Below are 57,671 nucleotides of genomic sequence, written 5' to 3'. Positions count from 1 at the left end.
CATTGTCATTTTTAGCGCACTTTAAGTGAACGGCATCAAAATACTGTTCGAGGATCAGCGGCTTCAATTGTTGTAGATCTTCTTCTGCTAAAAAGTCATGGGTTGCTCTTACCGATGCTTCCCAAATATCGAGCAGACTAAGATGATCTGCTTTTTCTACCATCTCAATATTCATCATATAACTCTATTGAAGATTTAATGTCGCCTAAGCGGTGAATTAAAGTGGGTTAACATGTGAAGCGGAAACGTACCAACCTTTACGAATCCGCCTTTAAAAAGGATATGATTACGGACGAGATCCGTAGTAACTTTGTCGACAATTATGATAGAAAAGTTATGTTTTTCAAAATTTATCTGACATCGACACCTAATTGCTTATCGTCACCCATTATATTTTTTTGGTTATATTATGGCGTGTTGTTAATGTTTTCTAATGATAAATATACTTAAACTAATATTAGATAATAGAGCTTGTATTTACTGTGCTTACTTAAATATTCGTTTTGCTAAGCTTTGTCTAAACACGATTGGATCCTTGCGTAGAGTTTCGTAAAAGGCAAGGAAGGTTAGATATTTAGCAGACGACATTAACCAGTTCGCTAATAACGGAAAAATAACAAAGCAGAGAAAAATCCAGGTTTGTTTGTGTTCAAGTACTAATAAAAACAGTAAGTAACAAATGAGTTGAAAATAGACGTTTATTTTATTGATTTTAACTGCTCGAGGTCTACCTCGTATAATTAATACGTTTGGTATAACAATACTCAGGGTCATGATCACTATACTTGATGCGAAAAGGATACCAAACTCTTCGTGTGTTAATTTACCGAATAGCGTTTCAATCGTAAGGAAAAGTAAAGGGCCGATCGCTCCCGCGCCAAACATAAGGAACATGATGACTGCAATACCAACGACAAACACGCCGATAGATAAGTCATGTTTCTCAAAAAAATTATCTGACATAGACTCTGAATTCCTTATAGCTGACGATTGTTATATTGTAGATTTTTCCACCTGCACGCCTTACTGCTAAGGCTAAGGCTAAGGCTAAGGCTAAGGCTAAAGCTAAAGCTAAAGCTAAAGCTAAAGCTGGCAGCTACTGTATCTTTACATTCTCGTAATATTCATCGAATGGGATATTAGTGGCATAAAGGAATCATAGGGAATATTCATAGTCTATAAAAACCACTTCGGCACCAATTGTATTTGGGTCAGCATCCAGGGCTTTGAATATTCGAGTGGTATTGAGTTCGTTCTGTAATCGCAGTGTGAGAAGTTTTTCTTTATTTGCTTGAAATGGATAGCTTAGTAGGGCATTAGACATAATCATTTCCATTGATAATTTTAAAAATATCCTTATATGCGGCAACACAGTACTAAAATATTGAGCCAATTAATAGGTTATTGTAGAAGTTGCTGAATAAAATTATAAGAAAACGGGAGCCGAAGCTCCCGTTGTTTATCTTGCCTTTGGCAAATGATGATTGGTGATTGTTACTCGGCCAGTAATCCGCGGCTACGCAGTAGCGGCTCTATGCCGGCTTCTTTACCGCGGAAGTTTTTATACATCAGCATAGGATCATCGCTGCCACCTTTCGACAGGATATTATTACGGAAGGAATCCGCAGTGGCCTTGTCGAAAATGCCGTTTTCTTTAAAGGCTTCGAAAGCATCCGCGCCTAAAATATCCGACCACAGGTAGCTGTAGTAGCCTGCTGAATAACCGCCCGCGAAAATATGCGAGAAGTAAGTGCTGCGATAGCGTGGGCTAATTTCTTCAATCAGTCCCATTGCCGCTAACGAGTCTGCTTCAAACTTGGCCGCATCCTTTGGCGTGGTGTCGGTTAATGTGTGCCAATCTAAATCGAGCTTAGTGGCCGCCATGTATTCAACGGTGGCAAAGCCTTGGTTGAACTTGCTGGCCGCTTGGATTTTCTTTACTAGCTCTTGCGGGATCACTTCGCCGGTTTTGTAGTGCTTGGCAAATTGGGCTAACACTTCTGGCTGAGTCATCCAGTTTTCATTCACTTGCGATGGGAACTCAACGTAATCGCGAGGTACGGCGGTGCCACCCTGTGAGCGATATTCCACGTTTGATAACATGCCGTGTAGGGCGTGGCCAAATTCGTGGAATAGGGTGCTGGCTTCATCGAAGGTCAGCAGCGCTGGCTCATTGCCCGCTGGGCGAGGGTAGTTCAATACATTAACAATAATAGGTTTAGAATCAACGCCATTCATATGGTATTGCTTGCGGAAAGAGTTCATCCAAGCGCCGCCACGTTTGCTGTCGCGGGTGAAATAGTCACCCATAAAGATGGCCATCAGCTTGCCGTCTTTATCGTAAACTTCCCAAGTACGGACTTCGGCATTGTATTTGGGTAAGTCGGTACGCTCTTTAAATGTCAAACCGTACAAACGGTTAGCCGTGTAGAACACACCTTTTAGTGTACTGTCGAGGGAGAAATACGGGCGGGTTTGTTGCTCGTTAAAGCTGTACTTAGCGACACGAATTTTGTCGGCGTAGTAATCCCAGTCCCACGCTTGCAGCTTAAATTTGCCACCTTGCGCGTCGATCATGGCTTGCATATCAGCCACTTCGGTTTTGGCTTGGGCCAATGCCGCTGGCCATACTTTGTTGAGCAAGCCGTAAACGTTTTCTGGCGTTTTAGCCGTGCGTTCTTCTAACACGAAATCGGCATGGGTTTTATAGCCCATCAACTGAGCACGTTCAGCACGCAGGGCGGCAATCTTCGCGAGGATAATCTTGTTATCGTTGGCGTTATTGTTGTTACCGCGCTCGATATAGCCTTTATAGAGTTTTTCACGTAACTGGCGGTTATCAGCATAGGTTAAAAATGGCGTGATAGAAGGGCGAGAAGTGGTGAATACCCACTTGCCTTCATGGCCACGTTTTTTGGCGGTTTCAAAGGCGGTCGCAATCACATCTTCTGGTAAACCAGCGAGATCGGCTTTGCTATCAACCACTAATTCGAAGGCATTGGTTTCGGCTAATAGATTGTCACCAAAGGCTAAATTGAGTTTGCCGATCTCTTCGTTTAATGCGCGCAGTTTGGTTTTATCTTGTTCGCTTAAGTTAGCGCCGCCACGGGTGAAAGATTTATAGGTATCTTCCAACAATTTGGCTTGGGCAGTGCTGAGTTTTAGGCTGTCTTTCGCGTCGTGAACGGCTTTGACTTTTTGAAACAGTTTGTCATTGAGCAGGATATCGTCTTCGGCGGACGATAACATAGGCGACACTTCTTTAGAGAGTGCTTGCAATGCTGGCGTAGTATCGGCGCCTGTCAGGTTAAAGAAGACGTTAGAAACGCGTGTCACTAGATCGCCAGAAAATTCCATGGCTTCAATGGTATTGGCGAAGGTGGGTTTGGCTTTATTATCAACAATCGCTTGAATTTGTTCGTGTTGCTGAGCTACGCCCGCCTTAAAGGCTGGGAGGAAGTGCTCTGGCTTGATCTTATCGAAGGCCGGAATTTCCATAAACGTATCATAGGGTTTAAAGAATGGATTGGTCGCATTCTGACTGATAATCTGCGCTGACACGGCATTGGGCGCCGCGTTGGCTTGAACACTGGCTTCGGGTTGTTGTGTGCTACATGCGCCCAAAGTTAAGGCTAAAGCGATGGCACTTAGCGTGAGCTTAGCCGTGCGGGCTTGCGGTTTAAGGGTTAGTCCCTTCATTATTTGTTCCCCGTTAGGTCGATTATTGTTATGAGTGATTGTTTGATGATGGCCATGGATTTCAGCAAAAATTGAAGTCTACGCGCGGCTAAAACCATTAATTTATCTTAATGTGACTGTTTAACATGTATCGGACTAGGGGTTCCATCGATTTTGTGTTTAGTTTGTAACAAATGTTTTGTTTCAGGCTTTTAAGCAAAATAATATGGCAAACTGGCTGAGGCTGTTATCGCGTCTCGGTGCGCTTTCTTGGCAACATCATTGGTCAAGGCTGTAGTCGAAGATAATAGCCGCAAACACATCGCAGATGATTGGTATAAGCCACACCTTGCACTAAACCAGCTTAATCCATGTTTAACCGTCTCTTGCAGTACGGTCCTAAAACACGAATAACAATAATAGGATCTTCTATGTCTCAATCTGGTATTCAACATGCTCGTGTACGTCGAGCGCTATCCTTGGCATTACTGACTGCGTCCAGCTGGGTTATGCCGCAGTGTATTGCAGCGCCAGCAACAACAGCGGCTCACACAAACGTTCCTCAGTTAAGCCCAAATGCGCTAAAGGCCGCCGATTATGCGGTCGCAAAATACGATGCGGCTATGGTGCAGAGTTTGACTCAGTTGGTGAGTTTTAATACCCAAGCGGTTGAAGGGCAAACGCCAGATACCAATCCCGCCTTTGTGGGCTTCAAGTCGAGTTTAAAGCAACTCAGTCAGGATCTCGGGTTAGATTATGCCGATCATGGCTATGTGGTGTTGATTGGCCTAGATGCCAATTCGGCTGTAAACAATGAATCTAAAAAGTTAGGCATAGTCACCCACGGCGATGTGCAACCAGCTAATCCTGCCTTGTGGGCGCAGAGCCCTTATCTGCTTGATACTCAATCGGAACCGGACAAACTGATTGGCCGCGGCACAGAGGACGACAAGGGTGCCATCGTTACCGCCATGTATGCGATGAAGGCGATTAAAGATAAACACATTAAGCGAGATAGACGCATTGAACTCTTGGTTTATCTTGCTGAAGAGTCCGACTGGGAACCACTGAAAACCTTTTTAGCCAGCTACACGCCAGCGGACATGAACATTACTATTGATGCCGAATACCCAGTGGTCACCGCCGAGAAAGGCTGGAGCAAGATTACCTTTACTGTACCCAATATTACGATCTCCAATATAGAAGCTAAAGCAGAGGCTTCAACTCAAGCGCCCACGTTAACGGCTTTCTCTGGCGGCTATTTTGCCAGCCAAGTACCGCAGCAGGCCGAGGCGGAAATTGAGGCGGTTTCACCTGCATTACTGACAAAGTTACAGACCAGAGCCGCCGCGCAGCAGGGGATGAAATACCGTTTTGAAAACCATTGTGTCGATAAGCAGTGTAACTTGCATATTTTTGCCGACGGTAAAGCCGCCCATTCATCCACCCCTGAGAATGGGGTGAATGCCGTGACCCATTTGGCGGCATTATTAAGTCCCGAGTTGAATGATAAACCTTGGACGCAAACCAGCGCCTCCTTAACCGTTGCCGCCATGAACGAGCTGGTGGGTTTAGGCATTTACGCCGAGCAGTTTGGTGACTTAGCTTATAAAGATGATTTTATGGGACCGCTGACCTTAGCTCCGACTGTGGTGGTGCAAACGCAGAAGGGCACTGAGGTGACCATTAACTTGCGCCGTCCTGTCGGCAAAACACCAGAGTTACTCGCTAAACAAGCCCGTGAAGCCTTAGCCTTGTGGCAGGATAAACATCAAGTGCAGCTTGCTGATATCGAAAGTTATTGGGGCGAGCCTATGGTGATGAAAGATGCGCCGCAGCAACAAACTCTACTTGATGTTTTTGCCCACTTCACTGGCATAGTCGACCCTAAACCCGTTGCAATCGGCGGCTCAACCAACAGTAAATTATTCCCCAATGCTTTAAGTTTTGGCCCAGCCATGCCGGGCGTGGAATACACAGGCCATACTGAAAAAGAGTTCATCACCCATAAGCAATTTATGCTGAACCTAAAAATGTACACCGCAGCATTTATCGAGCTATCGGCGGTGAAATAGTGCTCTCTACCATTACAAACTTCGTTTGAATTCTTTAATCACAATCAAAGTCGTGGGGCTTCACCCCCCTGATGTTTAATTAAGAGTCGACCAAGGAGGACTGCTCGTCCTATCCTCCTTGGATGCTCCAAGACGCCCCCAGCGGAGTTGAAAGCCCCTTGTGCTCATTGACAAATTTGCTATCGCTTCCGAAGGATGCGTCCCTGCACCTGCGAAAGCTAGTCGGTCATCCATGACCGAACTCACGCAATTTGTCTATTCGCCCTGCGGCAACTCCGAGGGGAGGTGTATTCCTTGGAGTTTTAAGTCGTTAGATAGCGATTCATCAGCAAAAAATAAGTGCTAAAAATGAGAAAGCTAAAACGATATCAAGTGATTACCCATCAAACTGTATAAAAAACCGCTACCGCAAAAAAGCAAATTCCTATAGCATCATTCATACCCATTTACACGGATGTGGCAGCGGCCAAGTCCAACAAGCGATTTATACCCTGCAAACAGCGCAGCGCATAAATACTAAGACGTTATGCGCTTTATCTGCTGAAGCTACGTTATATGATAAATTGGAGTTGATATGGTAGAAAAACATTGGTTAGACTTTGTCACCGCATTTGGAAGTATTGCGACCCCGATAATTGTATTGATAATTTCAACTCTCGGCTGGAAAGCTAAAAATAACATTGAAAGAAAGATAGATCTCGAAAACAAACTTAGAGATGATCGAATTGAAATATATAATAAAATACTAGAGCCATTTATTATTTTACTTATGTCTGACGCTGCGTGGAAATCTGATAAAAATAACAAAGGGAAAGATAAAAACGCCCTTGCTACTAGCGCTATGCTAACGCTTGAATACCGACGCCATGGCTTTAAACTTGCCTTAATGGCAAATGATTCTGTTGTTAAAGCTTATAACGACCTAATGCAATATCTCTATAACATGGAAGAAGAACACAAATCAGGAAATACTGATTTTCTCAAAGACATGATGCAACTATTGGGTAACTTTCTTATAGAAATTCGTAAGAGTATGGGAAATGAAGCCACTGAATTAGATGTTTGGGATATGTGTGAATGGTGGATGTCAGATACACGGAAAGTTAAAAATGGCACGTACAGCGCATAACAAGTCGTTGCACGCGGACTCTATACAGTTGTCGCGTTTTTTGCGGCAAAAACAGCACCAACTTACTCGCCGGTGAACGAGGCGTTACCCATAGAAATCTTAATCCGAAACTGACGAGTTAAAATTAAGTCTTTAACTCGGAAATGTCCAAAAGCGTGCTGGGTATCTCCTTTATACAGACAGGTTACACTAGTGCCAAAAAGGTGTGCCATGGTGATTAGCGAGACGACCGTCCGCCCCATGGACGGGGCGGTCGAGCATCCACGGACGGACTGGCTGCGTGTCGGAGAGTGAATGCCATGGCAAGCCTATATGATTGGATACCAGCCAACGCTACGATCCCAACGACTGAAATAACAGGTCACCCAGTACAGTTTGCCTAAACTATTAGGTCTAAAAGTCAGCTATGTTCAGTACGATTACTTGTTGCCACACAATAAAAAGCCCTGCTTATACAGTGATGTATAGCTGGGCTTTTTTAATCGAGAGTTTGCATTCACTGAGCGGAAGGACACGCTTTACTCAGGGTTTATGACCTAGTTCGAATAGGTCATAAATCCTTTATTTCATTCACCTATTTCTCTTACTTATCCCTCACTCATCTCTTTACACTCATCTCTTTACATTCATCTCTTTCACTAACATTGGCATCATGGAGATGCTAGTAGCCGATGGCTTCGCTACCTGAGTGGCGTGGATCAGACGCGCCAAAAATCCCTTGTTCGGTCACCATGATTGATTGTGTACTTCCCATAGCGGACTGTACTTTCACTTTGTGGCCTTTGGCTTCGAGCAGGGAAATGGTATCGCGGTTTAAGCTGGATTCAACTCGCAGTTCATCGGGCAGCCATTGATGGTGCACCCGCGCTGCATTACTGGCTTCGGCGATGTTTAATCCATGGTCGATCACATTCATGATGATCTGCAGTGTGGTGGTGATAATGCGTGAACCGCCTGGGCTGCCAGTGACGAGGAAGGGCTTGCCATCTTTCATCACAATAGTGGGGCTCATGGAGCTCAATGGGCGCTTATTGCCTTCGACCGCATTGGCATCACCGCCAACTAAACCGTAACCGTTTGGCACGCCGGGTTTGGCCGAGAAATCATCCATCTCGTTATTGAGCAAAATGCCAGTTCCTTTGGCCACTAAACCTGAGCCGTAGCTGAAGTTTAAGGTGTAAGTGTTTGAAACCGCATTGCCCCATTTATCCACTACCGAGAAGTGAGTGGTTTGGTCGCTCTCATAGGGCGCGAGTTTACCTGGCTTGATTTCGGCGCTTGGCGTTGTCTTATTCATCGCGATTTGGCTGGCGATTTTTTGGGCGTAGTCCTTACTGGTTAAGGCTTTGACGGGCACCTTATAAAAGTCGGGGTCGCCTAAGTATTCGCTGCGATCGCTATAGGCATGCTTCATGGTTTCTGCCATCAGATGAATCGTCTGCGCCGTATTGTGGCCGAGTTTATCAATCGGGAATTGTTGCAACACATTAAGCATTTCTATGATGTGCACGCCGCCCGATGATGGCGGTGGCATAGACACTACCTCGTAGCCACGGTATTCGCCGCGCACGGGTTCGCGTTCCACAACCTTATAATTTTTAAGGTCGTCTAAGGTCATAATACCGCCAGCGTCCTTCACCGCATTGATGAGCTTAGTGGCGGTTTCACCTTCGTAGAATCCTTTGGTGCCTTTTTCAGCGATCAGACTTAATGAATGGGCAAGCTCAGGTTGTTTAAGAATATCATCAACTTGATAATCGCTGCCGTCGGCTTTGTAGAAGATAGCGGCTGTGGTTGGCCATTGGGTCATGCGGCGTTTTAGGCCTGCAAGAGATTCGGCAAGATCTGGCGTGACGCTAATGCCTTCCTGCGCCATTTTAATTGCGGGCGCGGCGACTTGGGCGAGTGTCATAGTGCCATATTTTTCAAGTGCTAAGCTCATGCCCATCACGGTACCTGGGACACCCACAGCAAGGCCGTGTTCGCGGCTCAGCTTTTCCACTGCGTCGCCATTCTCATCGAGGAAAATGTCTTTTTTGGCTTTAGATGGCGCCATCTCACGGTAATCTATTGCTATAGTTTTGTTTTCTTTAGCAATATGCACCAGCATAAAACCGCCGCCACCGATATTGCCGGCACGCGGTAAAGTGACTGCCAAACTGAAGGCCACGGCCACGGCCGCATCAACGGCATTGCCGCCTTGTTTTAGGATCTCAACGCCAGTGCGACTGGCGAGTGTTTCTTGGCTGGCAACCATGCCATGCTTGGCCCACACAGGTTGTGCTGTAGCCATCTGGCTGAAAATTGACGATTCTTCGGCAAGCAGACTGGGTGATGATAGTAGGGGAAGTGCCATGGCAATGGCGAGAATAAGAGGTCTAAAAGGTCTTGTTGGACGCATACTCAATCCTGAATTTATTTTCATTATGGCTATGCAATGTGCCGAGAATTAGGCTTAATTGCAACCTTGTATATTAGTTAAGATCCGTAAAGGACGAGAATTTACCCAATGAGACAGCTTATCTTGGCCTTTGCGAGCTCAATGTCGGACATATCGGCCAGTGCGTGGAATGCCGTTATGGGGGAGGCGAATCCCTTCTGTCGCCATGAGTTTCTGTTGGCGCTTGAGCAGAGCCATTCGGCCTGCGCTGCAACGGGTTGGACGCCGCGGCATTTATGCGTGTTTGATGTGGGTGACACATTAAGTGATGTCGCAAGAGTGGATAAAAGCTTGTCGCCTTTGGCTGCAGGGGCGCTGATAAGCCGGCAAGCGGCTAAGCACTTCAATCCATTATCGCTGGTGGCGGTGATGCCCTTGTATCAAAAGTCTCACTCCTACGGCGAGTATGTGTTCGATTGGGCGTGGGCCGAAGCCTATGATCGCCATGGACTCGATTATTATCCTAAATGGGTGAATGCGATTCCTTTTACCCCAGTGCAAGGGCGAAGGATGGGCATTCATCCTGCATTCGATAGCGTTGAGCAACTGCGCGTGGCGCAATTACTGCTGCTGACATTGAATCGCCGGCTAACATCAGAGCTGTTTGCGTCAGAGCCCTGTGCGTTAGATAAAGGTGATTCGTTTTTTGATGAGTCAGAGCTTAATCAACCCGTTGTCGATCAGTCCGTTGTTGATGAGCCCGTAGCTGATAAATCTGATCTTGATGGGTCAATGCAAAGCGTTAAAGAGCAAGGCGACAGCCCAATTTCTTCATGGCATAGCTTATTTGTTACCCCAAGCCAAACACCGTTATTTGAAGGCTCGCCCAATCCGCTGTTAAAACGCTTAGGGACTCAGTTCCATTGGCATAATCGCGGTTATCGTGACTTTGATGATTTTCTGGCGGGTTTTAGTTCGCGCAAACGTAAGAATATCTTGAAGGAGCGGGCGCAGTTACAGCCTTTTAATCTTAAGTTTCACTTTGTCGAAGGTGAACATATTACTGCTTCGCAATGGCAGACGTTTATTCAGTGTTATCAATTAACTTACCTTAAACGCTCCGGTCATCGCGGCTATTTAACGCCAACTTTTTTTCAGCAGTTGGGGGCACAACTCGCTGCGCAAGTCCTACTGTTAGTGGTTGAGGATACCAAGGGCGACATGATAGCAGGCGCCTTGTATCTTAAAGGCGAGAATGCCTTAGGGCAGAAATGCTTATATGGCCGTTATTGGGGCACCACGGTTGAGCTCGACGGCTTGCATTTTGAGGCCTGTTATTACCAAGGGATTCAATACTGTATTGAACATGGGTTCCAGATGTTTGATGCGGGCGCACAGGGCGAGCATAAGGTGCTGCGCGGCTTTGAACCTGTTGAAATGTATTCCTACCATAATATCGCCCACTTAGGATTTAGGGCGGCGATTGCCGATTTTGTTGAGCAAGAAGCACAGCAAATGCAGCAATATATGGCGCAGATGCGAGCTGTTTTGCCCTACAAAAAAGAGCCCGAATAAAGACCGAGTTAACGTGACATTATTGGGCTCTCATTTATGTCGTGCTTGTTCAACCTATGTAGTACAACCTAAGCAGTTCTATCTAAGCTGTTAATTCAAGCGGTTAGCTATGAATGTTAGCTCATGGCTAACCACACGCCCACGCCTATCATCAGGCTGCCTGCAATGCGGTTTAACCAGCGAATATTATCGCCGCGGCTTAGGAAAATACGCAGGCTTTTACCGCCGCTGGCGTAGGCGAGCATAGAGGTAAACTCGGTCACCATGATAATGCTCAGCAGTGCGAGCAGCTGCGGCGCAACTTCGCGCTCGGCATTGATAAAAGGTGGCAGCAGCGACACCATAAATGCCCAACCTTTAGGATTGGCAATGGCGGTAATAAAGCCTTGGGATATCAAGGTTAAATTGCTGGCTCTGGGGTTAGTGTCGTCATCGCTTAACATCGCCATCTTACCGCGGGCGCGCCACATTTGTACGCCGATAAAGCCTAAATAAATCCCGCCAACCCATTTAAAGATTTGAAAGACTTCGGGATAGTTGAGCATGATACTGGCAACGCCCATCACGGCGGCTGTCGCCACTAACGCCACCCCTACCAGTTCACCCAGCATCATCCACAGGGTGCGGCGCACACCTATGCTCATGCCCAGTGTCATGGCGAGCGTCATGCACATGCCCGGGGTGATAGAAACAAAGAAGAAGGTCGGGATAAACACTGCGAGTAAGGCAAAATCTGGCATGGTTTGGTCTGTCTTGGGTGAAGATGGGAAGGGCGATAGTGTAATGAAAACCGCGGGTTTAGCCAATCTGCGTCCCGTTTTTTTCGATGCGTAACTGTAACTTAGTATGTAAACAACTCGGCTTTTTTGGGATGTTTACTCTGTTATCACCACAAGATCTCGCTATTTATCTATCGAGTTTACCCAGCTGATCCCCATCTTTGCGGTACAGACTGCGCCGTATTAGCGATAGATGAGAGATTAACATTGTTATATTTTCTGTTTGTCACTTTTGTTACTTTTATTAATTTAGTCACTTGAGCTTGAATGCTGAGGTTTGGTAGGGTGACAGCATGAGATTAACTGCAGGGGATGCATTATGGTTGAGAGTGAAGGGATTGAAATAAAACAGACTGAGAAACAAAAAATGTTGGCGGGTCAGCCCTATAAGGCATGGGATGATGAGCTATTAGCTGAGCGGATGAGGGCGAAATCCGTTTGCCATCAGTTTAATCTGGCCGAACCGACTCAGCTTGATGCGCGTATGGATCACCTTCGTGGCCTGCTCGATATTCAACACTGCGCCCATATTGAGCCCAACTTCTTTTGTGACTATGGTTATAACATCCATATTGGTAAGCAATTTTACGCTAATCATAATCTAACCATATTAGATGTTTGCTCTGTCTCGATTGGCGATAACGTGATGTTTGGTCCCCATGTGATGATTTCTACCGCAACGCATCCTATCGATCCCATTGCGCGGCAAACGACGGAATACGGCGCGCCAATTCAAATTGGTAATAATGTCTGGCTTGGCGGTAACGTCTCTGTGTTGCCCGGTGTGACCATTGGCGATAATTGTGTCATCGGTGCTGGCAGCGTAGTGAATAAGAGCATTCCGGCGAACTGTGTGGCGGCTGGCAACCCTTGTAAGGTTATCAAACCCATCAATGCGGCATAACGCAGGAAAGTCGATGCCGTGTGATTGGCGTCAATGCTGATGCTGATTTAGATGACGATTTAGATAGTCGTAGAAACAAAAAACGGTACACAGTGCGTACCGTTTTTTATGGGGGATAAAAACTTACAGTACGCCGCGGCGCATTTGATCCCGTTCAATCGATTCAAACAGGGCAGTAAAGTTGCCTTCACCAAAACCTAAGTTATTTTTGCGTTGGATGATTTCGATAAAAATCGGTCCGAACAGGTTTTTAGTGAAAATTTGCAGTAAATAACCGGATTCATCGCCATCCACCAAAATTTGGTGATGTTTGATGCGCTCACGATTCTCAGTCACCTGCGGCAACTTCTCAAATATGGTGTCGTAGTATTCAGGGATAATGTCTAGGCATTGGATTGAACTGCCTTCCATCGCATCCAGAGATTTAACGATATCGCGACTTCTAAAGGCTAAATGCTGCACACCTGGGCCATTATATTCCTTCAGGTATTCATCGATTTGGTTTTTATCGCTGCCTTTACCTTCGTTAATCGGGATACAGAAGCTGCCATCGGGCGAACGCAGGGCGTAGGACACTAGCGCGGTTTGTACGCCGCTGATGTCAAAGTAGCGCACTTCAGTAAAACCAAAAATGTTTTTATAGAAGTTAGCCCAATGTTCCATTGTGCCTTTGTAAACGTTGTTGGTTAAGTGATCGACTTCGATAAAGCCTTTTTCTTGGGTGATCACTTGCTCGTCTAAGTCTTCAAAATCAGCGGCATAGATATTGTTATCTGCCCCGAAGGTGTCGATGAAATAAATCAAGCTGTCGCCAATGCCGTAAATCGCAGGATAAGGCAGATCTTTATTGGCATCATCGGCGGGTTTTGCACCACGTTCAACGGCAACGCGATAGGCAAAGCCAGCATCTTCTACCCGCCAGCCCATAGAACAAATGGCTGGGCCGTGGGATTTAGCAAACTTAGCAGAGAAACCTTCGCGCTCAGTGTTGAGCAGAAAATTAATGTCATTCTGTTTGTAGTACAGAATGTCTTTATTCTTGGCTTTTTTCAGCAGTGAAAAACCAAAGTCAATAAAGACTTTGTGCATAAAATCAGTATCAGGGCTGGCGAATTCAGTGAATTCGATACCTAATAAGCCCAGTGGATTTAGTTCGCTTGCCATGATGTTTTCCTCATTATTTTAGTTCAACCGCCGACACTCTTTATCCCTTTAATTACGTTGGGATACGCAACCGTTTCGGTGCGCTGGTGGCTTAGGGCTAGTCTTCTAGCCAAGAGCGGTTGTAGTCTTTGCTCATGCAATTTTGTACATGTTCGGTTAATTTAAGTGGGGCGAAGGTGTCCACCATCACTGCGTATTCATAGGTTTCTTTCTTGCCAATCGAGGCTTCAGTGCGGCCCGGTTGTGGGCCGTGGGCCACACCTTTTTGATGTAAGGTCATGTAACCCGCTTCAATGCCCGTGCGGCTCATAAAGTCGCCATCGACGTAATACAAAACTTCGTCGCTATCGATGTTGTTGTGGTAATAAGGCGCAGGAATCGATTTCGGGTGGAAATCGTAAGGGCGCGGCACGAAGTTACAAATCACAAAGTTATGGGCAGTAAAGACCAAGTGATCAGAAGGCGGCAGATGGATTTTGCCCACCTTTGGCGCGTATTCAGTAATGTTGAATGCCCAAGGGTAAACACAGCCATCCCAACCCACTAAATCAAAGGGATGCCATTCAAGTGTGGTGAGTTGGTACTTATCGCCAAACTTACACACTAAGGGGAAGGCGCCGCGCTCAACCACTGCATCTTGCAATGTGGGCACGCGCAAATCGCGCTCGCAGTAAGGTGCCGATTCTAATAGCTGACCATACTCGTTACGGAAATGCTTAGGCACTTCCACCATAGAGAATGACTCGATAACGAAAAGTCGCACATTGCTGTAATCGTTGAATTTAAGTTGATAAGTCGTGCCGCGTGGGATCACGAGATAGTCCCACTTTTGGACCTTAATCGCGCCGTACTCGCTGTAGAGTGTGCCTTCACCTTCGTGGACAAAAACCACCTCATCGGCATAGGCGTTACGGTAAAACTCGTCGGTATCGGCGGTGACTTTGGCGGTATACAGTGCTAAGTCATTGTTATAAAAAATCTTGTTACGGGCGCTGAAAAAATTACCTTCACGGTCGGCATCGCGGGAATCGAGTTTATAGTTTTGGACCAGCGAGTCTTCCCAATTGGCACCGTGGCCTAGGCTGTAAGGTGCTACTTCCAACGCTTTGGTTGGCATGTTGTGGTGATATTTATTGGAATAAATATTGGAAAAACCATGGGTTGAGAACAACTCTTCACGGTAAAGCTCGCCGTTTTCCTTTTCAAATGCGATATGGCGCTTATGGGGGATCTGGCCTTGTTTCACATAAAATGGCATGGTTATTCCTTCAATATTGCGTTGCAGGATTACCTACATCGCTGGTCGTTATGCTGCAAGTTGCATTAGTGTGATCTTGTTATCAATTTAGTTGCTTGAATGAACAAAAAAAAGAATAATAAATCCGTTATCTCAATCTAAAAATTAGATGGTATTCTAATCTTTACGAATCGTAGTATTTCCGTGACATGTTCATAAGAGCCAAGGAGTGACCATGCGCATCGATATTGATGCTTTTAATGTGCTGCAAGTGCTGGTGGAAGAGGGCAGTTTTGCCAAGGCGGCGGAGCGGTTACACAAGGCGCAATCGGCGGTGAGTTATCAAGTTAAAAAGTTAGAAGAGCACTTAGGCGTGCAGCTTTTTAGCCGTGAGCAATATCGTGCAGAGCTGACGCAAGAGGGCCGGGTGATTTTGGCCGAGGGGCGAAGATTGTTGCAACACCTTGCAAACATTGAACATCTTGCCAGCCGTTTTAGTGAAGGCTGGGAGCCCAAGCTAGAGCTAGTGATAGATGGAGCCTTGCCGATGGAGCCAATTATGACGGCTTTAAAGCGTATGGCTGAACATCAAATCCCCACAAAAATTCAGCTCAATATGGAATTTTTAGGCGGCGTACAACACAGATTCGAGCGTGATAATGCTGACTTGATGTTAGTGAAAGATTATCGCACTGGCCCCTATTATCATCCGCAACCTTTGCCAGCCATCACCAGTGTGCTGGTGGCAAGTGCTTCGCATCCTTTGTCTTTTATTCGCGAAATTAGTTTGTCTGAACTGCAGCAACACGTGGAATTGACTATCGAAGACTCTTCGCCCAATAAAAGTTACCGCGATGAAATGCAATTTGGCGGCGATAAAGTGTTTTATCTTTCAGGCTTTATCATGAAAAAGAACGCTTTGTTAAAAGGCTTAGGTTTTGGTTGGTTGCCGGACTTTTTAGTGCAAGAAGAGTTGGCGAAAGGGGAGTTAGTTGAAATCGACTTTGTCGGTGGCAGCCGTTTTACTTTTATTCCACAGCTCGTCTCGACCTTAGAGCGGCCGTTAGGCCGTGCGGGACAACTTTTTACCGAGTTGATATTAGAGGAGTTTGCTAAGGCTGAGCAGTTTAATGGCGTGGGTTTAGGTTGATAAGTCGCCGTTTGTCATCTTTTGATACAAGTTACCGCATAAAATAATCGCATTTTGACATTTTATGTCATAGATTAAGCGCTAGATTAACAGTGAAATTGAGCCGCGATAGGTAAAGAGTCGCCCATCGGGGTCAATCTAAAGGCTAGTAACAAGGAACTGACAGTTAAGGGGAACAGTATGTCTAGACGTTGTCATGAAGTGGATTATGAAATCATCGGCCACAGTATGCAGTTGGTTGAAGTGGAGCTCGATCCTAACGAAACCGTGGTCGCCGAAGCGGGCGCGATGAATTACCTAGAGCAAGACATTAGCTTTGAGGCCAAAATGGGCGATGGCTCAGAGCCTGAGTCAGGCTTTTTTGGCAAGTTGATGGGCGCAGGTAAACGGGCGCTGACGGGGGAGAGCATTTTTATGACTCACTTTACCAATCAAGGCAACCAAAAGCGTAAAGTCGCCTTTGCTGCACCTTATCCGGGCACTATCCTTGCGATCGACTTGGCTGAATATGGTGGCGAGCTTATCTGTCAGAAGGACAGTTTTTTAGCGGCGGCCTTAGGTACACGGGTGACGATGAAATTTAATCGCCGTTTAGGTACGGGCTTTTTCGGCGGCGAAGGGTTTATTCTGCAAAGCCTACAAGGCGATGGCATGACTTTTATCCATGCGGGCGGCACCTTAGTTAAGAAAGAATTGAGAGGTGAAACCTTAAGGGTTGATACAGGTTGTCTGGTTGGATTTACACCTGGGATAGATTACGACATTGAGCGCGCTGGCTCGTTAAAGTCTATGGTATTTGGCGGCGAAGGCTTGTTTTTAGCGACCTTAAAAGGTCACGGCACGGTTTGGCTGCAAAGTTTACCGTTCTCACGTATGGCGGATCGCATTATCGCCCATGCCCCATCTGCGGGTGGCAGTGATCGCGGTGAAGGTTCAGTGCTTGGTGGTCTTGGCCGCATGCTTGATGGGCGTTAAGCCCTAAGTTGAATCGATGTAAATCAATCACAGCACCATTTTGAAATTACGCTGTCTCTTCTTAAGGCATTCCAGATAATCCTCTGGGATGCCTTTTTAGTTGCAAGGTGTCCATTTCCTTCATCGTTTTAAGCGTTCTTAGCTGTCGTTAAGGCTGTGTTTGGCCGTTGTTAAGACTCTGCTGAATGCGTCTTTCAACTAGTTTAGATATTAGATACATCATCAAATAGCCTGTGCCCAAGGCTAAAATCACTGCGACGACATTCTCTGTATATAGGCGGTAAGCGTAGAAAGTACCGACCAGCACTGCGATACCAGCAAGGCGAATGAGTAGGCTTTGGGTAAAGTAGCCGTGGGCTTTGATATAGGCTAACTGATAGCCGTTGAGCATCATAAATATAAAAAACATAGAGAAATGCATCAATACTGGCGCCGCATTAATGTATTGCTCGGGGAATAACCAAGCCACCAATGGCTTGCTCGCGAATATCATCGCGACGAAAAACACCCCGCTGATCCACAGGGAGACTTTAGTCAGCCATGACTTGATTTGTTGCACTTCATCAAAGCGCTTTTCTCGTACACACACTGCCACTTCGGGCAGCACAAAGCGGTAGATGGGGAAGACAAACAGCAAGGTGAGGTAAGTGATCATCGGCCGCACTACCACTTGAAAATCACCCAGTTCATCTATGCTGAAATAGGCAATAGTCAGCAGTACTGTGATGTAAATCATCAAGATACTGGCACCGGCTTCCATGGACGCTGTCAGGCTTTTTTTCATGAAACTACGTAAGCCCGTATCAAAATGCACCGCACTTAAGGGCGGCGTGGCGATATCTTTGCGCCGTTTTAAGTACATATATAAGGCAACGATGAGCGATGACAGTGTCATGCTATAAAAGAGTGAGGCTATGGCCGTTTGTTTTAGCCCATAGAAACACAAGAAAAAGCTGGTCACTTGCGCTATCGGTTCCAGCCAAGTCACTCGATTGGAGATGGCATATAGCCGGTACATAGCGATTTGATTGGTAAAATACACCTTGAGCCCCATGCTCAAAACAATGCCAACCAATTGAAAATATTCTACATTGAGGTGAAGCTTGTGTTTGATATAGGGCAAGACTAAGCCCCATGTCAGCAGCACCATAGCGATCAAGCTGTAGCGGAATATATTAGTGATATCCACATCTTGTTTGGTCTGGGAGTAGGTCACTACCATAGAGGAGCGAAATCCTGTCATCAGGATCAGCGACAGTGAGATAATATCGATAACCGTGTGATAGAGCGCTAGATCCGCTTTGGCGACCCATTGTGCTAACCAAAGCTTAAAGAGAAAACCCACAGAAATACTGGCGAGTGATGCCCAGAATCCCGCAATAATCGCCTGCTTAACCCGTTGAAGTGATGTGGTGTGTTCCATTGTCAAAATCCAGCTTTAGTCTGCGGTCATTATAGGGATGCTATGGGTGTCGTTAAGGTTTTGCATTAGTCTATGCTTTGGCTGCTTTGGCTGCTTTGGCTGCTTTGGCTGCTTTGGCTGCTTTGGTTACTTTAGCTGTGTGAGTACCTTTTGATAACGCTTATCTGATTCGGTTCGATGCTATAACTTTATGCAAAGCACTTGATACCAATGCTTTGATGCCAGAAGCTTAGTCTTCTGTCCAGACTAAAACCTTGAGTACCGCCGAAGACATTTCATCTTAGTTTATGCGCATATTAGCACTGGCTGAGTCTAGCATTCAGCTAATGAGTGACCAAGCATCGTATAGTAAAGATATGATAAATATCAGCATGTTGCTTAATTGTAGCTGTAGTCATTCACTCGCGAGAAATTGTGGGATAAATAGAAGTACAGACAAGGGATAGGGTTGTGCAAGCACCATGATTTGGGATGATGGCACGCCCTAATAAGAATTGTGCGTGCTAATAAAACTGCCGTGATTAGCCATCTCACGAATGTCTTGCGTTATTCGGTAATGATATTGACGATATCGAGGATTTTACGGCTGTTGTTATCGAGTTTGATCAATGCGCCTTCAACTTGGATGCTAATAATGCCATCTCTGTCTAAGGGCACAATGATACGACCGCGGTCATAAATATCATGCTCAAGCACATCACCACGATGGAGTTTTTTCTGCCAACCGGGTGGTAAACGTTCACCGTGGTCGACTTTTTTCTGTAATCCAGGTGGTAAGCCTTTCTCTTTTTTGTGGTGCTCGTGTTCATGGCCATCTTTAGCAAAAACTGAGATAGGTGCCATTAAGCTGAGCACGAGTCCTGCGATAACCACTGACGTTGATTTATTCATCTGTGCTCCAAAGGGCATTGAGAGAGCATTGAGCTAGTGCAGCGGCAATGCTTGATGCGGCCAACAATAGGCGATACTAAATGAACCTTAGCTGAACGTTACTGAGTCGAGATGTTTAAACTCAACGGGTTAACATTAGCACAGCTTGCCATTGTTCGGCGGTCACAGGTTGGATACTCAGCCTTGAACCCTTAGTCACTAAATACATGTCGGCTAATTGAGGCAGGTTTTTAATCAGGCTTAAGGGAATAATATCGTTAAATTTTTCAACAAAGCGGATATCTACTCGTAGCCATCTCGGTTTAGTAGGATCTGACTTAGGGTCGAAATACTTAGATTCGGGATCGAAGGCTGTGCTGTCGGGATACGCATTTGTCACGACTTCAGCGATACCGACAATACCGGGTACTTTGCAGCTTGAATGGTAAAAAAATACCTGATCGCCAATCTGCATCTCATCGCGCATGAAGTTACGCGCCTGATAGTTACGTATCCCATGCCAAGCTTCGGTTTGGTTCGGGCAAGCCTTAAGATCATCTATGCTGAATTCGTCGGGTTCCGATTTCATAAGCCAGTAGTTCATCTTGTTTCCTTTATTCATAGTTGCCGTTAAGCGCTTCAATATCCCTGAGTTTATCTTAATTTTATCGAACACCCCAGTTCGTCACTCATGTGAAACATTGTGAGTTTGATTAAGTTTCGGTTCAGATAAGGTGGCTTAGCCTGTGGGCAGCAATCTTATTTGGTATGCCTTATGCAGATTCTCGTTTCTAAGGCAAAGCGTCAAATTCGATCTCGGTTTGTGATTGGTGCCATACAAGTTGTGGCAGCAGTGGCAATCAAAACCTGTGAGGTGTGTTATGGGAACTTCAACAATGACGTCCGACTGTGGTTTATACACTAAATATCTTAAGGATTTTACAGCCGGTGATGTGATCCTAAGCCATGAGCGGATGCTGGAATTTATTAATGACCTGACAACCCAAGGTTGGTTATTGGCAAATTTCACTTGGGACTATTGGTATAACAACAGTTACTTAGTCGATAAACCCGCCTACATTCGTGAAGCGAGCATAGCACAATGCAAGTTGCTGCTGACCGCCATGACGCGACTTGAGGTCTTTAGCCCTGGCGTGTTAGAGAATATGCGTCGCCAAGGGATTTTACTGGCCATTGTTGAGCGCTTGCAAAGCTTAAATGTGCCTAAGTCGAGTACTCATCTTGAATTTATCAGCCGCTAACCCCGCACTTTAATGGATTGTTATTTAATCGATTATCTTACTCTTTAGTCTAATAAAGTGCTTTTTTGCTTGTGACATTATCCGTGGATTGGTTAGTTTGGACCTCGCTAACCATAATAATAAATGCACGGAGGCCTTAATGTCAGTTCCAACAAGCCAAGTTATCAGCCCGCTCAACGTCAGCGAGTTCCATGGTGTGCGATCACCGAAACTCGTTGAGAAAACCATAGGTCAGTATCTTGATGAGATTGCGGCAACCTATCCCGACCAATTAGCGGTTGTCGTACATCATCAACATATCCGCTGGAACTATCGCCAATATCTCGCTCAAATCGAGGCGCTCGCCACAGGATTATTAAAACTCGGTATTAAGTCCGGCGATAGGGTGGGCATTTGGTCACCCAACAATATTGAATGGTGTTTAACCCAATATGCGACCGCTAAAATTGGCGCCATTATGGTGTGTATTAATCCTGCCTATCGGCCTGAAGAGTTGCAATATGCGCTTAGTAATGTGGGGTGCCGCGCGGTAATTTGTGCCGACAAGTTTAAATCCAGCAATTACCTCGAAATGCTATACGAATTGGCGCCTGAGCTAACTTCTTGCCCTGCGGGTCAATTACAGGCGAAGGCCGTTCCTGAGCTCGAGTTTGTGATCCGTATGGGCGCTGAAAAATCCGTCGGCATGTTGAATTTTGATGACTTGCTCGTCGATGTGACCGCCGATGACAAGGCGGCACTCGAGAGTATCGGCAAAGCATTAAGCCCGTATGATGCGATTAATATCCAGTTTACCTCTGGCACCACGGGTAGCCCAAAAGGTGCGACCTTATCCCACCATAACATTTTGAATAATGGTTATTTAGTCGCAGAGGCGATGAAGTTTACCTGTCACGATAAACTCTGTATTCCTGTGCCCTTATATCATTGCTTTGGCATGGTGCTCGGCAGTTTAGTTTGCTTAGCCAAAGGCGCCGCGGCTGTGTTCCCCGGCGAATCCTTCGATCCCTTGACGACATTGCAAGTGATTGAGCAAGAGCGTTGCACCGCTTTACATGGCGTACCGACCATGTTTATTGCCGAGCTTGAGCATCCTGAATTTACGCGTTTTGATTTGAGTTCTTTACGAACCGGCGTGATGGCGGGGGCAACTTGCCCAGAAGAAGTGATGCGCCGAGTACAAAATCTCATGTATATGAAGGAAGTACTAATTGGTTATGGTCAGACTGAGTGCAGTCCGCTCAATCATATTACTGAAATTGATTCGCCAGTTGAGAAACGGGTGCTCACTGTTGGCCGTGCTTTGCCCCATACCGAAGTGAAAATAGTCGACGAATTTGGTGAAGTGTTGCCAATTAATCAACCCGGTGAAGTCTGTAGTCGGGGATATTGCATAATGCAGTGCTATTGGAACGATCCCGAAAAAACAGCGGCGACCATAGACAGTGCGGGTTGGCTACATTCTGGCGATATTGGCCAAATGGATGAGCAAGGTTATGTGCAAATTGTGGGTCGGATTAAAGATATGATCATTCGCGGTGGCGAGAATATCTATCCCCGTGAGATTGAAGAGAAACTTTACACCCATAAAGATGTGCAGGATGCGGCTGTTTTTGGCGTTCAAAGCGATAAATACGGGGAGGAAGTGTGTGCTTGGATTAAAGTCCGCTCTGGCGCGACGATTACCGAGGAAGATATTCGCCATTTCCTCACCGAGAAGTTTGCCTATTTCAAGGTGCCACGTTACATCAAGTTTGTGGATCAGTACCCAATGACAGTAACGGGGAAAATTCAGAAATTCAAAATGCGTGAGCTGATGTATCAAGAGTTATATGAAGATATTAATGCTTAAGTGATGTGATTTGGCGAGTCTGCTTTTTTTGACTTTCAAGCCGCACAATGCGGCTTGAATTTTATTCAGTCTATAGGTGTCGTTTAACCGACAAGTTAACGGAAGAGTCGACGGGTCATGCCATCAAGCCAAGCCGCACTTTGAGTTAACTTTCGCTGACTACGACGCAGCGCCAGCTTTGCCCAGGCATATTGTGTGCTGAGCAGCGCCAATCCTAAGATAATCAAGAGTAAACCTGGGCCAGGTAAGAGTAAAAAGACCAGCCCGAGCAAGGTTAAAGCTGCGCCAATCACAGTGATCCCTGCTTTAGTTATCGCGCCTTTTGCATGGGAGGACGGCGCGCGATTGAAAAAGGTAACTTTGCGCATAGGAGTTGGCCTTATGGTGAGTTAATCGAATCAAGCTGTACTGTCAGCTGACTATCAGTTGTGTGCTAACTGTATGTCAGTTTTCAGTCTAATCCTTTGCTCATTTATTGGCAGCTTATGTCGTCAGCCTAATTGTAACAAAACTTCACTTCCCCGCAGTGGCTTCATGGCTATACTGAAACCAGAGAAAAAATCTTGGAAGATAAAAACTAAAGCTCAATTTGTCGATGATTTAGTAGTCAATCCATTCTGTAGGCTAAGGAGTCCCAAATGGTTCGATGGCGTTTAAAGCTCCTTGCGTGTTGCCTTTCCTCCATGGGATTAAGCACGGCTAAGGCGGATACCTTAATGCTGACATCCTTACTTTGGCCGCCTTATTCTGGGCAGCAATTAGCCGAGCAGGGCGCGAGTATTGCTGTGGCGCGGGCGGCGCTCAAAGTGATGGGGCACCAATTAGAAGTGGATTTTTACCCATGGAGCCGCGCTGTAAAGCTCGCCAGTATGCCTAATTCTGACTATCTGGGTTATTTCCCTGAGTATTACTTTGAGACTGAAAAGTTTGTTTTTTCTAAATCGATTGGCGACGGTCCTTTGGGACTGGTGGAGCAAAAAGCCCATCCTGTGAGTTGGAATTATGTCGAAGATCTGAATCGCTATACCTTAGGTGTGGTGAAAGATTATGTGAATACTCAGGCGTTAGATCGCATGATTGCCACAGGCGTTCAGCCGACTGAAGCGGTGACTTCAGATGAGCACAATATTAAGAAAGTGGCCGCAGGCCGTATTGATGCGGCGGTAATCGATGTCAACGTGCTGCACTATTTACTTAAGCAAAAGCCCTTGCAGCCATTGGCGGACAAACTGCAAATCAACCGCCAAATTTTAGCGAATAAGCAGCTTTATATTGCGTTTCGTAATACCGATGAAGGTCGACGCTGGCGGGATATTTTCGACCAAGGCTTGGCGCAAATTGACGTCGAAACCATCATTGGAGAGCTACTGTATCGTGAAGACTAATGCATGATTTAGGTTAGTGTGCTCTCAATTTTCCCCCTTATTTTTTCCTCTATTTTCAGCCAATTCCTCTTAAAATTATATCAGATATTCCGCTTGTCATCATTCTGTCTTTGTTCACTATTAGCATCACCTTAACGGCATGAGTTGCTTTCTCATTTTATTGATTAAGGTGACATGAATAAACTTCCCTTTGAGTTAGATACGCTGCAACAACTCATTGATACTCATCATCTTAAGTTGCAGTATCAAATTCTTGCCGACATTCCATTTCGTCACGAACATTTTCCTCTCTACAGTGTTGAACTGGGCGGGGGAGATAAGCCCTGTCCAACAGTACTCTTTGTGGGCGGCGTGCATGGGGTTGAACGTATTGGCTCTCAAGTCATCTTGGCATTGCTGAACAGTTTGTTGCAGCGGCTGGTGTGGGATAAACATCTACAACAGATGTTAACGGGCGTGCGGCTAGCTTTTGTGCCTGTGGTGAATCCCGTTGGTTTATTTATGGGAACGCGGGGCAATGGCAATCAAGTGGATTTGATGCGTAACGCCCCGATAGAATCTAGCGAAAAAGTCTCTTTTATGGTCGGAGGACAGCGGATATCGTCGCGGCTGCCTTGGTATCGCGGCGTGGGGGGAATGGAGCTTGAAACCGTCGGTTTAGTTGCCTATGTACAGCAATTGCTGAGCCGCAGCACCAGTTTGATTTCCCTCGATGCTCACTCTGGCTTTGGCTTGAGTGATCATATTTGGTTCCCCTACGCCCATACACGTACCGCCTTCGAAAATGCCAATTATATTCTTCATCTAAAACAATTATTTGAACAAAGTTATCCCCATCATGGCCATTATCGGCTCGCGCCGCAGAGCCAGTTTTATCGCACCCATGGGGATATTTGGGATTACCTCTATCGCCAGCATCAAGTGGCCGATCCCCATGCTCAGGTGCCGTTTCTGCCTTTGACATTAGAGATGGGATCCTGGGCTTGGATTAAGAAAAATCCCAGACAAATATTTAATTTTGCAGGTTTTTTCAATCCGCAGAAAACACATCGTCATCACAGAATTTTACGCAGGCACACAGTGCTGATGCAATTTATGATGGAAGCGGCCTACGCCCAATCGTTAGAGCAGTTAACCCCTGAACGTTTGACTGAACTCACTGAGTGCGCGCGGCAGTATTGGTATCGGGAGTCACAGTCATGACAACTTGGGTGTTATTGCGGGGATTAATGCGTGATCAGCGCCACTGGAATGGCTTCGATCAGCGACTGCGACAAAAGGGGCTGCGAGTACTGACACCGGATTTGCCAGGTAATGGGACGCTATCCCATGAACTAAGCCCACTTAAGATTGCCGATTATGCCCATGCAGTGTGGCAGCAATTGGATGAGCAGGTGCAAAATGGAGAAGCCATTTACCTTCTCGGTTTGTCTATGGGCGGTATGTTAGCGCTAGAAATGGCGCGCCAGCGACCTTGGCAGATAAGGCATGTATTTGTACTAAACAGCAGTGCGGCTAATTTATCGACGTGGTATCAAAGATTTAATCCACTGAATGCATTGAAGGCGTTTTTCTTGCGGGCTCGGGGTAAAGCTTTACATCCCATCGAGTCGACGATAGTGCGTTTAACCAGTTTTCGTCATCGGCGAGACTGCGGTTTAATTGCCGAATGGAGTGAATTTCGCCGCCAATCGTCGCCAACTATCCGTAACGCCTGGCGGCAACTGTGGGCGGCTTTTCAATATCAATGTCCATTGACCGTGGAAGTGCCGATAAGTGTACTCTGTGGCGACCGTGATGCGTTGGTGAGCATGGCATCGAGCAAAGCCTTGGCACAGCACTTTCACACGGATTTGATAGTATTAGCGTATTGCGGCCATGATGCGGCCATTGATGCCCCTGCAAAACTGGCACATTATCTGTTGGCAATTGTGGCGCCGACTAAGCCGCAAACTGAGGTTCAAGAGGATGATGAACCTGCCCATGCTCAATATGCCCATACTCAATACAGTTGCAACGATTTACTGGAGGAAGAAATGGCCTTTAACGAGGCGATATTTTCAGTATGGGATGAAAAAGCGCTATCCACTCTCCACAGTAAATCATCGGCAATGAACAGCGCTAAGACGGTTAACTCATAATCGATTAGGCTTTAGCCACAACGGTTTGGCCTATCGGTGTTAGGCTGAGTAACGCCAGTTTAAGATGCTGTATTCCAAAGGGAATACCGATAATAGTCACAAAACAGGCTAAGGCATGGACCAGGTGGCCTATGGCTAACCAGATCCCAAACAGCAAGAACCAAATAATATTTCCCACCATGCCTAGGGCACCTGTGCCTAAATCGTCACGTCCGGTTAAGTGACGACGGCTGATTTGTTCTTGACCAAAGGGCCAGAAGGTCATTTCACCGATAACAAAGCAGGCGCGGCCAAAGGGTATACCAATAATGCTGATAAAACACAGGATACCTGCGAGCCACCAAGCGAGTCCCATCACAAATCCACCGAGCACAAACCAAGCGATGTTGAATATTAAGCGTAATACTGCCATTGAAAACTCCTTATGTTACTTTTTTAGCCTTTATCGTCAGCTCTAATGAATGCTGTTAGCTTTGATAAACTGAATATATACCAATGACTAAGCGAGAAACGTGCCAATTATTTGGCTATTAATAATCAATGACTTAGATCTATCCGTTTAAGCTTTATTTGTGATTTTCACTAATTCTTCGCTAAATTGCTAATTTCTTAAGAGCAGAAGAGCAAAGGTGGCGTTACACTAGCAATTCCATCCAATGGCTTAAAAGCCAGAGTATTTAATCGTTGAGTAGCCTGATGTTTGCAAATTCCCCCGTCGATATTTTTGCCTTTGCTGGTCGAGAAATATTTCTAAAACGTGATGATTTATTGCATCCAGCGTTTAGTGGCAATAAAGCGCGTAAATTCGGCTACTTTTTAGATCATGAGTTTATAGGCATCAACAAGGTGATAGGCCACGGCTCACCCTTAGCGAACTCTTTGTATTCCCTATCAACATTGGCCAAGATGAAAGGCTGGCAGTGTGACTTTTATGTTGACCATATTGCCAGTCAGATTGTTAAGCATCCCACGGGGAATTACGCTGCGGCATTGGCAAATGGCGCCAATATTATCGACTTAAGTGAGTTAATGGCGCAAAAGCAGACGTTTATTCAGTCGCAATGTGAACCTCAGGTTTTGTTAGATATTAATGCTAGATCTGAACCAGCTTTGCAAACGGGTGGTGCGCGACTGAGTTGCCAAGATTATATCGAGACTCAGGTACTCGCGAATGAACCTACGGCGCTCTTTATCCCAGAGGGCGGGCGCTGTTACTACGCTGAATACGGGGTAAATAGATTGGCGCAAGAGATAATGCAATTTGCGCAGGCGAATGATTTAGTCGATTTAACGGTATTTTTACCGTCGGGGACGGGGACGACGGCGTTATTTTTAAATCAGTACTTTATTCGTCAGCAAACGGCGATTCGTGTCGTGACTTGCGCTGTGGTGGGCGGCGATGATTATTTACGTTTGCAATTCTCTATGCTTAATCCAAATACTCTCGAGCATCCACAGATAGTGAATGTCGGCAAAAAATATCACTTTGGTAAACTCTACCCTGAATTCTATGCCATGTGGCAGCGCGTTTGTGCCTCAGGTATTCAATTTGAACTACTCTACGATCCCTTAGGTTTTATTGTGCTTGAGGATTACTTACAGCGTAGTGAATTAGGTCATGTGATGTATTTGCATCAAGGCGGATTATTGGGGAATGAGACCATGTTGCCGCGTTATCAGCGTAAGTTTGCTGGAGTATGAGACTTTTCAAAGAATAGAAATATAACCAGCGCAATAGATTAAGACCGCTTCTTTAAGACAGCAGATGGTTTCTTAAGATAGTAGATGGTTTCGCTTAAGGATTTTATAGGTACGTTGGCCTATCTTCTCGAGGTTTTTTAAATCTTTTAGGCTAGGTATTACATCGCTAAACTGCCAATAGCTGATTTCAGCATCTAACATTTCCAGCATTTTTTTCGAACAACCTAAACATTGTCCTTGGCACAGTTGTGCTTTCGCTAAATTGAGCGGAATTGTCGCTTTGATCTGGCTTATAAAGCTTTGCATGGCGATTTGGGTATTGGGTTTTGGCATAGGTGAGGTGCTGTACAGTATTCATGGGGACGAATATTAGCGGATGCTGCAGTGGAAATAGGTGATCTAAGTTGGATTTGACTCATTTGGTTCGGCAGGTATCTGTGTGAGAGAGATACAGCCTGAACCAAATGTGTTCGTCATGATGACGTAAAAAAGGATAGCGTGTTCGTGACATTCGGCTATCAGTTTACTTAAGTGTTCGGTACTGCGAAGAGAATGGAAACCGATTAAATACACTTGAGCAAACGGGGTATTACTGTACTTATTTCTAACTTATTGTCTAATTTATTTTTTGACTTATTTGTTTGCGGACAATAACCATTTCATAAAGCTGATGGCTTCTGTACGTTTTGAAAAAGTCTGTCTGTTTTTACCTTGACGATCGGTAAAAGCAATTGAGGTTTTATTTACTGAGATTGAATCTACAGGGAAGTTCACTGTAATTTCATGTCCATTAATTTTGTATGACATATGCCACACTCCTTTTTGTTAATTCACCCATAGGTGAGATAGTTGTAACTATAAAATATCCTTAGCAATTTGCGAAAGATTCGTTCTATTGAGTATCGAGGTTACCCCATCTTTGATTCATTAATCAAGAGATGCTTAATCGATAAATAATACATGCTGTCGATTATGCCAATGGACTAACTTGATTCTGCCAGTTGACCATAGCTTAATGACAATACTATGACAGTGTGGAGAACAGTAAGTTCACAGACATAACCACATGATTTTAGTGGTATCGAATGCTTGAGCTTATGGGGTTTTGCTTGTAGTAGGCTTTCTTTATGAGGACCGAACTCTGATTGCTAATAGTCAGGCTGGTTTAAAAAGGTAAACAACAAGGTGTTTCTCAAAACGACGTGCAGTATATCAATAAAAATAGCTTATGCAAGTTTAATTTTTATTCAATGTGATTATTTGTTGATTGATGTTGAGTTAACGTGAATTGTTTCTGGCTATTCATTTGATTTAAAGAGTGAAGCTTAGCATGGAACATGTCCTTATCTTGTATTTAGCTGCAATGCTAGGTGTCCATATTGCGGCTTTTTAGGCGAATAGGATGTGGCTACTGTTAGCCAATTGAATTAAAAATTCTAGCAAACTGAATAAAAAACTCATGCAAATAGAATAAAAAATCCCACAGAAATAGGTTATTTCAATGGGATTAATGGCCGTCATTTAGTAACTGAAAATTTAGTAACTGAAGATTCAGTAATTGAAAATTTAGCAGCGGACTCATTTTAAAACGGAGTAAATAAGTCATGTTAAAGCACTGGCTACAGGCTTAATAAATCAGTTCACCTATGGGGTTAAGCAACTTGCTTAGGCCTTTGGTAAAATGCAGCGGCGCATCTAACACTGTGTAGCATAAGCAACCGTCAACGGTTTTAGGTGAGTGGTGATGTTGGCTATCGAGCACAATAAAATCACCTGGCACATAGTCACCGTTAATATCCGAAAACGCTCCCGCTAACAATAGGGTTAACTCATAGCCCTTATGGGTATGTTGGGGGATTTCACCTTGCGCATCTATGTGTAACAAGCTCGCGCGGGTGTTCATTTCATCGACATCAAAACGCATACGACTGACTTTGCCTAAGATTTGCCAAGGACGGGCCAAATGCTGGCGAAACACCGACGGCACTGTGTAATGCTGTTGTTTTACTTGAACATCCAGAGGAGCATTATTAGGCACATCCGTTGCCGCAGGCTGGGCCATGATTTGCGCCAGCATAGCGTCAATATCCATCACTGGTACATTAGTCGCTTGAGTGTTTCCAGTATCAATATGCGCAGTGTGAATCGACTCTTGGTCTATATGATGCTTTGCAGCATGAGCATGAGCGCCATCTGGATTTAATGCCGAATTGGCAGCTTGCTCGGTTAACAGGGCTAGTTGCTCACGACACGTCTCACACAATGCGCAATGTGCTGATACCGCGATGGCCATCGATAAAGGTAAGACCCCATTCGCATGGCTCACGAGTAAATCTTGTTGGGGATGATGCTTAATCATTGTGTGTCTCCAAGAAACTTTTCAACTTTTCTAGCCCGAGTCTTAATCGTGACTTTATGGTGCCTATTGGCACCTTGAGGGCATCGGCTAGCTCTTGTTGAGTGAGTTCTTGCATGTAGATACCTTGCACGACTTGTCTTTGTGCTAGGGGAAGGGCATCAAGATGTTGGAGGAGTTTCGCCGTCAATTTATGATCAGTGAGTGTGTCTTGAGCCATGGTCGCATCGCACAGCGGCCAAATATCATCGCCAAAGGTATCTTCTTTATTGTGTTGTACTCGTCTCAGCATATCGAAACACTGATTACGCATTATGGTAAATACCCAAGTCGTCACTGAGCCTTTCTCTGCATTGTACAGATGGGCCTTAGTCCACACGCTGGTCATGGTTTCTTGAACTAAATCCATGGCTAAGCCTTGTTGATTCAGTCTTTGTAAACCAAAGGCGCGGATCTTGGGCATAAAATGCTGGAATAAATGCCCAAAGGCGGCCCTGTCTCGTTTGTCTGCTACTTGTAGCATAAACGTGATCAAAGTATCCGCTTGAGGCTCGCAGGTTTTGAGAGCGGGAATGTCGTTATCCATAGCCGAATGAGTCAGAGACGTGATAGGGCCATGATACCGATTTTGCCTGCTTTGTGATTGAATATTTTCCATTATTTTCGCTCTTATCCCAGTCGTTAGTGCTAAGTTTGAGATCAGTAACGACAAAATTGAGAGGCTTGTTTCACTTCTGAGCCCAGTTTTACTGTCAAACTGTCAATCAATACGGAGTGGCTTAAATAAAGGATCATTCACAGGATTATTTTATTACGGCCCGCAATAGATCTCGGGTCATAATATGATCTAAGGTATTAATGCAGTTGTACTTTTCAGAGGCTTGCACGGGCAATATTTCTAGCCAGCGTTGGCAGACCCAAGCAATGTCTTCAAACTGTTCCGCTTGGTAGTGCTTGAGATGTTGCGGATATTCCTTGAGGATGTTTTGTAACATTTGGCTCAAGTAACGCTCATCGGTCGCAATACGTGTCGCAGGCCAATTGTCGATAAAGCTAACATCGCCGCGCTTCAAGCCATCGTCTTCGACACTGATTTCATTAACTTTAAAGCGCTTTGAACCTTGAACGCTGATCCCTAATAGTCCATCGGGTAGGGTTTCAAAATCAATAATATGCACTAAGGTGCCTATGGGCTGAATGGTTTTGCCATCCTCTTCGAGCATACATAAGCCAAAGCCTTCGCCTGACTTTAACGATTCGGCGACTAAACGCTTATATCTAGGTTCAAATACCCGCAGTTGTGTGTAACCTTCGGGCAATAAACAAATGGGTAGTGGAAAAAGAGGTAATTTCATCGTGGCCTCTGGTGAACTTATGTTCCTATCATTACGTACCATAGTGGCAGTTCGATCAGTAAAATTATCAACAATAGTTTACCCATATTTAGAGGATGGCATGAAATTAAATCCATTTGAGAAAAAGCTCGTTCAGCATCCAATACGTTTTTGGCTACAAAATCATGTCGAAGCGCCTTTGCTTACGTCTATGATGCCTAAACCTATGGCTCGCTGCGAGCGCGCATTAGAAATCGGTTGTGGGTTTGGTAATGGTATTCAGTTGATCCGCGAGCATTTTGGCGCAGGACATATCACGGCCGTGGATATCGACCCTGAAATGGTCGCAGCGGCGCAATCTCGCTGGCAAGCTCGGCCACAAGGTTTGAAAGGGCTGAGTTTCTCGGTTGCCGACGCTTCTTGTCTTCCCTTTGCCGATGGCGAGTTCGATATGGTGTTTGATTTTGCTGTATTCCACCATATTCCAGATTGGCAGGCGGCCATCAAGGACGTTGCCCGAGTACTGAAACCAAACGGTTACTTTGTGGTAGAGGACTTATATCGCGCTGCGATTTGTAATCCACTGAGTCGACGCCTATTTGAGCATCCACAGCAAAATCGCTTTAATCACCGCGAGTGGTTAGTTGTGTTGCGTCAAGCGGGGTTTGAGATAGTCTGCGACAGAAATGCCTTGGATCTTGCGGGCATGGTGCTTGCCCAGAAAGTGCTGCGTTAGGCGACAGTGTCGCTGACGCGAATTGAATGTTCGTTTTTGAATGGATTGAATATTCGTGCTTTTGCTAATATTCACACTTATGCCAAAGCCAAATGTTTTGGCTATTTCGCCGCTTGAGCACAGACATGAGCCAGCAGCGCCATTGATATTCGAGGTGGAGTAAACCAAGTTAGCGGCGTGATTTTGCGAGAGTGGTTGTAATTTTTAGATAAAATAGCACCTCGGCATGGTTCTTCATGGGAGTTTACCGCTATAATTTGAGCTAATCCGTCGCATGTGAGGAAAGGATTTTCCTCAAGAGTAGAGAAGCAGCATTATGGCAAACGTACTTGCAACCGTAGATCAGCGTACCAAACTCGTGGGTGAGAACCGCCTCGAGTTGTTGCTCTTTAGCATTAATTCCACGCAGTTATTTGCCATCAACGTCTTTAAAGTCAAAGAAGTGGTTAAGCTTCCTCCACTTAATGCCATGCCTGGGAGTCATCCTCATATTTATGGTGTTGCTAATATTCGCGGTATTTCTATCCCTGTGATTGATTTACGTTCGGCGATTGGGTTTAAACCTGTGCCGCCAGATGATGATGCCAATATGATCATTACTGAGTATAACCGCAGCGTGCAGGGCTTCTTAGTCGGCAAGGTTGAGCACATTATCAACATGACATGGAGCGATATCATGCCGCCGCCGAAAACGGCGGGGCGCAATAATTATCTGACGGCAATTACCCGCATCGAACATCAAGGCAAATCGCAATTAGTGTCGATTATCGACGTAGAGAAAGTACTGGCGGAGATCATTCACTACGATATTAGTCTTTCTGAAGGTGTGCTCGATGAAACCTTAGTCCATGAAATGCCAGGAAGGAAAATTCTGATCGTGGACGATTCATCGACCGCAAGGCGTCAGGTGCGTGAGACTTTAAGCCAACTAGGCATAGAAATCATTGAAGCTTCTGATGGCTTGCAGGCATTGAATTTATTACAAAAATGGCGCGATGAAGGCAAGCAAGTGTCCAAAGAATTGTTGATGATGATTACTGATGCCGAAATGCCCGAGATGGACGGTTACAAACTGACGTCTGAAGTCCGCGGTGATAAAGCTATGTCAGATCTATATATTACCTTGAATACTTCGCTGAGTGGCAGTTTTAACCATGCCATGGTTGAAAAGGTAGGCTGTGATAAGTTTATTTCTAAGTTCCAGCCGGATTTGCTGGTGGAAGTGGTACAAGAAAGATTAAGACAAGTGATTAATCACTAAGCATCTTGAGATTCGAACTATCGGTGATTGACCTTGTGTTGGTCATCGGTAGGCTCAGCGCTTTTAATAACCGCTTTTAAATGTGGCCTGTTTATATCAGACTTTTAATATCAGCCCTTCAATTGCAACCTTTCCATCGCTTCTGTGCAAATCCTACCAAATTACCTTTTCATTTAACGCTCGATTACGAGGCGAATTCGGCTTCTACATCTTGTAATACTTGGCGTTTCATTTCTTTGGCGGCGGCAATATGGATGCGGGCGAGTCGTAGGGCGTAGTTGAATCTTGCTCGGCCGACGAGGCGTACCAGTTCGGCAAAAAACTGAGGATCTAAGGTGAATTGCGTCGAGTAGTACTGGATTGCAGCATTAACTGAGTTAAAGGTCACGCCATCAAATTCGAAACCTGCGTTATATCCTTGGTCGTCAATTTCTTCGCCTTCTAATACCAGTGGCCAGCCGGGTGCATTGATACGGTCGCGGGCAATCTGATACATCATCCAAGCACTTTTCTTAAAGCCTTCAAACACTTTGCAGGAAAATTCAGACTCGGCTAGTTCTTCTTCGGTCCAATTAATCCCAATCGCGAGGTGTTTTGCATAAATGCGCATCAGTGCATCTTTGACGGCCATACGACAATCCCATATTGAGCTCAAAGGATGTTGTTTGGCTAATCGTAAGCATTCGCTGCAGGCGGGCACAGCTAATGAAGGATGTGGCGTATGTGTGTGGGCAATATATTCGAAGTGTTGATTGCTCGGTTCGCCGCAAAACCAACAGGTATGGCGTTGGTCGAAGGGAATATCGATAAGCGGGATAGCAGACATCAAGGAATGAGCACCTCAGTCCTTGATGTCATTAATGGCATATTGAAGGGATTAAACTTCTTCAACATCAACCAAATCTTTTGCTAAAACAATAGGATCAAGTTCAAGGCAATCTTCATCAGTCTGCCAATCCACACCGATCAACACACCATCGTCGTTGAGATCCGACACCCAATATTCCAGAAATTCTTCTAATGAAATAGCAACGGGTTGGTAGTCGTGCCATTCGTCGCTGCAATGGGATTTTGCAGTGGCTTCACTTGACCACAATGGCATCACATCTGTGTCTTCAAATTCTGAAGAGTCACAAACGACCCAGCCTTCGCCAGTTTCATCCATTAGACCCCAAAGCGTCTGATGTTGTTTTACATTTTTGATAAAGCCAGCCAAAGCCGCATTGATTTCAGTCATGATAGGTCTCTTTGATGTGTGCTGTTAACTTATCCATTATACGGTAACATGCTGCGATACCAAGGGATTCTTTGTTAAGATTTTTCTTGTGTTGGATAACTGAGCAATAAGCCGGTGCCACAAGGTATTTATGGCGATAAGGATTGTGTTACGTGTCGCTATGGGTCAGGATTATTGGCAATGATAAGCCTTGATGCAGTGTGCTTTACTGTTCAAGTGTGACTCAGATAGAGGCTTTCCGTGGGGGAGAAACATGTCTTCTATACCCTTGGCCGTTAAAGGTTTTTTTGTAGTAGAACCTTTAACTCGTTATGCCAAGGTGAATATCTCTCTAGGGCAATGCCTTCTCGAAGAAGGAAGATTGTCGTGTTTAGCCACAGCAGTGTGATTACTGTGTCATTGTTGTGAAATCAAATATTGGAGTTATTGATTTGATTAAAATTAAAGGGTTAACTTATCTGTTTGCGAGTATTGCCGCCTGTGTCAGTCTGAGTGCCTGTTCTAGCGTGCCAGCGGCGAGTGCTAGTACTAAGGCAAGCACTAACGCGAGCAGTAGCAACGCAAGTGGCATAGTCGCTGAAGCCAACCCAATGCCCGATATCAGTGCTAGCGTACAAGCGAATGCCGAGGCATTTCCGAGTTGTGTGACAGGGCTACAAGCGCGGGCGCGCACCGAAGGGCTGTCAGAGGCGACGATTAACTCGACCATTGCAAATTTGAAATTTGTGCCTCGGGTGATTGAGCTCGATCAGCAACAACCTGAATTCAGCCAGACATTCGATAATTATTTCAGTAAGCGCGCCACCGAATGGCGCGTCAATGAAGGCCGTCGTTTACTGAAAAAACACAGCGTTTTACTCAATCAACTAGCCAAAGAATATGGCGTGCCACCGCAATATATTTTGTCTTTTTGGGGGCTTGAAACTAACTACGGTTCCTATAAAGGCAAGATGTCGGTATTGAATTCGCTCGCGACTTTGGCCTGTGAGCCACGCCGTAGCAATTATTTCACTATAGAATTGATGCAAGCCTTAAAGCTGAAAGAAAAGTATCAGTTTGATGATGACACTATGGTGGGATCATGGGCTGGCGCCATGGGACACACGCAATTTATGCCGTCGGCCTATGCCAAATATGCCGTCGACGGTGACGGCGATGGTAAAGCCGATTTATGGAATAGCACCACAGACGCGCTGACTTCTGCCGCGAACTTTTTACAGCACTTAGGTTGGCAGCGAAATGAACGTTGGGGCCGTGAAGTCTTATTGCCAAAGGATTTTAGTTACAGCCATTTAGGTGCAAAGCAGCCCTTGGCCTTATCTGAGTGGGCGGCCCTTAATGTCACGCAAGCGAATGGTCAACCTTTGCCCGCCGTGGATATTCAAGCCGCGTTGTATTTGCCAGCAGGGCATACGGGGCCTGCCTTTTTAGGTTATGAAAACTTTAACGTGATTATGCGTTGGAATCGTTCTGAGTATTATGCCATCACAGTTGGGCATCTTGCCGATCGCATTAATGGGGGGTTACCTTTGACAGTGAGCCCGCCAGAACAGCCACGCTTAAGTCGCGAGCAAGTTAAGCAACTGCAAGCAAAACTGAATGAGGCCGGATTTGATGTTGGCAAGCCAGATGGTGTGTTAGGGCGTAACTCTGTGGCAGGATTGCAAGCCTTTCAACGGAGCAAACAGATGATTGCCGATGGCTTCCCAAGCCCAGAGGTGTTTAGCGCTTTAGGGTTATCACTGTAGCCACTGTCACTGTAGCCACTGCCACTGTAGCCACTATAGCCAAAGGGCGTTCGTTGCGGGTTTTGAGCGCTTTTAGGCCGGATAAAAAAGTGGAGTGAAAAGCTCAGTTTTGTTAAGCTCGGCCCACAATTGAAATCGAAGAAAATCAAAGGATATTCGATGAGCATTAAAGACGATATGGTTGTGCAGTTTAACTACACACTGCGTGACGAGAAAGGCGAAGTGATTGAGACGAACGAAGGTCGCGATCCTATTGCCTATTTACACGGTCATGACAACATGATGCCAGGTGTAGAAAACGCGATCAATGGTAAAGCCATCGGTGAAAAATTCACTGTGACTTTACCAGCTGCCGAAACATACGGTGAGCGTGTAGTGGATGCTGATGCGCACCAACGTGTGTCGGTTAAGCACTTATTGGGCGCGACTGCGTGGAAACCGGGTATGACTGCTGTGGTCAATACTGACCAAGGTCAACGCCAAGTGACTATCGTTAAAGTGGGTAAGTTTATGGCTACTGTGGATGTCAACCATCCATTAGCGGGCCGCGAACTGACATTTGATATCGAAGTCGTTGGTGCCCGTGACGCGAGTGATGAAGAAATCGCCCACGGCCATGCCCATGGCGCTGGTGGTCATCACCACTAATCTTTGCGCTTCGGACTCGTCTTCGAACTTGGCTTTTATCTGACTCAATGTGAGATGAATAAAAGTTCAGAATAAGTTGAATGAGTCGAGGCAGAAGATTGAATAGCAAAAGCCCAAACCTAGGTTTGGGCTTTTTTGTTTTTATGGTGCTAATGGCTTAATGGTTAGCGCAACCGCTAATGGCACTTAACATTAATCGCTCTTTATCTCATTAATGGCTGTGTTCATGCTCGAGTGGTTTGTCGGCAAACATCATATCTAGACTTGCTTGGGTTTGTGGATGGTAACCACTGCGAGCCTTAAGATAGACACTCTTGGCCCAGTCGTACTGATCTGTGCTTGCAAGCTTTTGATATAACGGCACGATTAAGCGCATGCGACCAATATGGGTCAAGTGCTGTTTTAATGCGGGTAGTACCGTGTAATAGCCGTTGTCTAGGGCGAGTGAATACCATGCAAAAGCGATTTCACTGTTGCCTGTGCCCGTAAAATGGAACGCATTATCTAGCTCGGCAAGCTTGACTTGGTCTAGATTGACTCTTGGCATTTCATTGATAAACCTTAACCACTGGTGCACTGTCCAAGTACTGGTTTTCAACTCGCTTGCGCTAAGTTTTCCGTCGAGCCAAGTTTGTCTTTGGGCATCGATATCATCGAAGGCGTGGGAATTGGGCGGCACTAAAAATGACGGCAAACCTTGACCTTCAATCCAAGTATCCACTTCGGCCTCATTGACAACATTGGGATATTTGTTTAATAGATTCAAAGATAAATACTCACGGAACTGCGCCGTGGTAATGCTTTGAAATGCAAAATGATTGAAGTAGCTTTTCACAAAAGCATCGAAGCGTTCGCGGCCAAATTTCTGCTCTAAAAAGATTAAAAACAACTGGCCTTTCACATAAGGGACACCGCTGAAGGCCTCGTCGGGTGAGCGCTTTCCAAGATCCACATGCAACACTGAATCGCCAGGCGTGAGTTCTGCAAGCTCGGCAAGCAGCTCTGAATAGCCGATGGTTTGCTCCATCAGCGCTCGGTCGCGGCCGTAGAGATCTTCCATGATGCGGTTCTCAACATAGGTCGTAAAACCTTCATTAAGCCAGAGATCGCGCCAAGTGGCGTTGGTCACCAAGTTACCCGACCACGAGTGAGCAAGTTCGTGGGCAATCAGACTCACTAAACTTTTGTCACCCGCGATCACTGTTGGCGTAATAAACGAAAGCCGTGGATTTTCCATCCCGCCGAAGGGGAAGCTTGGCGGCAAAATAAGCAAGTCATAACGTCCCCAACGGTAATCGCCGTAACGTTTAGCGGCGATTTTGATCATCTCCGGCGTGTCGGCAAATTCCTTGTTGGCTTTGTCGAGGATTTCTGGCTCAGCCCAAATGCCCGAGATGTTATCTAAAGGGGCGAACTTTAAATGCCCGGCTGCAATGGCGATTAAATAAGCTGGGATCGCCTGCGGCATAGTGAATTGGGTCTGCGTGCTCGACAGGGTTTTACGATCGGCACTCATGACCACAGTAATGGCTTTATCGGCAGTAATCGTTGCGCTATAGGTTTGGCGCACGGCTGGGGTATCTTGCAGTGGGATCCAGCTGCGAGCATGAATCGCCTGACTCTGACTGAACATAAAAGGTAACTGTTTACCTTGGGTTTGCTCAGGAGTTAACCATTGAATACCGGATGGATTATTCGACGTGTGGTACTTTATTTTAACTTTTTGGGTATCTTCATCGGCCAGTTTGATGGTCAGTGCCGCGCCTTTTACAGCGTCCGCTTTGGCTAAGGTAAAGGGCACGCTTTGCCATTTCCCATTTCTATTCAAAGCACTCACACTGTTAATCGTCAGATCTCGGGTATCTAAGATGAGTTCCTTCCCCAGTTTATGCCAAGCTAAATCGAGGGTGGCTTCACCGGATAAGCGGTTTTGCTTAAAATCGACGGCAAGTGCTAGCTCCACATGACTCACGCTGACTTCAATGTAATTGGCATAGGTCAGTGCATCTAGGTTCTGCTGCGTCTGTGCTTGTACAACAGTGGCAGTCGGCTCAGCGGCTAACGTATTTGGAGCGCTATTGGCATCAGTGCTAGGAAGGAGTTGCAGCGCAAAAAGTAGGGCACTGCTCAGGACGTTACGGCGAAGTGAAAGCATTATTTAACAGCCTAATGATAAAGTATTTTGGTTCGAGTTTGGGCCGATAACAGCATCAATGCTGCTTGGTTTTCTATCGGCTCTATCTATATAGGGCAAAAGTTTACCTGATAATCCACTGGATTTGTTATCTCACTGTTAGCTCAAATGTAATCAAACTTTAATGGCTCGTATGCCGGCAAGGAAATGCCATCGGTAAAAGACCACAAGTTTGCTATGATGTCGGCGTTTTCACATAGGGCGGTTATCAAAATGGTGTTAGATTTTTCGCAGGGTAAGTTAATCGTCACTGAGTTCGAAGTGCAAGTGCGGCTCAATGTTGCCAGTGTCGTGCTGCAAGCGAGTGCTGAGGATATCGGTTTGAGACGTCAGCCACCTATGTTAATCGCCGATGGTGGCGGTGTGCGTTGGAGCTTAGTGTTGGACTCAAATGCCCAGTTACGTGCGATTCAAGATGTGCTGGGAATGGACGCGGAATAAAGTACGCCTGCATAGTGCATAGTGGTTAACTTATAGATTTATCATCAGTTTTTAGTTGATGAGTGTTTAATATCGAATTGGGAATTTTTAGAATGTCAGTTTTTCTTGAGCGTATTGTCGTTGAACCTAAGACGCCTGCTACCGCCGTGGTCATTTGGTTACATGGATTAGGGGATTCGGGTGCCGGATTTGCCCCCGTAGTGCCTGCATTAGGTTTGCCTGCCGATCATGCTATCCGGTTTATTTTCCCCCATGCACCGGAGCAAGCCGTGACCATCAATGGCGGCTATGTGATGCGCGCTTGGTACGATATTAAAAGCATGGATTTGCACGACAGAGCTGATATGCAAGGCGTGCTTGAGTCGGAGAAAAGGGTTGCTGCATTAATTAATGAACAAATCGCGGCGGGTATTGCGAGCGAGCGTATCGTATTAGCAGGATTCAGCCAGGGCGGAGTTATGAGTTTATTTTCTGGACTGCGTTTCCCCGAGCAACTTGCAGGGATAATGGCGCTGTCTTGTTATTTACCGACGGGCGATGTGTTACCCGCTGAATTAAGCGCAGCGAATCGCAATACACCCATATTACAGCAACACGGTCTACAGGATGATGTAGTGCCATTATCCGCTGGAACATTAGCCAAAGAAGCCTTAATTGCGGGCGGTTATAATGTGGTGTGGCAGACTTATCCTATGCCACATTCAGTGATCCCTGCGCAGTTAAAAGAGATTTCTAAGTGGTTATTACAGCGATTTGAAATGTAGACAAGTCTAATTGCTGATAAAAACAGCATGCGGTAAGCTTAAATTTGCCCATGCTTGTTTTTTTATGGGAACAATCAATGTTTTCTGTAACACTTTCTAAGTCATTTATACTGAAGGATTTAAATTAAGTTATTTCACTTTTATATTTAATTCTCTAAATATATAGAAATCAGTCATTCAGCTTATTTTTTATATGAAACAAATCTGTCTTAAAGCTCCTGCGAATTCCCCTATTAATGTCAAGTTTTTAATAAAAATGACACAATTTATCTTTATTATTTGTTATTATCCGTGACGCTGAACTTGATGGAGTTCACGGCAATCTTTCTATGATAAAATAATTAAAATCAAGGGGTTGATGTAATGAGACATATGCTTATTAAAGGACTAGTTGCAACTGCTGTTGTCGCTGCGCTTACGGGTTGTAATAATAGTGACGACGATAAAGTCCCAACAACATGTGCTGAAGCGGGAAGCGCTTGCACAACATTTACCGTTTTACACACCAATGATAACCACGGCCGTTTCTGGGAAAACAGTGACGGCGAATATGGTATGGCTGCGCGTAAAACCTTAATTGACAGCATTCGTGCAGAAGTCAGTAAGAATGGTGGTCAAACATTATTGCTGTCTGGTGGCGACATTAATACTGGCGTGCCAGAATCGGATCTACAAGATGCGATCCCAGATTTCACGGGTATGAATAAAATTGGTTACGACGCTATGGCTGTTGGTAACCATGAGTTTGATAATCCATTATCCGTTGTTGATATGCAGCGCCGCCTTGCGGAATTCCCTATGTTAGCGGCGAATATTTACCGTAAAGATGCGGATGGCAATCTAGGGGAACGTTACTTTGATGCCTATAAGGTATTCGACATAAACGGTCTGAAAGTGGCTGTAATAGGTTTAACGACCGAAGATACGGCTAAGATTGGTAATCCAGAATTCATCAGTGGCCTGGAGTTCACCGATCCGAAGACTGAAGTCGCTAAAGTGATTAAAGAAATTAAAGACGCCAAAGCGGCCGATATTATTTTCGCTACCACGCACATGGGTCACTATGCTGACGGCCATAACGGTAGCAACGCCCCTGGCGATGTGGCTATGGCTCGCGCACTGAAAGAAGGCGATCTGCAAGTAGTTATTGGTGGTCATTCACAAAATCCAGTGTGTATGGAACCGGGTACTGACAACAAAGCCTACGCTAACTTCAAACCAGGCGATGAGTGTGCTCCAGATAAACAAAATGGTACTTGGATCATGCAAGCCCATGAATGGGGTAAATATGTTGGCCGTGCAGATTTTGAATACTTTAACGGTGAACTTCATTTAGCAAGCTACAAGCTTGTGCCTGTGAATATGCGTAAATTGGATGACGCAGGCAAGAAAACAGCTGATCTAGCTGGTACTAAGATTGAACCTGATGCTGAGTTAAAAGAGCTGCTGTCTTACTACCAAGAGAAAGGTCAAGCTAAGTTAGACGAAGTCATAGCAACAACGGATGCCCTGTTAGATGGCGAGCGTGCAAACGTGCGTAACAAGCAAACTAACTTAGGCCGTATGTTAGCGATGGCACAAAGTGATAAAGTCAAAGCCGATTTTGGCGTGATGAACTCGGGCGGTGTACGTGCCTCTATTCAGCCTGGTAATATCACTTACCGTGATGTGCTGACTGTTCAGCCATTCGGTAACATGGTGACTCTGAACGAAATGACAGGCACTGAAGTTGCGGCTTATTTAGGCGCAGTAGCTAGTCTTCAAATTGGTTCAGGTGGTTACGCACAAATCACGGGCGTGAAAATGACCATTGACTGTACGGCTAAGACTGCCAATATCAGTGTGATTAATGGTGAGAACTTCAGTCCAACAGGAACTTATAAGTTCACTGTACCTAGCTTTAACGCTGCAGGTGGTGACGGTTATCCTAAGCTAGAAAGCCCAATTCAAACGGGTTTTGTTGATGCTGATTTACTCTATTCTTTCTTGAAAGAGAAACAAGCGATTAAAGCTGCTGACTACAGTCCGATAGGCGATATTGTTTATGAAAACTCAAATAGTGTTGAAGGTTGTCAACTTTAAGTAATCAATCACTACTCAGTGTTTAAATATAAATGCCACTCAATTGAGTGGCATTTTTTATGGTTAATTAATATTAGATTAAGAGTTAATTAATAATCAGTCTTTAATTGGTGATACACACTAATTCATTTGTAACTTAAATTCACTGTGGCTCATTTAATTAACAAATGAGTTTTGTTGTATCCACACCATTATCTAGAATATCTAGCTGGTTAATCTCCCCTAATCATATGAAACATATGAATTATTCTAATCCATTAATAAATTTCTTTTGTTTTTGTTATGTATCAAATTGTTTAATTGTGACAGTCATTGTTTTTAATGGTTGACTTAAATGTTGCACATTAACATTATCCCTACAGCGAAATAGAGTTCGCTGGCTAAATATAAAAATAACAAACAAAGGTTTTGTTTACCTCAAGGAGAGATTAATGCGCTATTTAAGTTTAACGGCCAAAGCCGTTCGTGCTAGTTTAATTACAGTGGCGACAAGCAGTGTGGTTTTTTCTGGATTAGGTTTTTCTGCAATGGGAAATGCAGCAGAAGAAAATACGAAAGTTGAACGCATTGAAGTAACGGGTTCTCGTATTAAACAAGTTGATATGGAAACTGTTTCACCCGTGACAGTCATTAATGCAGCGGATATTGCCATGACAGGTGAAAAGACCGTTGCTGACGTATTGAATAACTCTGCGATAAACAGCTTTGGTTCTTGGCGTGGTATTTCAGGTTATGGCTCTGGTGCAAGCTCAACCAGCAATGTCAATTTACGCGGTTTAGGATCGTCTGCGACCTTAGTGTTATTAGACGGACGCCGTATGCCTGGGACAAGCTCGAGCTCTGGCTCAGTGGCGGATACATCTTCTATCCCTATGGCTATTGTGGAGCGTATTGAAATCCTGCGGGATGGCGCTTCAGCAGTCTATGGTTCCGATGCGGTTGCGGGCGTGATAAACATTATCACTAAGAAAGAGTTTGAAGGGTTTCAACTCGATTACAGTACAGAGCAACCAAGCGTAGAAGGGGGCGATGCTAACCGTTTATCGCTTGCAACTGGCTTTAATACCGATAAAGGCAATATCACTCTCACCTATGAATATTATGATACAAAAGCGGTAATGGACCGTGATATTTGGCGAATGGATGATTCAAGTTATAACGCCTATAGCGGATATAGCTCAGTACCAAACGGTAAATATGGACCAGGCAATGGTAGCTGGTATAGTAATTCAGATATATGTGAAAAAACGGAAAATACCATAGACTCAGGTGATGGTCGTTGTTTATATAATCATGGTAATGTCACTAAGTTATTTGGCGATCAAACCCGTAATTCGCTCTTATCTAATTTCTCCTATGAGATTTCAGAAAATATAAAATTCCGAGGCCGAGCTTCTGCTTCATTAGCTGAAACTGAAACCCGTTATGCTGGTACGCCAGTATCAACTAATACCCCTGTGATGAGTGCCGATAATAAGTACAACCCAGTTGGCGAAGAATTAGTGATTTCTATGCGAGGCGCGCAACTTGGCGAGCGAGATACATTAACTGAAACCAACAATTTTGATATTCTTGGTGGCTTTGTTGGCACGATAGATTCAGGTAATGGTATCGACTGGGAATTAAATGCCCAGCATGCGACCTCAACAACAAACAGTTTTAACTACAATTTACTTAATGACGATATTATTCAGCAAGAAATAGATTCAGAGCAATATGATATTTTCAATACCTCTGGCATGAGTTATGAGCAGTGGGACCAACAGATGACAGATCTGTATCGCAAAGCTGCACATACTGGGGTTTATCAGGGTAAATTTGAAAGTACTCAATTGGATGGTCTTGCTTCGACCTTACTACTCGATGACGGTGATTTTTCGGTCGCTATGGTTGGCGGTCTTGAATATGAAATGATCAAGTTTAAGCAAACCAGTGATCCAGAATCGGCCGCGGGTATTATCTCCGGCGGTTCGGGTGGTGATGATGTGGACGCCACGCGTGACCGTAGCGCCGCTTATTTGGAACTCCAAGTTGGCTTACCTGCCAACGTTGAGTTCTCTGCCGCAGTACGTTATGAGCGCTATGAGCAGGAAGGAACCCTCACAGGGCCTCAAGGGGAGGTGGTTAACTCATCGACCTTCGATGCCGTGGTGCCTAAGTTTGGTTTAAGCTGGCGTCCTATAGACACGCTATTACTGCGTGCTAGCTATGGTGACTCATTCCGCGCGCCGAATATGAGTGAAATGTTCTCGTCTCAATCTTTGAGTTTTGAGAAGAGCGTTGACTCTTTATGGTGTAATGAACCCGGTAATGTGGATGCCATATATTGCGCCACCAATAACCAACATAAAACTTGGTTTGGTGGTAACCCAAACTTAGAGGCTGAAGAGGGTAACTCGTTAACTTTTGGTGGCGTTTGGAATGTCACTGATGCATGGAACTTGGAGTTATCTTATTACTCAATCACCTACGACAACAAAATTGAGTCGATTGATGTAGATGATATCCTGCGCGATGAAATCAAGAATGGATCTTCTCCCTATGTGACACGTGGTCCAGATGGCAAGATTGAGTATATTGAGGCGGGAATACGTAATTTAGCCACAGTTGAGACCTCAGGTATCGATTTTGTAACGGCTTATAACTTAGAGACAGGTTTTGGTGATTTCAATTTCAAACTGGATTTGACTCACGTGCTTGATTTTAAGAAGCAGGATAATGCCGAATCAGAGATGATCGATTACGCAGGAACAACAGACTCACCCGATTGGCGCGGTAATTTTGCGACAAGTTGGAAATACGATGATTTCTCTGCCGCATGGACAGTCGTCTATATTGGTAGTCAATCAGCAAGTTATTTCAACGAGTTAGAAAAAACCGACCGTTATGTCGATTACGATAATTACTTTAAACACAATATCCAATTTGGTTATACCCATGCTTATAACGGCTCTATCACAGTAGGGGGGAATAATGTGTTTGATGCTGAAACACCAAACTATTACACCTACGCCGATTATCGCGATGTGAATGTGGGTTTATATGATGTGTTAGGTAGAACGTATTACCTGAGAATAAACCAGAAGTTTTAGGTTGTCCGCCCTCCCTGGATAACTCAAACCTCCGCTTGCGGAGGTTTTTTTTGCTTATTTTTTGCCTACTTATCAGGCCGTTTACCGGATATCGAATCAGTGCTATCAATGGGTGAGGCGCAGCTCGTGGCGGTGTTCGTGTTGATAATGTTCGGCGCAGGAGGCGCAGCGTTGTTCTGTGGGATCTTGGCTTAAGCGTTCGGTTTCGATTTCCGCTTCGCAGTCGGAGCAAAGGCCGTAGAGGCTTAAGTCGAGCTGACAAAAGGCGGCATCAAGTTTATTCAGCTGGCAAAATAGCGGGTGATCGGCCAGTGGCGTTTGCGCCAATTTATCAATTAATTCTGCCAGACTCAGGCTAGCATAATGCTCCCCTATGGCTTCGAGGAACGGAGGGAGCGCGCCGATTTCTTTCCTTAGATTAGCTTCAAGCTCTGACAATTCATGTCTGATATGGGTGGTGCTCACGTAAAATCGCCTATTTCATTTGACTCTAGGCGTCCAGTCTAATAGTTCCACTACCAACGACTATGATAAAGATCAAGTATCTGCCACATTTTAGGTTTTTTCGCCGTTAAAAATCGAAAAAGTACTTCATTCCTATCGCATTATGTGTGCTATCGCTAAGTCCCTTTCGTGGCTCACATTGCCGCGCATTGAATCTCGATTTCTAACGCTTATATGGCTTGTTGCCGTTCTGTGGTAGCTCACTCTTCTATGATTCGTTGCCTAAGTTTCGCTGCGCAGCTTCTAATACCGCGACGATTTCTTCTGTGGTTTTAAACACGCGCAGCTCCCTGAACAAAGTATCGGCTTCGGGATATTGACGATTGAGATAGGTAAACCACTGTTTGATTCGGGCGGGATAATAGTCGCTCTTGCGGCCATTGAGTTCCCTTTGGGTATAACTGAGCATCAGCCCTAAGGTTTGCGCCCAAGTATATGGGGTTGCACCTGTCTTTATGGTATCGGCCAAGTTCGGCAATGAAATCGCCCCGCGGCCGATCATAATACTGTCGCAGCCGGTGACTTCGATACATCGCTTAGCATCATCGCTGTTCCAAATCTCGCCGTTGGCGATCACCGGGATCGGCAAACGTTTGCGTACTTCTGTGATGTATTCCCAGTAGGCGGGCGGTCTGTAGCCGTCGACTTTACTACGCGCATGGATGGCAAGCTCAGTTGCTCCGGCTTCATACACTGCGATAGCATTTTCCATGAACAGTGACTTATCTTCGTAGCCCAAACGTATTTTGGCGGTCACGGCATGTTCTTTCGGTACCGCTTGACGCATGGCTTTGACAATATCGTGCACACTCTCAGGATATTGCAGTAATACGGCGCCACCTTTGCTGCGGTTAACGATTTTTGCTGGACAACCAAAGTTGGCATCGACACCGTGTGAACCGAGTTCAATCGCCCGCAGGGCATTTTCGCCCATACATTGGGGTTCTTGGCCGAGTAACTGCACTCGTACTGGCGTACCCGAAGGAGTATTACCGTTGTTGAGCAGCTCAGGACAAAGTTTGAGAAAGACTTTTTCAGGCAGCAGTTGGTCTACCACACGCACAAATTCGGTGACGAGTAAATCGTAGGGATTGATGGTCGATAGAATGTCACGCATCAAAGCGTCTACTACGCCTTCCATTGGAGCCAAAATCACACGCACTGCAGTAAACCCATATCTATTTGCAAAGGGCGAGCATTCTACCTTATCGGCCTTAAGTTACAAAGTGGTCGAGTGAATGCGGATTAATAGGCGTACTCATAAATAAAATCCACGCTAAACTGATTGTCCTAGCAGGATATTTTGACCATTTCTGTGATTTAGTGATATTTTTTGCAATAGAATTGAAACAGGGCAGGTCTTTTGTAGTAAGCCAGCTACTTCTACTGTTGTTGGTCAACATTACTCAATAAACAAGAAGGGATTATTTATGAATTCAGTTAAAAAAACAGCAGTTGCAGTAGCCTTAGGTTCAGTCGTAATGAGTTCAGCTTTTGCTGTCAATGCCCAAACTAACCCGTTTGGTTTTGAAGCAATGGATGCGGGTTATCAAATTGTCGGCTCAGAAGGAAAATGTGGTGAAGCCAAATGCGGCGCGGATATGAAGAAAGCCGCCGCTGAAAAAGCCAAAGAAGGCAAATGTGGTGAAGCTAAATGTGGCGCCGAGATGAAAAAAGCGGCTGCAGATAAAGCCCATGAAGGCAAGTGTGGCGAAGCGAAATGCGGTGCCGATGTGAAAAAAGCCGCGATGGCGAAAGCACACGAAGGTAAGTGTGGTGAAGCGAAATGTGGCGCTGATATGAAGAAAACCGCCGAGAAAGTTGACGCTAAAGTCGAAGCCGTTAAAAAAGAAATGAAATAAATCCGACTGTACTAATCCCGCAGTGATGGGGGTTATTGAGTCTTAAGAGGCCAGCCCGCGCTGGTCTCTTTTGTTTTATCCTAAAGCGATGACAGCAAGCGTTCGTGAGGTTCTATGAATGATCAAAAAAATGCGGCACAGGTAGGGCTGGGCTTACGGCGAGAAATGCTCAGTGAGTTTTGTGAATCGGTGCCAGAAGCGATTAATTTTTTTGAAGTAGCACCAGAAAACTGGATGACCTTAGGCGGTAAGTTTGGCCGTCAATTTCGTGAACTGACCGAGCAACATACTTTCTATTGCCACGGTTTGAGCTTATCGATTGGTAGCCCCGAGCCCTTAGATCTCGCGTTTGTAAAAAACATCAAAACCTTTATGGATTTACACCAAATCCAAGTCTATTCCGAACACTTAAGTTATTGCTCAGGCCAAGGTCACTTATACGATCTCATGCCGATCCCTTTTACCGACGCAGCGGTAAAACATGTGGCGGCGCGGGTGAAGCAAGTCGAAGATATTTTAGAGCGGCCACTCATTTTTGAAAATGTGTCATTTTATGCCGCCCCCGGCGCGCACATGAGCGAACTTGAATTCGTCAATGCTGTGCTGCAAGAAGCCGATTGTAAGCTGCTACTCGATGTGAATAACATCTATGTGAACTCGATAAATCATCAATACGATGCCGATGCCTTTTTACAGGCCATGCCGACGGAGCGTATCGCTTATCTGCATATCGCTGGGCACTACAAGCAAGCTGAAGATCTACTGATCGACACCCATGGCGCCGCTATTAACGATCCCGTTTGGGCATTGTTGCAACGTTGCTATGCCTTACATGGGGTAAAGCCGACTTTGCTAGAGCGTGACTTTAATGTGCCGACAACTGCTGAATTGTTGCTCGAGCTAAATCAAATCCACGCTTATCAAGCGGCAGCGCCCAGCTCTCACATTCAAAATAGCGCTCATGTTGTAAAGAGGATCGCCTAATGGATTTTAAGCAAGTGCAGCAATCCTTTATCGATTATATCCGCGATCCTTCTCGGCCATTGCCCGCGGATACTGATGTCCGGCGCATGCAGGTTTATCGCGAGCTATTTTTCAATAATGTTCAGGGGTTTGTGTCGAACGGCTTTCCCGTGCTGAAAAGTTTGTATTTAGAGGAAGAGTGGTTGGCATTAGTTCAGAGCTTTTTTAGTCAACATGATTGCCAATCGCCGATTTTTATCGATATCGCGGGCGAGTTTTTAGATTTTTTACAGCAGGAATATCAGCCCACGGCAAATGATCCTGTTTTTATGCTCGAATTAGCGCACTATGAATGGCTGGAGTTGGCCGTTGCGGTCGCACAGGCGAGTGGGGATGAATCTCAACTTAGCCCAGCGCAAATTCCGATGCAGGCCTTATGTTTATCGAAGACGGCGAGGGTGGCGCAGTATCATTTTGAGGTGCAGCACATTCGTCATGATTATCGTCCGCAGCAACAACTCGATACGCCAGTGTTTTTTTGTCTCTACCAAGATGCCGATTGCGAAGTGTGTTTCCTACAGTTAAATCCCTTAAGTGCGCAGGTGCTGGCATTTCTTCAAGCTCAAGGCCAAGCGAGTTTTAAAGAGATAGTTGATTGGTTAACAATCACTTATCCTAAAATGGCGCCAGAGATTATTGCGCAAGGTTGTACTCAGTTACTCGAGCAATTAGCGGCCAAAGGGATAGTGCGCGGTCGTCAGTCTTAAGGTGGGGATTCTTGCCGAAATAAATGCAATAACCCTACAGTTAGAGGGTTTTTATTAATTTGACAAACCGCTACAATGTCGGCCGTTTTGTGATCTCAATCACTGTACGATTCCTGCGCACTTATACTTGCACATACTAGAGGAGCTGTAATGAGTAGTCAGCCGTTCAAAGACCCATTTAATTTTTTGTATTTTATTGGTTTTATTTTAGTTTTACTGTTGCCGACTCTGCCAGCAAGCCTGTCTTGGTTAAAGCACTTAGGTCTAATTTAAGCGAGCGTTAATCTCGAGCGCATAGACTATTGGCCACTCTTAGAGTGGCTTTTGTTTTTCCGATAAAGGGTAAGTAAATCGATGGTATTAAAGCGCGGATTATTTTTATTGTTAGGTTTAACCGCGTTAGCCTTGGGTTTACTCGGTATCGTGCTGCCTTTGCTACCGACCGTGCCGTTTATCTTGCTTGCCGCTTTTTGCTTTGCCCGCTCCAGTGAACGTTTACACCATTGGTTGATGACTCATCCTTGGTTTGCCGATGCCTTAACCCAGTGGCAAGAGCAGCGAGCAATGCGTAAGGGGTTGAAACGCAAAGCCATGGTCGTCAGCGCGCTGAGTTTTAGTGTCAGCATTATTGTGGTGCCTATCCTTTGGGTAAAAGGTTTGCTGCTCGTGATGGCACTCGTCTTACTCTGGTATCTCAAAGGGATCCCTGAAATAGAGGGATAATTGAGCGACACTATGGATTCAATGTGTGGCGAAATCGTTTTCGCCGCGTCATGGGTGAGGGGATGTAACACAGTGCCGACAGGGTTTGATCTAAGGCACAAATTGATAACCTTTCCATCACTTGTGCGTTGTGATTGTTGCAACTAAAACTAAAGCGGCATAAGCTTTGTCCGACTTTCGACAATGCGTCCACCCAGTGTGGACGTTTTGTTTTATACCGCCAACGCTAGGTTGGTGAATTGATTAAGTAACTTATTAAGTAAATATGATGGCTATGAATACAGAAACCTTATCCTTGATAAAGCAAAGCATTAAAACGATTCCTAATTATCCTAAGGAAGGGATTTTATTTCGAGATGTCACCAGTTTGCTTGAGAATGCAGCCGCCTATAAAGCGACCATCGACTTGTTAGTTGAACATTATCGTGGCCAAGGCTTTACCAAAATTGTGGGCACTGAAGCCCGTGGTTTCTTGTTTGGCGCGCCGCTGGCTTTAGAATTGGGTGTGGGTTTTGTGCCTGTGCGTAAACCGGGTAAATTACCGCGTGCGACGATCAGCCAAAGCTATGAACTGGAATACGGTCACGATAGCCTAGAAATTCATACCGATGCGATTAACCCAAATGACAAAGTGCTAGTGGTTGACGATTTACTGGCGACTGGCGGTACTATTGAAGCGACCGTTAAACTCATTCGCCAACTGGGCGGTGAAGTTAAACATGCGGCCTTTGTGATCTCATTACCTGATTTAGGTGGTGAAGCCCGTTTAACCGCATTAGGGCTTGAGTTGGTTAAACTTTGTGAGTTTGAAGGCGAATAAATCTGCAGCTAAAGGCGCCTTGGGATAGTTTGATGGCATGTCAAATCATGGCATGTTATCTTTCAAAGTTCTCGGGGCGCATGCTCCCGCTCTTGTATCACATACTCTGGGGAGTTCCATGTCATATCAGGTGTTAGCCAGAAAATGGCGCCCTGCCACATTTGATCAAATGGTTGGCCAAAGCCATGTTTTGCATGCCTTGACCAATGCGTTAAGCCAGCAGCGCTTACATCATGCTTACCTGTTTACGGGAACGCGCGGTGTCGGTAAAACCAGCTTGGCGCGACTCTTTGCCAAAGGCTTAAATTGCGAACAAGGCGTGACAGCGACTCCCTGTGGTGTTTGCGGCAGCTGCGTGGAAATCGCGCAAGGCCGTTTTGTCGATTTAATTGAAGTCGATGCAGCGTCCCGCACTAAGGTCGATGACACCCGTGAGCTGTTAGACAATGTGCAGTATCGTCCGACCCGTGGCCGTTTTAAGGTTTATCTCATCGACGAAGTGCATATGCTGTCGCGCAGCAGTTTTAACGCACTGCTAAAAACCTTAGAAGAACCCCCCGAGCACGTTAAATTTCTTTTGGCGACAACTGATCCACAGAAACTGCCCGTGACTGTGTTATCCCGTTGTTTGCAATTCAATTTAAAAAGCCTTACCCAAAGCGAAATTGGCACTCAGCTCAATCATATCTTGACCCAAGAGCAGTTTCCCTTTGATGCTGAAGCTTTAAAGCTTCTTGCCAAAGCCGCCAATGGCAGTATGCGTGATGCCTTGAGTTTGACCGATCAAGCGATCGCCTTTGGTGGCGGCAATGTGATGCTCACTCAAGTGCAAACTATGCTGGGCAGTATTGATGAGCAGCATGTGGTTGCCTTGCTTAAAGCCTTAACCGATGCCGATATTGGCGTGTTAATGCACACCTGTGCCCAAGTGCTCGCGTACGGCGCCGATGCCCAAGAAGTACTGCGCAGTTTGCTTGAGCTGTTACATCAAATTACCTTGACCCAATTTGCCCCCGCGGCCGCGCAGCAATCTTTGTATAGCGCGCAAATTCGCGCCTTTGCCGAGCAGCTGACGCCGGAGCAAGTGCAGCTTTATTATCAGATTCTGTTAACGGGCCGCAAAGATTTACCCCATGCACCCGATCCTAAATCGGGTCTTGAGATGGCGCTGTTACGGGCTGTCGCATTTGTGCCAGAAAAGCCGGCAAAGCGTTGGCAGCCTGATGCGGTCGCTGAGATCCGTTTACCCGAAGGGCAAACGCCCGTTGCGGCAACTGCTGCAGCGCAAGCTCCTCATGTAAATGAACAAAAGCTTGCTGAAACACATACTGCTGAACCACATAGCACTGAACCGCATACCATTGAAAAAGGGCCTGCTGAAAAAAAAACAGCTTTAATTGAGCAAACTAACGCTAATCAGCAAGTTGAAACCGCGCAAGCGGCCGCTGTTGCTTCGGCTGAGGTGTCAATTGAGCCAGCAGATACTGTAGAGCAGGCACTTGATGCTGAGCTCGAAGCGGATGCGGCATTAATTGCCGAACAGGCGGTGATTCTAAGTCAGGCCCAGAGTCAGGGATTTAACGCTGACAGCTTAAACGCTGACACAGTTAATGCTGAGGTAGAGCCTCAAACTCAAACAGTATCAACTGCTCAAGCGCCTTCTATACACATTTCTGAACCCGTTGCTGACATTGAAGCATCGGTTGCCAGTCTTGATGCTCATAATAGTGAAGTTCCTGAATTAATTGGGGCAACTGCCGAGTCGAGTATTGTTAATCCAGCTATGGCTGAAACGCTTGTTGGTTCAACATCTGCTGATAACGACAGCACTGCTGAGAACACACTGGATAACAATCCCACCGCTAACAACACGCTTGAGCAAAAGGGGCTTGATGCACATAGTCCCTATGGAAATGAAGCAGAGTATTCATTTCCTGCGATGGGAGATTATGCCCAAGAGTCAGCGCCGCTCGATTCCTATCAAGATGCGTATGTTGAATTCTCGTCCGGCTCCTACAATGACGACGATTTTCATCACAGCTTCGAGTCTCATGCTGTGCCTGATGATGTTCAACATTCTGCTGATATGCAAAGCGCAGCAGGTATTCAAAGTGCTGTAGGCATGCAAGGTGCAGTTGTTAATCAGTCTGCAGCAATGGCTCAAGTGTCTCCTCAGACACCAATTTCAATACCAACACTAGCCTCCACATCCTTAGCCGATGATGATATTCTCTCGGCGGTGTTGGCGGCGCGGGATTCACTGTTATCAGATCTTGATGCCTTAAGTGTTAAGGACGGTGATGAAAAAAAGTCGTCACTGGACTCAAAATTAAAGACAGCAAACAGTAAAGCCAATGGGATCAGTTTATCAAAACCTGTCAGTAAAAGTGATGCAAGTCAGACAAGTGCGTCATTCTCTGCCGATCCCGCCGCTGATTTAGACCCCGATTTAACAATAGATTTCGATGATGATTTTGACTTAGATCTTGAGCCAATGGCTCTGCATCAATCAGTGCCTTCGGCTGCAAGCGTATCAGGTTCTGTCCCTGCTGAACCAGTCAAACCGGCAGCATATGACCGTCCGCCTTGGGAGGCTGCGCCAGAAGTAGCGTCAACAGCTGAGCTTATCGAAACGACTCAGGTTGATAGCGGTAATACTGATATCGCTGATGCTGTGATGGCTCAAGGCTCTGATATAAATGATGACTCTGTCAGCAGTGGCCAAGGATCTTTAGAGACTAGTAACACAGCCAATGACGTACAGAATAATGCGGCAGATGGTAATGACTCCCAGAGTGCCGAACAGGGTTCAGGTTCGAAGTCACAAGTGCTTCAAACTCAAGCAAAACATCAAGATAAAGTGCAAGCTACCGCGGTAACGCCAGCTAGCACGACTGCACTGACTCAGACGGCTAGCGCTGTTGAACGTACGCAGGAGAGGGAAGTCGCGCTTAGTACACTACCGATCAGCGGTCATCCCTTAGATTTGCATTGGTACAAGTTGATGGCGAGCTTAGAGGTCGGCGGGCGAGTGCGGCAACTGGCGGTTAATTCCGTTTGCCAAACCCAGAGCGATCCTTTGCCGCTGCTGCTTAAGCCAAATCAGAAGCATCTTGCGGCCGATGTTGCCATAGTACAGCTCGAGCAAGCCTTAAGTGCTGCGCTCGGGAACCCAAGACGGGTGCAAGTGGTCATAGGAATCGATGCGCAGCGGGAAACGCCTTTAGAGTTACGTAAACGGTTCCACCAAGAGTTGCTGCAACAGGCGCATCAATCACTGATCTATGATGACAATGTGCAATGGTTGATCCAACGTATGGGCGCCGAACTCGATGCCGACAGTTTAGTGTATCCGCCAGAGTTGTTGAATTTACGCAGTCAGCAAATACAAGCGTTACCTGAGTTAACTGAGGCGGCGAGTTAACCATTATTGACGAGCCCTTGGGTAAAATGTTCGTCGTTAATTTGTAACCTTGTGGTTTAAATTTGAGCTCAAAGTGCATATTTATAGTGATGCTGCTGAGAAACTCGGCATCGAGATCATAAGTTTATTAACAAGATAACGGCATTGATTGCCAATCCCATTTATTTAAGTAAGATTAGCCGCGTTAATGCTTGCGACTAACCCTAATAGAAGAGAAAAGACTATGTTTGGAAAAGGCGGTATGGGCAATCTGATGAAACAGGCCCAGATGATGCAAGAAAAAATGGCCAAAGTGCAGGAAGAAATCGCCCGTATGGAAATGGTGGGTGAATCTGGTGCAGGTTTGGTGAAAGTCACCATGACTGGCGCGCACACAGTGCGTAAAGTCGAAATCGACCCAAGCCTGATGGAAGACGACAAAGAAATGCTGGAAGATTTGATTGCTGCGGCTTGTAATGACGCAGCCCGTCGAATCGAAGAAAACCAGAAAACTAAAATGGCCGAAGTCACTGGTGGTATGCAATTACCTCCAGGCATGAAAATGCCATTTTAATTGAGATAGCCGATGAAATTTAGTCCACTGTTAGATGAGTTAATTCAGTCCCTGCGTTGTTTACCTGGGGTTGGGCCTAAATCGGCGCAACGTATGGCGTTTCAGTTACTCGAGCGCGACAGAAAAGCAGGGCTTAAATTAGCCAGTGCGCTGTCCAGTGCGATGAGTGACGTCGGTCATTGCCAGTCTTGCCGAACCTACACTGAAGAAACCCTCTGTCCGATTTGTGCTAGCCATAAACGCGGCACGTCTTCCACCATTTGTGTGGTGGAAACGCCGGCCGATGTGTTAGCCATTGAGGCGGGTGGACATTTCACCGGTCGCTACTTTGTTCTTTTAGGTCATTTATCGCCACTCGATGGTGTTGGGCCAGAAGAGCTAGGTTTAGCGTTACTCGAGCGCCACTTGGCTTCGGGTGATGTGGCCGAGTTGATTTTAGCGACCAATCCGACGGTAGAAGGCGAGGCAACAGCGCATTTTATTGCTGATATGGCCAGACGCCATAAGGTGATGATCAGTCGCATCGCCCACGGCGTGCCCGTTGGCGGAGAGCTTGAATACGTGGACAGCACGACGTTAGCCTTGTCATTTAATGGCCGTTTGCCGCTTTAAAAGAACTCAGTGATTCAGTTTAGTTAGCATAATTATATTAATTGAATTTAAATGCTGAACTGTTCAACTCGACTCAATTGCCGCGATATCCCATAAACCCGCCAAGAACCTATCTTGAGCGGGTTTTTATTTGCCCAGTGTTTCAACATCGGTGTCGAGGCAGGGTTGTGGTGATAGGGCTGTGGAAATAGCGCTATGATTCAATTCTCATCTCAATTGATATCTATCCATATAAAAACTAGGTTTATCAATAGTTTTTTAAATTTCATACTTGTCTTATACGAGCTTCATCCGTAAAGTCGGTTTGATAAGAAGCGGGCAGAGTTACGATTCGCCACAGTGTTCGCGCCTTTGTGCCTAAGCTAATTCGTTGATTTAGATCTGTGTGCTTAGCTCTGTGTACGTTGAACCGGACAGGTATTTTTTATTAGAAAACCATGGAGGGGACTCATTGGAAAAGATTACGATTAGGCATGCAGAGAAGCGTGACGCCGCAGCTATTCAAGCCGTATATGCCTGCCCAAATGCCTATACGGGTACCTTACAACTCCCTTGTCCATCGACCGATAAATGGGAGTCACGCCTTGCGGCAACATCGAATCATATTAGTCGCTATGTCGCAGAGATTGAAGGTGAAATTGTCGGCGAGTTGGGTTTTGAGGTGTACGAGCAACCCCGTCGTAGGCATGTTGCCTCCTTTGGAATGGGGGTAAAAGACAGCTACCAAGGCCGCGGTGTTGGTAGCGCCTTGATTAACGTTATGCTTGAGCTTACCGATAAATGGATGAATATAAAACGAATTGAATTAACGGTTTATACTGATAATCATGCCGCCATTGGTCTGTATAAAAAGTTTGGTTTTGTAATGGAAGGTGAGTCGAAGGATTTTGCCTTTAGAAATGGTGAGTTTGTCAGTGTGTATCATATGGCGCGGATAAAATAGCATGCTGGTCTTGGCACTATTTTAACGGTTGCTTAAGGCATTTACTTTAAGAATGGACTCTAAGCGCTCATTTCAAGTACTTACTTTAAGAACTTACTTTAAGTACTTACTTTAAGATCTGACTATAAGTGCTCAATCTAAGAATTTACTTCAAGCGCTCACTTCACAAACCGAGGTCTGGGATAGCATTAAGCGCTCATTTTCAGAGCTCGCTTTAGGTGCTAAGTGTGTGTATATCTCAACTTTTAAGGATAAAAAATGGGACTCATTTTATTGCCACTACTGATACTTTGGTTGGGTGTCGGTATTTATGCCATTCGTATCGGCTATCAAGTCTTGGCTGGGACATCTCAATTAAGCTATACACTCAGCGTTTGTGCGATCGCTATGGTGGCATTACTGCTTTATCTCTATTTTGGTTTCGCTCAATTTAAGGAAAATAAAGCGTTGTGGGCGTTCGAAATTCCGATGTTTTTTGCTGCGAATAAGCTCGCTTTTGGCGTCATGATCCTTGGTCTGTTGCTGCACTGGTTCGGTCAAGGTGTTCTCACTTCCGCTTATTTGAAACCTCTACCTTTCATCATGATTTTCACCGTTTCCTTTGGTGCTATGGCAGGAGTCATATTGTCCGACACCTTCATGGCGAAATTTGAAATCCAAAAAACGCATTGATGTCAGCTAATCAGGTTAAATTTTTAGTTCGAATGCTGTTGCTGAAGTGGATTTGAACTGACGATCTTCGATCGCTATTTATAGAGAGTTGAACCTGACGAGTTACCAGTGGTGCACTGATGATTTACAGAAAGTTTTATTAATTTCAGATACAAAAAAACCAGCTTAAGCTGGTTAAATTGGTTGCGGGAGCCGGATTTGAACCGACGACCTTCGGGTTATGAGCCCGACGAGCTACCATACTGCTCCATCCCG

The 57,671-nt window shown here is 45.4% G+C and carries 51 protein-coding genes, 1 tRNA gene and 1 pseudogene (1 of these 53 only partly in view); 30 read left to right on the top strand and 23 right to left on the bottom strand.

Going from position 1 to position 57,671, the window contains the following annotated elements:
* The 3 genes and pseudogenes from BM607_RS22110 to BM607_RS07790 all read right to left on the bottom strand — a co-directional run.
* A pseudogene (locus BM607_RS22110) lies at positions 1-175 on the bottom strand (acetyltransferase); its annotated part reaches 272 nt to the left of the window's first position; the annotation flags it as partial.
* A 311-nt stretch (positions 176-486) separates the two neighbouring features.
* Positions 487-963, bottom strand: a complete 477-nt coding sequence (locus BM607_RS07800) for a hypothetical protein (RefSeq protein WP_012587399.1) — start codon at positions 961-963, stop codon at positions 487-489.
* A gap of 531 nt (positions 964-1,494) precedes the next feature.
* Positions 1,495-3,699, bottom strand: coding sequence for a M3 family metallopeptidase (locus BM607_RS07790; protein ID WP_071939299.1), 2,205 nt, complete (start codon positions 3,697-3,699; stop codon positions 1,495-1,497).
* A 410-nt stretch (positions 3,700-4,109) separates the two neighbouring features.
* Between BM607_RS07790 and BM607_RS07785 the strand changes: the two genes are divergently transcribed.
* Positions 4,110-5,753: a dipeptidase gene (locus BM607_RS07785; RefSeq protein WP_071939300.1), complete on the top strand. Its 1,644-nt coding sequence runs from the start codon at positions 4,110-4,112 to the stop codon at positions 5,751-5,753.
* A gap of 574 nt (positions 5,754-6,327) precedes the next feature.
* A complete protein-coding gene (locus tag BM607_RS07775; RefSeq protein WP_014615334.1) occupies positions 6,328-6,882 on the top strand; it encodes a hypothetical protein in 555 nt (184 codons plus the stop codon).
* A gap of 661 nt (positions 6,883-7,543) precedes the next feature.
* Here BM607_RS07775 and ggt read toward each other — a convergent pair.
* Positions 7,544-9,283 (bottom strand): gamma-glutamyltransferase, encoded by a 1,740-nt coding sequence (gene ggt, locus BM607_RS07770; protein WP_006086156.1) that lies wholly within the window; start codon positions 9,281-9,283, stop codon positions 7,544-7,546.
* A gap of 108 nt (positions 9,284-9,391) precedes the next feature.
* Here ggt and BM607_RS07765 point away from each other — a divergent pair, with 108 nt between their 5' ends.
* Positions 9,392-10,837 carry a GNAT family N-acetyltransferase gene (locus tag BM607_RS07765; protein ID WP_071939301.1) on the top strand — a complete coding sequence of 482 codons (1,446 nt, stop codon included), beginning with the start codon at positions 9,392-9,394 and terminating at the stop codon, positions 10,835-10,837.
* Between the two features lie 116 nt (positions 10,838-10,953).
* Here the strand turns inward: BM607_RS07765 and BM607_RS07760 are convergent, their stop codons facing one another.
* Complete coding sequence (locus tag BM607_RS07760; RefSeq protein WP_071939302.1) at positions 10,954-11,577, bottom strand: LysE family translocator; 624 nt, start codon at positions 11,575-11,577, stop codon at positions 10,954-10,956.
* 358 nt (positions 11,578-11,935) lie between these two features.
* Between BM607_RS07760 and BM607_RS07755 the strand changes: the two genes are divergently transcribed.
* Positions 11,936-12,520, top strand: coding sequence for a sugar O-acetyltransferase (locus tag BM607_RS07755; RefSeq protein ID WP_071939303.1), 585 nt, complete (start codon positions 11,936-11,938; stop codon positions 12,518-12,520).
* A gap of 123 nt (positions 12,521-12,643) precedes the next feature.
* On the opposite strand, the gene hppD is transcribed toward BM607_RS07755, so the two are convergent.
* Both hppD and BM607_RS07745 read right to left on the bottom strand, forming a co-directional pair.
* Complete coding sequence (hppD, locus tag BM607_RS07750) at positions 12,644-13,684, bottom strand: 4-hydroxyphenylpyruvate dioxygenase (protein WP_011847092.1); 1,041 nt, start codon at positions 13,682-13,684, stop codon at positions 12,644-12,646.
* Between the two features lie 97 nt (positions 13,685-13,781).
* Positions 13,782-14,942, bottom strand: coding sequence for a homogentisate 1,2-dioxygenase (locus BM607_RS07745; RefSeq protein ID WP_071939304.1), 1,161 nt, complete (start codon positions 14,940-14,942; stop codon positions 13,782-13,784).
* 214 nt (positions 14,943-15,156) lie between these two features.
* Between BM607_RS07745 and BM607_RS07740 the strand changes: the two genes are divergently transcribed.
* Complete coding sequence (locus BM607_RS07740) at positions 15,157-16,071, top strand: LysR family transcriptional regulator (protein WP_006082119.1); 915 nt, start codon at positions 15,157-15,159, stop codon at positions 16,069-16,071.
* A 180-nt stretch (positions 16,072-16,251) separates the two neighbouring features.
* Positions 16,252-17,046: a TIGR00266 family protein gene (locus BM607_RS07735; protein WP_006086163.1), complete on the top strand. Its 795-nt coding sequence runs from the start codon at positions 16,252-16,254 to the stop codon at positions 17,044-17,046.
* 148 nt (positions 17,047-17,194) lie between these two features.
* Here the strand turns inward: BM607_RS07735 and BM607_RS07730 are convergent, their stop codons facing one another.
* The 3 genes from BM607_RS07730 to BM607_RS07720 form a co-directional block, all read right to left on the bottom strand.
* Complete coding sequence (locus BM607_RS07730) at positions 17,195-18,469, bottom strand: hypothetical protein (RefSeq protein ID WP_071939305.1); 1,275 nt, start codon at positions 18,467-18,469, stop codon at positions 17,195-17,197.
* A gap of 546 nt (positions 18,470-19,015) precedes the next feature.
* Positions 19,016-19,360, bottom strand: a complete 345-nt coding sequence (locus BM607_RS07725; protein WP_011847087.1) for a hypothetical protein — start codon at positions 19,358-19,360, stop codon at positions 19,016-19,018.
* Between the two features lie 121 nt (positions 19,361-19,481).
* Positions 19,482-19,943: an EVE domain-containing protein gene (locus tag BM607_RS07720; protein WP_071939306.1), complete on the bottom strand. Its 462-nt coding sequence runs from the start codon at positions 19,941-19,943 to the stop codon at positions 19,482-19,484.
* A gap of 277 nt (positions 19,944-20,220) precedes the next feature.
* On the opposite strand from BM607_RS07720, the gene BM607_RS07715 reads away from it, so the two are divergent.
* A complete protein-coding gene (locus BM607_RS07715) occupies positions 20,221-20,601 on the top strand; it encodes a DUF6508 domain-containing protein (RefSeq protein ID WP_006082114.1) in 381 nt (126 codons plus the stop codon).
* A gap of 139 nt (positions 20,602-20,740) precedes the next feature.
* Positions 20,741-22,453, top strand: coding sequence for an AMP-binding protein (locus BM607_RS07710; protein WP_071939307.1), 1,713 nt, complete (start codon positions 20,741-20,743; stop codon positions 22,451-22,453).
* Between the two features lie 95 nt (positions 22,454-22,548).
* Here BM607_RS07710 and BM607_RS07705 read toward each other — a convergent pair whose 3' ends face one another.
* On the bottom strand, positions 22,549-22,821 hold the full coding sequence (locus BM607_RS07705) for a PGPGW domain-containing protein (RefSeq protein ID WP_071939308.1): 273 nt from the start codon (positions 22,819-22,821) through the stop codon (positions 22,549-22,551).
* Between the two features lie 270 nt (positions 22,822-23,091).
* On the opposite strand from BM607_RS07705, the gene BM607_RS07700 reads away from it, so the two are divergent.
* From BM607_RS07700 to BM607_RS07690, 3 genes are all read left to right on the top strand, one after another.
* Positions 23,092-23,838 carry a transporter substrate-binding domain-containing protein gene (locus tag BM607_RS07700; RefSeq protein WP_071939309.1) on the top strand — a complete coding sequence of 249 codons (747 nt, stop codon included), beginning with the start codon at positions 23,092-23,094 and terminating at the stop codon, positions 23,836-23,838.
* Positions 23,839-24,012: 174 nt separating this feature from the next.
* Entirely contained in the window at positions 24,013-25,041 is a 1,029-nt protein-coding gene (locus BM607_RS07695; protein WP_071939310.1) for a M14 family zinc carboxypeptidase, read from the top strand.
* Complete coding sequence (locus tag BM607_RS07690; RefSeq protein ID WP_071939311.1) at positions 25,038-25,979, top strand: alpha/beta hydrolase; 942 nt, start codon at positions 25,038-25,040, stop codon at positions 25,977-25,979. Before BM607_RS07695 ends, BM607_RS07690 begins: the two co-directional genes overlap by 4 nt.
* Before the next feature lie 4 nt (positions 25,980-25,983).
* On the opposite strand, the gene BM607_RS07685 is transcribed toward BM607_RS07690, so the two are convergent.
* A complete protein-coding gene (locus tag BM607_RS07685) occupies positions 25,984-26,391 on the bottom strand; it encodes a YccF domain-containing protein (protein ID WP_006086172.1) in 408 nt (135 codons plus the stop codon).
* 284 nt (positions 26,392-26,675) lie between these two features.
* On the opposite strand from BM607_RS07685, the gene BM607_RS07680 reads away from it, so the two are divergent.
* Complete coding sequence (locus BM607_RS07680; protein WP_071939312.1) at positions 26,676-27,680, top strand: pyridoxal-phosphate dependent enzyme; 1,005 nt, start codon at positions 26,676-26,678, stop codon at positions 27,678-27,680.
* Between the two features lie 72 nt (positions 27,681-27,752).
* On the opposite strand, the gene BM607_RS07675 is transcribed toward BM607_RS07680, so the two are convergent.
* The 5 genes from BM607_RS07675 to BM607_RS07655 form a co-directional block, all read right to left on the bottom strand.
* Positions 27,753-28,013 carry a hypothetical protein gene (locus BM607_RS07675; RefSeq protein WP_071939313.1) on the bottom strand — a complete coding sequence of 87 codons (261 nt, stop codon included), beginning with the start codon at positions 28,011-28,013 and terminating at the stop codon, positions 27,753-27,755.
* A 300-nt stretch (positions 28,014-28,313) separates the two neighbouring features.
* Positions 28,314-28,487, bottom strand: coding sequence for a hypothetical protein (locus BM607_RS07670; RefSeq protein WP_006082106.1), 174 nt, complete (start codon positions 28,485-28,487; stop codon positions 28,314-28,316).
* An 820-nt stretch (positions 28,488-29,307) separates the two neighbouring features.
* Positions 29,308-30,039: a ChrR family anti-sigma-E factor gene (locus BM607_RS07665; RefSeq protein ID WP_006086175.1), complete on the bottom strand. Its 732-nt coding sequence runs from the start codon at positions 30,037-30,039 to the stop codon at positions 29,308-29,310.
* Positions 30,032-30,694, bottom strand: coding sequence for a sigma-70 family RNA polymerase sigma factor (locus BM607_RS07660; RefSeq protein ID WP_006086176.1), 663 nt, complete (start codon positions 30,692-30,694; stop codon positions 30,032-30,034). The genes BM607_RS07665 and BM607_RS07660 overlap by 8 nt, the downstream gene beginning before the upstream one ends.
* Positions 30,695-30,839: 145 nt before the next feature.
* On the bottom strand, positions 30,840-31,391 hold the full coding sequence (locus BM607_RS07655; RefSeq protein WP_071939314.1) for an LON peptidase substrate-binding domain-containing protein: 552 nt from the start codon (positions 31,389-31,391) through the stop codon (positions 30,840-30,842).
* Positions 31,392-31,491: 100 nt separating this feature from the next.
* Between BM607_RS07655 and BM607_RS07650 the strand changes: the two genes are divergently transcribed.
* Both BM607_RS07650 and BM607_RS07645 read left to right on the top strand, forming a co-directional pair.
* Positions 31,492-32,106: a class I SAM-dependent methyltransferase gene (locus tag BM607_RS07650; RefSeq protein ID WP_006082101.1), complete on the top strand. Its 615-nt coding sequence runs from the start codon at positions 31,492-31,494 to the stop codon at positions 32,104-32,106.
* Positions 32,107-32,422: 316 nt separating this feature from the next.
* On the top strand, positions 32,423-33,367 hold the full coding sequence (locus BM607_RS07645) for a chemotaxis protein CheV (RefSeq protein WP_006082100.1): 945 nt from the start codon (positions 32,423-32,425) through the stop codon (positions 33,365-33,367).
* Between the two features lie 184 nt (positions 33,368-33,551).
* On the opposite strand, the gene BM607_RS07640 is transcribed toward BM607_RS07645, so the two are convergent.
* Positions 33,552-34,193 (bottom strand): hypothetical protein, encoded by a 642-nt coding sequence (locus tag BM607_RS07640; protein WP_012587417.1) that lies wholly within the window; start codon positions 34,191-34,193, stop codon positions 33,552-33,554.
* Positions 34,194-34,244: 51 nt separating this feature from the next.
* Positions 34,245-34,604: a DUF2750 domain-containing protein gene (locus BM607_RS07635; protein WP_006082098.1), complete on the bottom strand. Its 360-nt coding sequence runs from the start codon at positions 34,602-34,604 to the stop codon at positions 34,245-34,247.
* 431 nt (positions 34,605-35,035) lie between these two features.
* Between BM607_RS07635 and BM607_RS07630 the strand changes: the two genes are divergently transcribed.
* Positions 35,036-36,352 (top strand): lytic murein transglycosylase, encoded by a 1,317-nt coding sequence (locus tag BM607_RS07630; RefSeq protein WP_071939315.1) that lies wholly within the window; start codon positions 35,036-35,038, stop codon positions 36,350-36,352.
* Positions 36,353-36,511: 159 nt separating this feature from the next.
* A complete protein-coding gene (locus BM607_RS07625; protein WP_071939316.1) occupies positions 36,512-37,000 on the top strand; it encodes a peptidylprolyl isomerase in 489 nt (162 codons plus the stop codon).
* 211 nt (positions 37,001-37,211) lie between these two features.
* Here BM607_RS07625 and BM607_RS07620 read toward each other — a convergent pair whose 3' ends face one another.
* Positions 37,212-39,155, bottom strand: coding sequence for a M1 family metallopeptidase (locus BM607_RS07620; protein WP_071939317.1), 1,944 nt, complete (start codon positions 39,153-39,155; stop codon positions 37,212-37,214).
* Between the two features lie 252 nt (positions 39,156-39,407).
* On the opposite strand from BM607_RS07620, the gene BM607_RS07615 reads away from it, so the two are divergent.
* The 4 genes from BM607_RS07615 to BM607_RS07600 all read left to right on the top strand — a co-directional run bounded on the left by BM607_RS07615 (position 39,408) and on the right by BM607_RS07600 (position 45,573).
* Positions 39,408-39,635, top strand: a complete 228-nt coding sequence (locus BM607_RS07615; RefSeq protein WP_071939504.1) for a DUF3389 family protein — start codon at positions 39,408-39,410, stop codon at positions 39,633-39,635.
* A 92-nt stretch (positions 39,636-39,727) separates the two neighbouring features.
* Positions 39,728-40,399 (top strand): carboxylesterase, encoded by a 672-nt coding sequence (locus BM607_RS07610; protein ID WP_071939318.1) that lies wholly within the window; start codon positions 39,728-39,730, stop codon positions 40,397-40,399.
* Between the two features lie 363 nt (positions 40,400-40,762).
* Positions 40,763-42,481, top strand: coding sequence for a bifunctional UDP-sugar hydrolase/5'-nucleotidase UshA (ushA, locus tag BM607_RS07605; RefSeq protein WP_071939319.1), 1,719 nt, complete (start codon positions 40,763-40,765; stop codon positions 42,479-42,481).
* A 431-nt stretch (positions 42,482-42,912) separates the two neighbouring features.
* A complete protein-coding gene (locus BM607_RS07600; RefSeq protein WP_071939320.1) occupies positions 42,913-45,573 on the top strand; it encodes a TonB-dependent receptor in 2,661 nt (886 codons plus the stop codon).
* 105 nt (positions 45,574-45,678) lie between these two features.
* Here the strand turns inward: BM607_RS07600 and BM607_RS07595 are convergent, their stop codons facing one another.
* Together BM607_RS07595 and BM607_RS07590 are read right to left on the bottom strand one after the other, a co-directional pair.
* Positions 45,679-46,038 carry a TraR/DksA C4-type zinc finger protein gene (locus BM607_RS07595; RefSeq protein ID WP_071939321.1) on the bottom strand — a complete coding sequence of 120 codons (360 nt, stop codon included), beginning with the start codon at positions 46,036-46,038 and terminating at the stop codon, positions 45,679-45,681.
* 247 nt (positions 46,039-46,285) lie between these two features.
* Positions 46,286-47,239 (bottom strand): tRNA-dihydrouridine synthase, encoded by a 954-nt coding sequence (locus BM607_RS07590; RefSeq protein WP_011847064.1) that lies wholly within the window; start codon positions 47,237-47,239, stop codon positions 46,286-46,288.
* A gap of 268 nt (positions 47,240-47,507) precedes the next feature.
* Here BM607_RS07590 and BM607_RS07580 point away from each other — a divergent pair, with 268 nt between their 5' ends.
* From BM607_RS07580 to BM607_RS07530, 10 genes are all read left to right on the top strand, one after another.
* Positions 47,508-47,939 (top strand): hypothetical protein, encoded by a 432-nt coding sequence (locus BM607_RS07580; RefSeq protein ID WP_006082089.1) that lies wholly within the window; start codon positions 47,508-47,510, stop codon positions 47,937-47,939.
* 114 nt (positions 47,940-48,053) lie between these two features.
* The gene (locus BM607_RS07575; protein ID WP_071939322.1) at positions 48,054-48,923 is read left to right on the top strand and encodes a DUF692 domain-containing protein; all 870 of its coding nucleotides are present in this window, start codon (positions 48,054-48,056) and stop codon (positions 48,921-48,923) included.
* Positions 48,923-49,669, top strand: a complete 747-nt coding sequence (locus BM607_RS07570; protein WP_071939323.1) for a putative DNA-binding domain-containing protein — start codon at positions 48,923-48,925, stop codon at positions 49,667-49,669. The genes BM607_RS07575 and BM607_RS07570 overlap by 1 nt, the downstream gene beginning before the upstream one ends.
* Positions 49,670-50,023: 354 nt before the next feature.
* Positions 50,024-50,392, top strand: a complete 369-nt coding sequence (locus tag BM607_RS07560; protein ID WP_012089492.1) for a YbaN family protein — start codon at positions 50,024-50,026, stop codon at positions 50,390-50,392.
* Between the two features lie 268 nt (positions 50,393-50,660).
* Complete coding sequence (gene apt, locus BM607_RS07555; RefSeq protein ID WP_086010671.1) at positions 50,661-51,212, top strand: adenine phosphoribosyltransferase; 552 nt, start codon at positions 50,661-50,663, stop codon at positions 51,210-51,212.
* Between the two features lie 37 nt (positions 51,213-51,249).
* Entirely contained in the window at positions 51,250-54,636 is a 3,387-nt protein-coding gene (gene dnaX / locus BM607_RS07550) for a DNA polymerase III subunit gamma/tau (RefSeq protein WP_071939324.1), read from the top strand.
* 223 nt (positions 54,637-54,859) lie between these two features.
* Positions 54,860-55,189: a YbaB/EbfC family nucleoid-associated protein gene (locus BM607_RS07545; protein ID WP_006082082.1), complete on the top strand. Its 330-nt coding sequence runs from the start codon at positions 54,860-54,862 to the stop codon at positions 55,187-55,189.
* 12 nt (positions 55,190-55,201) lie between these two features.
* On the top strand, positions 55,202-55,801 hold the full coding sequence (gene recR / locus BM607_RS07540) for a recombination mediator RecR (protein ID WP_006082081.1): 600 nt from the start codon (positions 55,202-55,204) through the stop codon (positions 55,799-55,801).
* Between the two features lie 451 nt (positions 55,802-56,252).
* Positions 56,253-56,744 carry a GNAT family N-acetyltransferase gene (locus tag BM607_RS07535; protein WP_071939325.1) on the top strand — a complete coding sequence of 164 codons (492 nt, stop codon included), beginning with the start codon at positions 56,253-56,255 and terminating at the stop codon, positions 56,742-56,744.
* A 258-nt stretch (positions 56,745-57,002) separates the two neighbouring features.
* Positions 57,003-57,416, top strand: a complete 414-nt coding sequence (locus BM607_RS07530; RefSeq protein WP_006082079.1) for a hypothetical protein — start codon at positions 57,003-57,005, stop codon at positions 57,414-57,416.
* 180 nt (positions 57,417-57,596) lie between these two features.
* On the opposite strand, the gene BM607_RS07525 is transcribed toward BM607_RS07530, so the two are convergent.
* Positions 57,597-57,671 (bottom strand) — tRNA-Met (locus tag BM607_RS07525).

Source organism: Shewanella sp. SACH (assembly GCF_001887095.2).
Classification (GTDB): Bacteria; Pseudomonadota; Gammaproteobacteria; order Enterobacterales; family Shewanellaceae; genus Shewanella; species Shewanella baltica.
Note: the sequence above shows the minus strand (reverse complement) of the source record. Positions and strands in the feature narration are given on the sequence as shown.

Excerpts from the sequence above, each read along its gene's own strand:
- BM607_RS07800 (WP_012587399.1), bottom strand. The coding sequence starts at position 963 with ATGTCAGATAATTTTTTTGAGAAACATGACTTATCTATCGGCGTGTTT.
- BM607_RS07790 (WP_071939299.1), bottom strand. The coding sequence starts at position 3,699 with ATGAAGGGACTAACCCTTAAACCGCAAGCCCGCACGGCTAAGCTCACG.
- BM607_RS07785 (WP_071939300.1), top strand. The coding sequence starts at position 4,110 with ATGTCTCAATCTGGTATTCAACATGCTCGTGTACGTCGAGCGCTATCC.
- BM607_RS07775 (WP_014615334.1), top strand. The coding sequence starts at position 6,328 with ATGGTAGAAAAACATTGGTTAGACTTTGTCACCGCATTTGGAAGTATT.
- ggt (WP_006086156.1), bottom strand. The coding sequence starts at position 9,283 with ATGCGTCCAACAAGACCTTTTAGACCTCTTATTCTCGCCATTGCCATG.
- BM607_RS07765 (WP_071939301.1), top strand. The coding sequence starts at position 9,392 with ATGAGACAGCTTATCTTGGCCTTTGCGAGCTCAATGTCGGACATATCG.
- BM607_RS07760 (WP_071939302.1), bottom strand. The coding sequence starts at position 11,577 with ATGCCAGATTTTGCCTTACTCGCAGTGTTTATCCCGACCTTCTTCTTT.
- BM607_RS07755 (WP_071939303.1), top strand. The coding sequence starts at position 11,936 with ATGGTTGAGAGTGAAGGGATTGAAATAAAACAGACTGAGAAACAAAAA.
- hppD (WP_011847092.1), bottom strand. The coding sequence starts at position 13,684 with ATGGCAAGCGAACTAAATCCACTGGGCTTATTAGGTATCGAATTCACT.
- BM607_RS07745 (WP_071939304.1), bottom strand. The coding sequence starts at position 14,942 with ATGCCATTTTATGTGAAACAAGGCCAGATCCCCCATAAGCGCCATATC.
- BM607_RS07740 (WP_006082119.1), top strand. The coding sequence starts at position 15,157 with ATGCGCATCGATATTGATGCTTTTAATGTGCTGCAAGTGCTGGTGGAA.
- BM607_RS07735 (WP_006086163.1), top strand. The coding sequence starts at position 16,252 with ATGTCTAGACGTTGTCATGAAGTGGATTATGAAATCATCGGCCACAGT.
- BM607_RS07730 (WP_071939305.1), bottom strand. The coding sequence starts at position 18,469 with ATGGAACACACCACATCACTTCAACGGGTTAAGCAGGCGATTATTGCG.
- BM607_RS07725 (WP_011847087.1), bottom strand. The coding sequence starts at position 19,360 with ATGAATAAATCAACGTCAGTGGTTATCGCAGGACTCGTGCTCAGCTTA.
- BM607_RS07720 (WP_071939306.1), bottom strand. The coding sequence starts at position 19,943 with ATGAACTACTGGCTTATGAAATCGGAACCCGACGAATTCAGCATAGAT.
- BM607_RS07715 (WP_006082114.1), top strand. The coding sequence starts at position 20,221 with ATGGGAACTTCAACAATGACGTCCGACTGTGGTTTATACACTAAATAT.
- BM607_RS07710 (WP_071939307.1), top strand. The coding sequence starts at position 20,741 with ATGTCAGTTCCAACAAGCCAAGTTATCAGCCCGCTCAACGTCAGCGAG.
- BM607_RS07705 (WP_071939308.1), bottom strand. The coding sequence starts at position 22,821 with ATGCGCAAAGTTACCTTTTTCAATCGCGCGCCGTCCTCCCATGCAAAA.
- BM607_RS07700 (WP_071939309.1), top strand. The coding sequence starts at position 23,092 with ATGGTTCGATGGCGTTTAAAGCTCCTTGCGTGTTGCCTTTCCTCCATG.
- BM607_RS07695 (WP_071939310.1), top strand. The coding sequence starts at position 24,013 with ATGAATAAACTTCCCTTTGAGTTAGATACGCTGCAACAACTCATTGAT.
- BM607_RS07690 (WP_071939311.1), top strand. The coding sequence starts at position 25,038 with ATGACAACTTGGGTGTTATTGCGGGGATTAATGCGTGATCAGCGCCAC.
- BM607_RS07685 (WP_006086172.1), bottom strand. The coding sequence starts at position 26,391 with ATGGCAGTATTACGCTTAATATTCAACATCGCTTGGTTTGTGCTCGGT.
- BM607_RS07680 (WP_071939312.1), top strand. The coding sequence starts at position 26,676 with ATGTTTGCAAATTCCCCCGTCGATATTTTTGCCTTTGCTGGTCGAGAA.
- BM607_RS07675 (WP_071939313.1), bottom strand. The coding sequence starts at position 28,013 with ATGCCAAAACCCAATACCCAAATCGCCATGCAAAGCTTTATAAGCCAG.
- BM607_RS07670 (WP_006082106.1), bottom strand. The coding sequence starts at position 28,487 with ATGTCATACAAAATTAATGGACATGAAATTACAGTGAACTTCCCTGTA.
- BM607_RS07665 (WP_006086175.1), bottom strand. The coding sequence starts at position 30,039 with ATGATTAAGCATCATCCCCAACAAGATTTACTCGTGAGCCATGCGAAT.
- BM607_RS07660 (WP_006086176.1), bottom strand. The coding sequence starts at position 30,694 with ATGGAAAATATTCAATCACAAAGCAGGCAAAATCGGTATCATGGCCCT.
- BM607_RS07655 (WP_071939314.1), bottom strand. The coding sequence starts at position 31,391 with ATGAAATTACCTCTTTTTCCACTACCCATTTGTTTATTGCCCGAAGGT.
- BM607_RS07650 (WP_006082101.1), top strand. The coding sequence starts at position 31,492 with ATGAAATTAAATCCATTTGAGAAAAAGCTCGTTCAGCATCCAATACGT.
- BM607_RS07645 (WP_006082100.1), top strand. The coding sequence starts at position 32,423 with ATGGCAAACGTACTTGCAACCGTAGATCAGCGTACCAAACTCGTGGGT.
- BM607_RS07640 (WP_012587417.1), bottom strand. The coding sequence starts at position 34,193 with ATGTCTGCTATCCCGCTTATCGATATTCCCTTCGACCAACGCCATACC.
- BM607_RS07635 (WP_006082098.1), bottom strand. The coding sequence starts at position 34,604 with ATGACTGAAATCAATGCGGCTTTGGCTGGCTTTATCAAAAATGTAAAA.
- BM607_RS07625 (WP_071939316.1), top strand. The coding sequence starts at position 36,512 with ATGAGCATTAAAGACGATATGGTTGTGCAGTTTAACTACACACTGCGT.
- BM607_RS07620 (WP_071939317.1), bottom strand. The coding sequence starts at position 39,155 with ATGCTTTCACTTCGCCGTAACGTCCTGAGCAGTGCCCTACTTTTTGCG.
- BM607_RS07615 (WP_071939504.1), top strand. The coding sequence starts at position 39,408 with ATGGTGTTAGATTTTTCGCAGGGTAAGTTAATCGTCACTGAGTTCGAA.
- BM607_RS07610 (WP_071939318.1), top strand. The coding sequence starts at position 39,728 with ATGTCAGTTTTTCTTGAGCGTATTGTCGTTGAACCTAAGACGCCTGCT.
- ushA (WP_071939319.1), top strand. The coding sequence starts at position 40,763 with ATGAGACATATGCTTATTAAAGGACTAGTTGCAACTGCTGTTGTCGCT.
- BM607_RS07600 (WP_071939320.1), top strand. The coding sequence starts at position 42,913 with ATGCGCTATTTAAGTTTAACGGCCAAAGCCGTTCGTGCTAGTTTAATT.
- BM607_RS07580 (WP_006082089.1), top strand. The coding sequence starts at position 47,508 with ATGAATTCAGTTAAAAAAACAGCAGTTGCAGTAGCCTTAGGTTCAGTC.
- BM607_RS07575 (WP_071939322.1), top strand. The coding sequence starts at position 48,054 with ATGAATGATCAAAAAAATGCGGCACAGGTAGGGCTGGGCTTACGGCGA.
- BM607_RS07570 (WP_071939323.1), top strand. The coding sequence starts at position 48,923 with ATGGATTTTAAGCAAGTGCAGCAATCCTTTATCGATTATATCCGCGAT.
- BM607_RS07560 (WP_012089492.1), top strand. The coding sequence starts at position 50,024 with ATGGTATTAAAGCGCGGATTATTTTTATTGTTAGGTTTAACCGCGTTA.
- apt (WP_086010671.1), top strand. The coding sequence starts at position 50,661 with ATGGCTATGAATACAGAAACCTTATCCTTGATAAAGCAAAGCATTAAA.
- dnaX (WP_071939324.1), top strand. The coding sequence starts at position 51,250 with ATGTCAAATCATGGCATGTTATCTTTCAAAGTTCTCGGGGCGCATGCT.
- BM607_RS07545 (WP_006082082.1), top strand. The coding sequence starts at position 54,860 with ATGTTTGGAAAAGGCGGTATGGGCAATCTGATGAAACAGGCCCAGATG.
- recR (WP_006082081.1), top strand. The coding sequence starts at position 55,202 with ATGAAATTTAGTCCACTGTTAGATGAGTTAATTCAGTCCCTGCGTTGT.
- BM607_RS07530 (WP_006082079.1), top strand. The coding sequence starts at position 57,003 with ATGGGACTCATTTTATTGCCACTACTGATACTTTGGTTGGGTGTCGGT.